This window comes from Cellulomonas endometrii, from assembly GCF_949769265.1.
GTDB lineage: Bacteria > Actinomycetota > Actinomycetes > Actinomycetales > Cellulomonadaceae > Cellulomonas > Cellulomonas endometrii.
Window position 1 is genome coordinate 1 of sequence record NZ_CATKPC010000019.1, and the last position, 56673, is coordinate 56673.

Consider the following 56673-nt stretch of genomic DNA (forward strand, 5'->3'; position numbering starts at 1 on the left):
CCCGGCGCCGACGGCCGTCAGCGGCCGCGGGATGGCGCTCGTGGAGGCGCTGTCGCGCACCTGGGGCGTCGACGTCCACGGCGAGGCGGGCAAGACCGTGTGGTTCCTCGTGGACCCCGAGGCGGACTGACCCCCGGCCCTCCGCTCCCGCGGTCCCCCGGGGACGTGCCGCCGTCAGCGCCGGGCTGACCCCACCGACAGCTCGACGACGAGCGCGCGGTGGTCCGACATCCCAGTGTCGACGGCGATCGGCTCGCTCGTCGGGGTGACCGGCCCGTCGAGCAGCACGTGGTCGATCTGCCGGTCGGGGACCTCCACCGGGAACGTGTTGACCTGACCGACCGAGCGCCAGCCGGACACCCGCTGCGGCGTGGTGCCCTCGAGGTTGAGGTCGCCGGTCACCGCGAGCGGCCGCGGCAGGGCGTGGCAGGCCCGCACCAGGTGCCGCAGCTGCACGACGTTCCAGCCGGTGATGAACGTCAGGTGCGTGGCGACCACGGTGATCGGCCCATCGGGGGTCTCGACGACCGCCGCGAGCGCGGCCCGCTGCTCGTCCTGCACGAGGGAGGGCCGCCGGTTGCCGCGGTGGACCATCGGCACCCGCCGGCGCAGCGTCGGCAGCGCCATCACGCGCCAGGCGGACACCGGGTACCGGCTGAGCAGCGCGATCCCGTAGGCGGCGATCGTGGGCTGGTCCTCTCCGGTCGCGGCCGTCCACGTCCCGGGGTGCCCGTGCAGCGTGGCGACGAACCGGTGGTGGTCGGCGCCCATCGCCTCGGCCGCCACCGCCGTGAGGTCGGCCTGGTGGGACCGTGGCTGGTCCCGGTCGACCTCCTGCAGCGCGAGGACGTCGGCGTCCAGCCCGCTGACGGCCCCGGCGAACCGGTCCAGGTCCACCTTGCCGTCGCTCAGACCACGCCCGTGCAGGATGTTGAAGCTCGCGAGTCGCACCCCGCGATTCTTGCGGTCGTCCTGCGGACGCGCTCGTCGTCGTGTACACAACTCGGCATGAGCCACGATGCAGCGACCGCCGGCGGAGCCGGAGCCGGGGTGCAGGCCGGCGCCGCCGACGAGCCCGATCCCCGCACCGCGCTGCAGGACGGCCTGCGCAAGGTGGCCGTCGCGCTGGAGGACGCGGGCATCCCGTTCGCGCTGGTCGGGGGGTACGCGGCGTGGGCGCGCGGGGCGCCGGAGCCCAGCCACGACGCGGACTTCGCCGTGACGGAGGAGGACGTGCCGCGCGCGCAGGAGGCCATCGCCGCGGCCGGCCTCGACGTGCACGAGCCCGCGGAGAACTGGCTGTTCAAGGCGTTCCACCACGGCGCGCTCGTGGACGTCCTGTTCCGGATGGTCGGGGAGCCGATCACCCGCGAGATGCTCGAGCGCAGCGACACGATGGAGGTCCTCGCCGTCCGGATGCCGGTGCTCGACGCGACGGACATCATCTCGGCGAAGATGCGCGTGCTCGGGGAGCACTACTGCGACTTCACCCGGATGATCGCCATGGTGCGGGCCCTGCGCGAGCAGGTCGACTGGCACCGCGTGCGCGCCGAGACGGCCGAGACGCCCTACGGGCGGGCGTTCCTGCTGCTGGTGCACGAGCTCGGCATCTCCCCGGTGGGCCCGGAGCCGCGCTGACGAGAGTCTCCGACAGCCGTGACACCCAGGCCCGCAACCCGCTAGTGTCGTACGAGCAGGACGCCGGAAGGCCTCCCGCACCGCCGAAGACCCCGCCCCGAGCGGGGTCTTTGTGCGTCCGGCTCAGGGGCGCCACACGTGCTCCGCTGCGATGGCGTCCTCCACCGCGGCCCACGCCAGGTCGCTCGCGGCGCGAGCGCGATGGTCGGACTCCTCGACCACGTGGCGTCGACGCCAGAGGTAGGTGACCAGATCCGACGCCTGGAGCAGGCGACTGTGCTGGGACGGCCCGAAGTGCAGCGTGTCGAGGAGGGTCGGGAGCCGGCTGGACCGGTATCCCGGTGTGCCCACGCGTCGGTACGAACGAAAGTTGGAACGGTGTCGTTCCTGGGTGTGCACCTCGTCGGCCGTCACGACGACGCGCTTCCCTCGGGAGGCGGCCTCGCGGTCGACGCTCTCCAGAAGGTGCCCGAGCACGACGTCGTGGGGCGGAAGCGGATCCACGTACCGGCGACGCTGCGCGACCACGTCCATGCCCCGCAGCGCGATGCGCGCCCCGGACGTGCCGATGACGCGCATCGCACGCTGGTACACGTTGACTCGCTGGCGGACCGGCATCGACGCCCACGCTCCCTTGCCGTGGAAGACCTCGTAGCCGTGCAGCTCCGCCGCGTCGGACAGGCCGACCCCCGGCACCGACGACCACTCCGCCACCAGGTCGTCGAGCCCGTTCTCGATCGCGGCAGCCGCAGCAGCGGTGACGATGACGGCTCCGAGGGCGAAGAACGCATCGGTCTCGTACGACTCGTCGACGAAGGCCAGCAGCACGCGTCGACCGTATCGACGTCCTCGGGTACTCCCGTGACCGGTGCGCGCAGGCGCCCAACGCTGAGTGGTGCACGCTCCGGCCACCGGACCGATGCAGACCTCCTCACCGGTGCAAGACGCGGCCCGGTCGCGACACAGTAGGGGCACCGGGGGCCGTGCGTGGCCTGCGGACCGACCCGAGGGGACCGCGTGCAGGACCAGCAGCCGGGGCCGACCGCCGCCGAGCACGTCATCGACCCCCCGACCGACCCCGCGACCCGCCCCGCGACCGCGCCCGGCACCGGTCCCGACGCCGGAGGCCGGGACGCCGCGTGGTTCGAGGAGCTGTTCCGCCGGCACGCCGTGGCGGTGCACCGCTACCTGCTGCGCCGCGGGGCGGGCGACGACGCGGAGGACCTCGCGGCCGACGTCCTCACGATCGCGTGGCGCCGGCGGGGCGAGCTGCCCGACGGCATGGAGCTCGCGTGGCTGTACCGGACGGCCGGCTTCGTGCTGGCGAACCACCGCCGCAAGGGCCGGCCGGTGCCGGTGGCGGAGGTCCCGGACGAGCCGGACCCCACGGACCCCGGGATGCAGGCGGTCCGCGACGAGCGGGTGCGTGAGGTGCTCGGGCGGCTGAGCGCGCGCGACCGGCAGGTCCTGCTGCTGACCGCGTGGGAGGGCGTCACGGGCGACGACCTCGCGCTGGTGCTGGGGGTGTCCCGGGGCGGGGCGGACGCGGCGCTGTCGCGGGCGCGGGCGCGGCTGCGCGACGCCTGGGACGCCGACTGACCCACGGGCCCACCCGCGGGCCGATCCACGCGCCGATCCACGCGCCGATCCACGCGCCGACCCACGCCCGGCGTGCAAGGGACGGGCGGGCGGCGACACAGACGGGGTGGACGCGACCGCCGGGACCGGCGGCCGCACGGACCTGGAGGAGACCCCGTGGACGAGCCCCGAGCACAGCAGCCCGACCCGGCGCCGGGCGACGACGAGGCGTTCGCGCGGCTGCGCGCCGCCGACCCCGCGGCGGGTGCCGGGCTCGACACCGCGGCGCTGCGCGCGGAGGTCGCCCGCAGGTCCGGTGCCGAGCCGGCCGGCGACGTCGCGCCCGTGACCACGCTGGCGTCGCGCCGTCGCGCCCGGTGGCTGCAGGTGGCGGCCGTGGGCGTGGGAGCCGCCCTGGTGGCGGGCGCCGGCGGGTACGCGGCCGGCGCCCGGGGCGGCGGCGAGGCGGCCGCGGCGCCGATCATGCTGGGCCAGGCCGCCGCGGAGCAGCAGCTCGCGGGCGCGGCGGACAAGCTGGCGGCGGGCTCGACGGCCACCGACATGCGGATCGCGCCGGGGTTCGGCGCGCGGGCGGTGTTCTCCGCGTCCGGCCTGGCGGACGACGCGAGCGCCGCGCACGCCTGGGCGCTCGACGCCGCGGCGGTGTTCTCCGCCGAGACCGCCGCCCGGGTGGCGTCCGCGTTGGGGGTGACCGGTGACCCGTCGCAGCAGTACGGCGCCTGGACCGTCGGCCCGCAGGACGGCACCGCACCGAACGTGACGCTGCAGCCCGACGGCGCGGCGAGCATCAGCTACTACGACCCGACGCGCGACCCCTGGGCCTGCGCGGCGTCCGCGACCGACCAGCCGGACGCGGGTGCGTCCGACGGTGCGGGGACGACCGAGGGCTCCGCCGCTGCCGAGCTGGCACCGACGATCGACCCGGAGCTCGTCGACCCGGCGCTCCCGGTCGTGCCCGGCCCGACGTGCGACCCGGCGCTCGGCGACGCCCCGACGGGGGACGCGGCGGTCGCGGCGACCCGCGACCTGCTCGCGACCCTCGGGGTGGACCCCGCCGCGTTCGAGTACGAGGAGGGCGACTCCGGCACGACCGCGGCGGCGACCGTCACGGCGTACCAGGTCGTCGACGCCCAGCGCACGGGCCTGGCGTGGAACGTGACGCTCGTCGACGGCGGCGTCCAGTCGCTGTACGGCTCGCTCGCGCCGCTCGTCGACCTGGGGGAGTACCCGGTGGTCGGGGCCGCGACCGCGGTCGAGCGCCTGAACGACCCCCGGTTCGGCACCGGGTACGGCGGCGTCATGCCGCTGGCCCGCGCCGAGGCCGCCGACGCGGCCGGGGCAGCCGAGGCCGCGACCACCGACGAGGTGCCGTCCGGCGACCCGACCGTCCCCGCCACGGCGCAGCCCGGGTCGCCGATCTCGTGGCCGGTGCAGCAGGTGACGATCACCGGCGCCCGGCTCGGGCTCGCGATGGTCACGCAGGCGGACGGGGCGGCGCTGCTGGTGCCGGCCTACGAGCTCACCGACGCCGACGGCTCCGCGTGGAGCGTCGTCGCGGTGGACGAGGGGTCGCTCGACCTCGCCGGGTGACCGGCGACGCGTCCGGCGCCGGAGGGGGCGCCGGACGCACGGGGGCGGGGTGCCGGTCGGAGGGCCGGGACCCCGCCCCGGGCGCGCCTGGGGTTGCCGACACCGGCGCCGGGGGCCACGGTCGTGCCATGGGCCGACGACGAGACCGCCGCACCGACCGCACGCGCTCGCTCCCGGAGCCCCGCTGGGCGCCCGGGGACCCCACGGTCGCGCTCCCGGCGCCGGGTCGTGCGCCGGGTCGCGCGCCCGCGCACGGCCGGACCGCCGCCGCCGTCCGCGCGTCCACGCCCGCCCACGCCCGCTCCGTCGCGCCGCGCGGCAGCCGGGTCGGGCTCGGCGTGCGCAGCGCGCTGCTCGGCGTCGCGGCCGGCAGCCGGGCGTCGCTGGCGCTCGCGGGCCCGGCGCTCGCCGACCCGGCCCGCGGGCGGGTGACCCGCGGGCTCACCCGGTTCGGCGTGCTCGTCGAGCTCACGAACGACAAGCTGCCCACCACCCCGAGCCGCCTCGTGCCGCCCGGCCCCCAGAGCCGCGCGGTCGCCGCCGCGCTCGGGGGTGCGGCGCTCGCCCGGCAGCGCGGGCGCTCGGTGCTGCTCCCGGCCGCGACCGCCGCGCTGTTCTCCACCGTCGGGACGTTCGGCGGCGCCGCCTGGCGCACGTGGGCGGCCCAGCGGGGCCCGGACTGGCGCGGGGCGCTCGCGGAGGACGTCGTCGCGGTCACGCTCGCGACGCTGGCCTCCCGCACCCGCTGACCGCCTGACCAGCCGTCCCGCCCGCCGGGTGGAACGTCCGAGCGGACACGCCCGCGGCGTGTCCGCCCGAACCATCCACCCCGGGGTGCTGGAGGCGGCGTCGCGCGGCCGTCAGCCCGCCGCGACCTCGATCACCCGGACCCCGCCGCCGGGGACCTTCGCGGTGCCGCCGAACGACTCGCCCGTCAGCAGGTCGACGCCGGTGGCAGGCAGCTCGGCCTCCTCGGCGCCGTGGTTGACGGCGACCAGGAAGTCCGACGTGGCTCCGTGGCGGCGGACCACCTCGAGCTCCGCCGGCAGCCCCGACGGTGCGAGCCCGGCGTCGGCGTACACGGCCCCCATCAGCGGGGCGAGGGCGTCGGCGTCGAAGCACGTCGAGACGTACCAGCCCGTGCCGGAGCCGTGCGCGTGCCGGGTGACGGCGGCGCCCCCGGGCAGCGGCCCGTCAGCGTAGGTGCCGACCACCTCGGCGCCGTCGAGCACGAGGTCCTCGGTCCAGACCGTCGCCGTGGTCCCGCCGGTCGCCGCGAGCGCGCCCGTCCAGGTGACCTCGACCGACTCGCCGGCGCGCAGCGGGGCGTGCTCCTCGACGGCCACCCCGAGCGCGGTGCGCAGGTGTGCCCCGTACCCGCCCGCGGGCACCGCGTCCCGCTCGTCGACGACGCCGGAGAAGCACGAGACCAGCAGCGTGCCGCCGCCGGCGACGTACTGCTCGAGGTTCGCCCCGGCCGCCGCGGTCAGCAGGTACGACGCCGGCGCGACGACGAGGCGGTAGCCGGTCAGGTCGTCCTCCGAGTGCGCGAGGTCGACCGTGAGGCCGTCCTGCCACAGCCGCTCGTAGGAGGCCCGCACGCGGTCGCGGTGCCGGAGGTCCACCGAGGGCCGCCACTCCAGGTCCTGCGCCCAGAACGACTCCCAGTCCCACAGCAGCGCCACGTCGGCCCGCACCCGGGAGCCCCGCACCGGCGCCAGCTGCCGCAGGTCGGCGCCCAGCGCGCACACCTCCCGGAACACCCGGGAGCCCGTGCCGGCGTGGGGGAGCATCGCCGAGTGGAACTTCTCCGCGCCGGAGCGCGAGGCGCGCCACTGGAAGAACAGGATGCCGTCGGCGCCGCGCCCGAGGTGGGTGAGCGAGTTCCGCGCCATCTCGCCGGGGCGCTTCGCGAGGTTGCGGGGCTGCCAGTTCACGGCCGAGGTCGAGTGCTCCATCAGCAGCCACGGCTTGCCGCGGGCGACGGACCGGGTGAGGTCGGCGGCGAGCGCCAGGCCGACGTGGCTGCGCGGGTCCTCGGCGGTGAGGTAGTGGTCGTTCGAGACGACGTCGACCTCGGCAGCCCACTTCCACAGGTCCACGGACGGGCACTCGGCGGCCATGAAGTTGGTCGTCACCGGCACGGCGGAGTGCGCGCGGATGGCGTCGCGCTCGGCGACGAAGCACTGGCGCAGCGCGTGGTCCGTGAACCGGGCGAAGTCGAGCCGCTGCGCGGGGTTGGTCACCGACGGGGTGAGGCGCGGGACGTCGACGTGCTCCCAGCGGCCGTACCGCTGGCCCCAGAACGCGGTGCCCCACGCGGCGTTCAGCGCGTCGAGGGAGCCGTACCGCTCCTGCAGCCACGCCCGGAACGCCGCGGCGGAGGTCTCCGAGTAGTCCTCCGAGACCGGCGCCCCGTACTCGTTGTGCACGTGCCAGAGGGCGACGGCCGGGTGCGAGCCGTAGCGGCGGGCGAGCTCCGTGGTGATCCGGACGGCCGCGGCGCGGTACTCCGGGGAGGACGGGTTGGCCATGCCGCGCGAGCCGAAGCCGAGCACCGTGCCGGAGCGGTCGACGACGCGGGTGTGCGGGTAGGTCGCGAAGAACCAGGCGGGCGGCGAGGCCGTCGGCGTGCCGAGGTCGACCCGGATCCCGTGGGAGTGCAGCAGCTCGATGACCCGGTCCAGCCAGCCGAAGTCGAAGACGCCCTCCTCCGGCTCGAGCAGCGCCCACGAGAAGATGCCGATGCTGACGAGGTTGACCCCGGCCTCCTGCATGAGCCGCACGTCCTCGTGCCAGACCTCCTCCGGCCACTGCTCGGGGTTGTAGTCCCCGCCGTAGGCGATGCCGTCGAGCCCGAGCACCCACGGGGAGTCGGCGTGGGCGGGCGTGGGCTGGGGGGTCATGGTTCTCCTCGAACGACTGCGACTGACTGAGCACGGTCCCAGCCACGACGCCGAGACTACGAGTACATAACAGGAGCCGTCCCCGTGTTGACAAGCCCTGCACGGCTCATCGTACTGTGACCGTGCACAGTTCGAAGTGCACAGGCACAGCGCGGTGATCGCCCGCGGTGTGACGCCCGCCGCGAGGACGCGGCGGGTCCTTGACGAGGAGGACCAATGCGCCTGCACACAGCGATGAAGACCGCGGCCGTGCTCGCCGCGACCGCGATGCTCGCGGCCGGATGCGGCAGCGGCTCCGACGACGGCGGGTCGGCGTCCGCCGACGGGCCCGTCGAGCTCACGTTCTGGACGTGGGCGCCCGGCATGGACGAGACCGTCGCGGAGTGGAACGCCGCGAACCCCGACATCCAGGTCACGGTGAACAAGCAGGACGGCGGCGACCCGGCCGTCACCAAGCTCCTGACCGCGATCAAGGCGGGCTCCGGCGCCCCCGACCTCATGCAGACCGAGTACCAGAAGATCCCCACGCTGGTCGCGGCGGACGCCCTGGCGGACCTGTCGGGGGTCATCTCCGACGACCTCGCGGACCACTACGCGGAGGGCACCTGGGAGTCGGTGACCCTCGGCTCCGACGCCGTGTACGGCGTGCCCCAGGACTCCGGGCCGATGCAGTTCTACTACCGGGCGGACATCTTCGAGCAGCTCGGCCTGCAGGTCCCGACCACCTGGGACGAGTACGCCGCCGTCGCCGCGCAGCTGCACGCCGCCGACCCCGGCAAGTACCTCGGCACCTTCTCCGCGAACGACGCGGGCTGGTTCACGGGCCTCGCGCAGCAGGCCGGCGCGTCCTGGTGGGGCATCGACGGCGACTCCTGGAGCGTCGACATCGACTCCGACGCCACCGAGAAGGTCGCCTCCTACTGGGGCGGCCTGGTCGAGCAGGGCGTGATCGACAACAAGCCGATGTACACCCCGGAGTGGAACGCGGCCCTCAACGACGGCTCGCAGGTCGGCTGGCTGTCGGCGATCTGGGCGCCCGGCGTCCTCGAGGGCAACGCCCCCGACACGGCGGGCAAGTGGGCCATGGCGCCCATGCCGCAGTGGGAGGCCGGCGACACCGCGACGGGCAACTGGGGCGGCTCGGCCACCTCGGTGACGTCCCAGTCGGAGCACCCGGAGGAGGCCGCGCAGTTCATCGAGTGGATGAACGGCAGCCAGGAGGGCGTCGACGCCCTGGTGGAGTACGGCAGCCTCTACCCGGCCGACCTGGACGCCCAGGCCGGTGCCCTGTCCGAGCCCCCCGCCTTCTTCTCCGGCCAGGCCGACTTCTACGACATCGCCGCCGAGACGGCGAAGGGCGTGCGGCCGTTCACCTACGGCCCGAACGTCAACGTCGCCTACTCCGCCTACAACGACGAGTTCGGCAAGGCCACCGAGGCCCGGTCCGCGTCGGCGTTCGTGGACGCGGTCGAGGCCATGCAGGCGGCGACCGTCGACGACCTGAAGAGCTCCGGGTTCTCGGTCTCCGAGTGACCCCGCGGCGGGGGCGCCCCCCCGGCGCCCCCCCCCGCCGCCCCGCCACTGCCGCCCGCCCGCGGGAAGGATCCCCTCGTGACCACCACCGAGCCGCGCGCCGCCGCAGCGCCTGCCGCGCAGGCCCCGCGCCGTCCGCGATCCCGTCGCCGAGCCGCGCCGTACGTGTACCTCGCCCCCGCGATGGTGCTGTTCGTGCTGTTCCTCGCGCTGCCCATCGGGTACGCGGTCTACCTCAGCCTGCGGACCGTCAAGGTCAGCGGCCTCGGCCTGGGCGCCGGCGCGCGCCAGGAGGTCTGGGCCGGCTTCTCCAACTACTCGCGCGCCCTCGCCGACCCCGAGTTCCTCGCGTCGGTCGGCCGGGTCGGGCTCTACGGCCTCGTGCTCGTGCCGACCATGCTGGGGCTCGCCCTGCTGTTCGCGCTCCTGCTCGACGCCCGGCGCACCGGCGCGAAGGGGTTCTCGCGGGTCTCGATCTTCCTGCCCTACGCCGTGCCCGCGGTGATCGCCTCGCTGCTGTGGGGCTTCCTGTACCTGCCGCGGGTCAGCCCCTTCGCCTACGTCGCGGACGCGCTCGGCCTGCCGGTCGCGGACGTGCTGTCGTCGAACCTGATCCTGTTCGCCATCGCCAACATCGGCCTGTGGGGCGGCGTCGGCTTCAACATGATCGTCATCTACACGGCCCTCAAGGCGATCCCGACCGACCTGTACGAGGCCGCGCGGCTCGACGGCGCGACCGAGCGGGGCATCGCCTGGCGGATCAAGGTGCCGATCGTCCTGCCGTCGCTGATCCTCACGTTCCTGTTCTCGATGATCGCGACGCTGCAGGTGTTCGCCGAGCCGACCACCCTGCGCCCGCTGACCAACACCATCTCCACCACGTGGAGCCCGCTGATGAAGGTGTACCGCGACGCCTTCACCCGCGACGACATCTACTCCGCCGCCGCGACGTCCGTCGTGATCGCGCTGGCGACCTTCGTGCTCTCGTTCGGCTTCCTGCGCCTCGTGCAGCGCCGGGCCTTCGCCCAGGAGAACGGCTGACCCATGGCGACCCTGTCCCCGTCCCGCCCCGCCGTCGCCCGTCGCGGCCCGTCGGCCGCCGCCGTCCGGCAGCCCCGGCAGCGGCCCGCGTTCTGGCCGACGCTGATCCTGCTGCTCGGCGCCGTCTACTGCCTGTTCCCCGTCCTGTGGGTGCTGATCGCCTCGACCAAGAGCGCCGGCGAGCTGTTCTCCACGTTCACGCTCGCGCCGTCCACGCACCTGTGGGAGAACGTCACCGAGCTGTCCGCGTACCGCGGCGGGCTGTTCTGGCGCTGGATGGCGAACACCGCGCTGTACGCCGGCGTCGGTGGCCTGCTGTCCGTGCTCGTGTCGGCGATGGCCGGGTACGGGCTCGCGAAGTTCCAGTTCGCCGGCAAGAAGGCGATCTTCAACGTCATCCTCGCGGGCGTGCTGGTGCCCGGCGTCGTGCTGGCCATCCCGCAGTACCTGCTGCTCGCGCAGGTCGGGCTGACCAACACCTACTGGTCGGTGCTGCTGCCGAGCATCATCAGCCCGTACGGCATCTACCTCGCCCGCATCTACGCGGCGGCGTCCGTCCCTGACGACGTGCTGGAGGCGGCCCGGACCGACGGCGCCCCGGAGTGGCGGGTGTTCACGTCGATCTCCGTGCCGATGATGGTCCCCGGCCTGGTGACGGTGTTCCTGTTCCAGTTCGTCGCGATCTGGAACAACTTCATGCTCCCGTACATCATGCTCGGCGACGACCGGCTGTTCCCGCTCACCGTCGGCCTGTCGGGGCTGCTGAACCAGGGGGCGTCGCAGCCGGCGATGTACACCTCGGTGATCACCGGCGCGCTGCTGTCGATCATCCCGCTCACGGCCCTGTTCCTCACGCTGCAGCGCTACTGGCAGGTCGACCTCGCCGCGGGCGCCGTGAAGGCCTGACGTGCCCGTAAAGTCTGTCGGCGTGGAGCCCACCGCGCGCCGACGCCCGACCATCCGCGACGTCGCGGCGGCGGCCGGGGTCTCGCGCGGCACCGTCTCCCGGGTGCTCAACGGCGGCCACTGGGTCTCGCCCGAGGCGCTCGCGGCCGTCCAGGAGGCCATCCGGTCGACGGGGTACTCGGCGAACCAGCACGCGCGCAGCCTCGTCACCGGCCGGGCGAACTCCGTCGCCTTCCTGCTGACCGAGCCGCAGCACCTGCTGTTCGAGGACCCGACGTTCTCGATCCTGCTCCGCGCCGCGGCCGAGGCGCTGGCCGCGCGGGAGATGCCGCTGCTGCTCATGGTCGCCGGCACCCCGCAGGAGCGGCGACGCATCACCGAGTACGTCGCCGCGGGCCACGTGGACGGGGTGCTGCTGATCTCGTCCCACCGCGGCAACCCCGTGGTGGGGGACCTGCTGCGCCAGGGCGTCCCGACGATCGCCTGCGGCGAGCCGCTCGGGTACGAGGACCGCATCGGCTGGGTCGCGGCCGACGACCACGGCGGCGCCCGCCGCATGACGTCGCACCTGCTGTCGCGGGGCCGCACCCGCGTGGCCACGATCACCGGGCCGATGGACACCCCCGGCGGGCTGCGCCGCCTCGCCGGGTACCGGGACGCGCTCGGCGACGCCTACGACGACGCGCTGGTCGCGCACGGCGACTACTCCCGGGCGTCCGGCCAGGCCGCGATGCGTGAGCTTCTCGACCGCCGGCCCGACCTCGACGCGGTGTTCGTCGCGTCCGACCTCATGGCGGCCGGGGCGCTCGTCGCGCTCCGGGAGGCGGGGCGGTCCGTCCCGGGCGACGTGGCCGTCGGGGGGTTCGACGACTCCGGCCTCGCCGCGACGCTCGAGCCCCCGCTGACCACCATGCGCCAGCCGTTCGAGCGCATCGCCGCCGAGATGGTGCGGCTGCTGCTGGAGGTCGTCGAGGGCGCGGAGCCCGCCCGCATCACCCTCCCGACGTCCCTCGTGGAGCGCGACTCCGCCTGACGCGGTGCTCCCGCGCGGGGTACCCGGTCGCGTAGGTTCGCCCTCATGGCCGCCGACCGTCACGCGCTGATGCTCCTCGACTCCGCCTCGCTGTACTTCCGCGCCTACTACGGGGTCCCGGACTCGGTGAAGGCGCCGGACGGCACGCCGGTGAACGCCGTGCGGGGGCTGCTCGACATGATCGCCCGGCTGGTCACCGACCACCGCCCGGACCGCCTCGTGGCGTGCTGGGACGAGGACTGGCGCCCGGCGTTCCGGGTCGCGGCGATCCCGTCGTACAAGGCGCACCGGGTGGTCGGCGGGGCGGACGCGGCCGCGGCTGCGGCTGCCGGGTCCGGCGGCACGGTCGCGGTCGAGGAGGTCCCGGACACCCTCGCGCCGCAGGTGCCGGTGATCGCCGAGGTGCTGGCCGCGCTGGGCATCGCGCGCGCCGGGGCGGCGGGGTACGAGGCCGACGACGTGATCGGCACGCTGACCGCCCGCGAGGTGGCGCGCCCGGCGGGGGAGCGGTCGCCGGTGCTGGTCGTCACGGGGGACCGGGACCTGTTCCAGCTCGTCGACGACGAGGCGCCCGTGCGGGTGCTCTACACGATCCGCGGCATCAAGGACATCGAGGTCGTCGACGCCGCGCGGCTGCGGGAGAAGTACGCCGTGGCGTCCGGGCCGGCGTACGCCGACATGGCGGTGCTCCGCGGGGACCCGAGCGACGGGCTGCCCGGCGTCCCCGGCATCGGGGAGAAGACCGCGGCGTCGATGCTCGCGCGGTACGGCGACCTGCCGGCGCTGCTCGCGGCGCGCGACTCCGGCGACCCCGGGCTCACGGCCACCCAGCGGCGTCGCCTGCTCGACGCGGACGCGTACCTGGCCGTCGCGCCCGCGGTGGTCCGCGTCGCGCCGGACGCCCCCGTCGAGCTCGCGGACGTGCCCGGTGCGCCCGCAGACCCGCAGGCGTTCGACCTCCCGCGGGAGCCCGCGGACCCGGAGGCGCTGGTCGACCTCACCGCCCGCTGGGGCCTGGAGTCCAGCGTCCGCCGCCTGCTGACGGCCCTCGCGAACCGCTGACCGGCCCGTCGGCCTCGCCCGCGGCCACCGCTGCGCCCGCTGCCCGCTGCCCGCTGCCTTCCGCTCACGACTGCGCCCGCTGGCCGGGACTGCGCCTCCTGCAGCGGGCGCAGTCTCTGCTACCGGGCGCAGTCTCTGCCAACGGGCGCAGTCTGCGGGGGGCTCCGCGCGCGGCGCCGCGCCCCCGGGCACACGAAAGGGGGTCACCGCCCCCGGTGACCCCCTGCCGCACGTCCCGGCGGTCGGCCCCTCCCGGGCCGGCCGCCGGGCCGCTGCGGCCGGAGGGGGCCTGGATCACCCCGGTCCCTCCGGCCGCCCTCCGCGGTGGTGCGGGCGGTGCGGCGGGCCCCCCCCGAGCCCGCCGCACCCCGCCTTCGCGGGGGCGTCCCCCTCAGCGCACCCCCAGCACCCCCAGCGCGAGGGGCGGGGGGTAGCCGCCGTGCCGCCGTCGCCGGTGTACAGCGCGGTGACGGTGGTGGTGCGGTTGACCGCCGGCAGCGTGACCGTCGCGGCGCCGTCGGTCAGCGGGACCGTGGCGACGGGGCGGATGCCCACGAGCACGGTGACCTTCCCGCCGGCGACGGGCCCGCCCTCGACCCCGGAGACGGTGACGGTCACGGGCGGCGTGGCGCCCTTCGCGACCGTCCACGACGGGGTGTCGAGCGCGATCGTCGGCACCGTGGCCAGCACGCGGTAGGCCCGCTGGCTCTTCGAGCCGTCGACGTCGGCGCTGCCGGTGTACACCGCGGTCAGCGTGTGGGACCCGGACTTCAGGTCCCGCGGCAGGGCGATCGTGACGGTCGCGTCGTTCCCCGTGCCGGCCACGAGCTCGCCGGTCCCCAGGACGGTGTCGCGCTCGCGGATCTCCACGGTGCCGGTGGGGACGGCGCCCTGACCGGTGACGGTGACGGTGGCGCTGACCTCGGACCCGTACCGCCCGGAGTTCTGCGACAGCGTGACCTTCGTGGTCGAGCCGGCCCTGCGGACGTCGACGGAGACGGCCTCCGACGTGGAGCCGGCCCACGCCGTGCTGTCCGGCGTGAACACCGCGGTGAGGCTGTGCGCCCCGCCGCCGAGCCGGACCGTGGCGGTGGCCGTGCCGCCGGCCACCGGCGCGGTGGCGATCTCCGTCTCGCCGTCCCGGAAGGACACGGTGCCCGTGGCCTCCGCGGGTGCGACGGTCGCGGTCAGCGTGACGTCCTGGCCGACCCGGGGCGACCCGGAGACGGCGAGGGTGGTGGTGGTCGGCGTGGCCGCCGGGACGGCGACGTCGAGCACCTGGGCCCGGGTCGTCGGGTCGGCGTTGTGGCTGTGCAGCACCAGCAGCTGGCCGGGGGTGACGGCCGAGGTGGTCGACCGGTGCACGGTGAGCTCCGTGGCGTCGGAGCCGACGTACCAGAGCGCGTCGGTGACCCCGGCGTCGAACCAGTACGGCGGGTCGAACGGGTCGACGGTGAACGGCTCCACCGCGTCGAGCTGCCCCGAGGGGTCGGCGGCGTAGTCGGAGTACGTCCACACCGTGGCCGTCGGCGTGGCACCCGGGGCGAGCCCGAGCGCCGCGATGCTGACCGGCGCGACGAGCACGGAGTTGTCGAACACCGTGGTGTCGACGTCCCCGAACGCCCCGTTGACGCCCTGGACGTCCAGGACCTCGCCGGAGTCGTAGTCGAACGTCGCGGCGACCGTCACGTCGGCCGCCTCGCTCAGCTTCTGCACGACCGTCTCGACGTCCGGCGTGCCGTCGGCGTCGACGTCCCAGTCGATGACCGGCAGCACGGCCTGGCCGAGCGTGGCCCAGTCGCCGTCCACCGCGATCCCCACGCCGAGGTACCCGTCGGCGGGGTCGCCGCCCGCGGCGGTGTGCTGCGGTGCGGTGGAGGTCCAGCCGACCCAGCGCAGGTCGCCCGACGCGACGGCCGACTCCGAGGTGATGAAGCCGGGCACGTCCTCGAGCTTCGGGCTGGTGGCGGCGAGGTTCAGCGGCGCGACCAGGGAGGTCCAGCCGCCGGAGTCGACGCCCCGGCCCGACAGGGTGAGCGGCGCGGTGGTGGCACCCGCGTCGGCGAAGGACACGGGGTCCGCGGTGAGCTCGCTGACCAGCCGGGGAGCGGCCTGCACCGGGACGCGCAGCTCCTGCTCGCCCGAGGTCAGCACGAGCCGCCCGGACAGCGCCGCCACGTACTCGCGCGGCACGCCGCCCTGGGACGTCGCCGAGGTCGGGTCGATCTCCCGCTCGAGCGTGGCCGGGTCGGCCGTGAGGGTCAGGGCGACGAGCTCCTGCTGACCCGCGGGCACCGTGAGCGTGGCGGGCGAGGTGGTGATGGTCGCGCCGCCGGTGGTCGTCGCCGCGACGAACGCGGTGTCGAAGGTGGCCGCCTCCGTGCCGGTGTTCTGCACCGTGACGGTCTTGCGCAGCTCGACCCTCTCGTCGGCGACGTCCACGACGCCGAAGGTCACGGACACCTGGTCCGGGTCCTCCGAGCCGTACGCGAGCACCGTGTCGGCGACCGCCGCCCGGGCGTCGACCCGGCCGGAGCCGACCCGCTGCGGGCCGTACGTCGTGCCCGTCTGGTTCGCGCCGGTCCACACGTCGTGCGTCGCGGTGTTCATCACTGCCGCCTTCACCTGGGCCGGCGTCCAGCCGGGCTGGGTGGCGCGCACGAGGGCGGCGATGCCGGCGACGTGCGGGGAAGCCATGGACGTGCCCGACAGCGACTGCGCGGCGTTCCCGGATCCGGAGGCGGCCGAGAAGATCAGCGTGCCGGGAGCGGCGACGTCCGGCTTGATGATGCCGAGCGAGCCGTGCGCCCCGCGGGACGAGCCCGGGTTGAGGGCGTCGCCGACCTCGTCCGCGGTGACCGCGGCGGCGAGCGACGGGCCGATGTGCGCGGTGACGCCGCCCGCCTGGATCGCCGGCAGCAGCGCGTCGGTGGAGGAGGCGGTGAGCTGCGCGCCGGGGATCGTGGCGTTGCCCGAGATGCCGGCGGCGAACACCGTCGACTCCGTGCCGATCAGCACGCCGGCCGCTCCCGCGGCCTCGGCCGCGTTGAACCGGGCGACGCTGCCGCACGCGCGGGTCGCGTCGTCGTCGTCCCACCACAGGTAGACGATGTTCCCGGCGATCTGGTCGGCGTACGGCGTCAGCGGCGTGCAGCCGTCCACGTCGTCGCCCAAGTACACGACCGGGGCGGTGACGTCCGCGCCGCCGGCGTAGGCGATGGAGTTCTGGGCCGACCAGGTCCGGACGAGCGCCGGGTCCGGGGCCTGCGTGACCTCGACGCCGTCGTAGGTCTGCGGGCTGCCGACGGAGTTCGCGACCGTCAGGCCGGACGCCGCGGAGCCGGGGGAGCCGCCGACGTCGGTGATGTCAGCCGAGTTGCCCGCGGACAGCACCGCGAGGGTGCCGAGGTCGGACAGGCGGTCGATCAGCAGGTTGTCCGGGTCGTCGGACGGGGTGGCGGAGGCGCCGAGCGACAGGTTCACGACGTCGAGGTGGTCGCCGAAGTCGCCGTCGCCGTCCGGGTCCGCCGCCCAGTCCAGGGCGAGGCCCGTCAGGTCGGTCGAGCCGCCGATGTCGCCGAAGACCTTGAGGGCGTACAGGCCCGCCTCGGGAGCGGCGCCGGGCCCGACCTGCCAGTCCGACAGATCCGTCAGCGAGGCGTAGTCCCCGGTGAACGTGGTGCCGTCGGCCTGCACGCCGTAGCCCGCTGCCGAGCCGGCGACGTGCGTGCCGTGGCCGGAGTTGTCGGACGTGTAGACCGAGTCGATCGGGTTCGTGTCCTCGGTCGGCGTCAGCGTCGCGCCGGGGAGCTCCGAGGCGGGGTCCGCGTCGTACAGCGGGCCGGCGAAGTCGTGCCCGCCGAGGAACTTGGCGGGGTCGTACAGGCCCTCGGGGACCGGCTGCGTGCCGTCCTCGCCGTAGGCGGCGGCGTAGGCCTCGAGCGTGCCGGGACCCCCGAAGTCTGCGTGGGTGTAGTCCAGGCCGGTGTCGATGATGCCGATGCGGATGCCGTCGCCGGTCTCACCGGTGTCCTGCCACACCTGCAGCGCCCGCGTGAAGGCGTCGGTGGAGGAGTTGTCGGCGGTCTTGGTCGTGACGCGGTACACGGCGACGACGTCGTCCGAGCCCGCGAGCGCCCGCACCTGGGCGGCGTCGCCCGTGACGAGGGCGCCGGACACGAGGTTCGACAGGGTGGCGATGCGCTGGGGCTCGACGGCGGCGGCGCGCGCGGCGGGGTCGGCCTCGGCGGGGACGACGGCCTCGGCGACCTGCTCGACCTGCGCGGTCGCCTCCTGCACGGCGGCGGCGTCGCCCCCGTCCTCGGCGACGTCGAGGCCGGACGGGGTGTCGAGCTGCACGAAGGCGGTGACCGTGCCGTCCGCCTCGGCGAGCCCGGAGCTGACCTTGTCCTCGGTGCCCGCCAGCACGTCGTCCGACGCGACGGGGTCGCCGGCACCGGTGGCGAGCCCGCTGGGCGACAGGGGCGCCGGCGGGGACGCGGCACCCGGGCCGCCGGCGGTGGCGACACCCCCGGCCCCGATGGTGGTGGTGGCGGCGAGCGCCAGGACGGTCAACGAGGCACGGAGCGAGCGACGCGTCATGCGGGGATCCGATCTAGGGCGAGGGCCAGACGTCACCGCGTCGTGACAGAGGGTCACGGTGGTGGTGACAGGAGGCACACGCTACAAACTTCTGGGCGATTCGTCACGGTTTCCCCACACATTGGTCGCTCAGCGCGCGCACAGCCGTCGCTAGGATGGGTGACCTGGGCCACATCGCGCGTGCTCACGGCCTCGGTCGGCACCTGGGCGCCCTGAGGACCACGGCTGTGCGGATCTCGTGAAGATCGCGCGGCCCCATCGTCACGGGATCTTCGCGTCCCTGTCGCGTCACCCTTGAACGGCCCCGCGGTCCGTTGCCTAACCTCGTGCCCCGTGAGTGACCGCATGCCCGCCCCGCGGAGCGCCTCCCGGGGACGGCATGCCGCCCCGCGCGGCGCATCCGAGCCGGCCTTCGCGACGACACCCACGCCCCCTGCACGGGAGGCGGGCGTCGGCGCGCCCGCCGGTCGGCCCGACGCCGCCACCGTCGCCCCCGCGACGGCCGAGCCCGCGTCGACCGCGACGACCCCGACCGAAGGTGCAGCTACCCGCCCCGTGACGTCCTCGCCCTCCACCCCCACCCCCGCGCTCCCCGACACCACCTCCGCGCTCCCCGGCACCCGCAGGCCCGACGCCGGCACCGCCGCGACGGCGCGTGCCCACGGCCGCCGCGCCGCCGGCCCCGCCGACGAGCGCCCCGCGGACGCCCCGCGCCGGTCCGCCCCCGCGGGCCGCCGCGCCGCCGCCCCCGGCGGCCGTCGCGTGGCGGGAGCCCGCCGACCGGCGCGGCTCCCACCGCGCCGAGGGGCGCCCCTCCGTGCGCACCCCCGCCCGCGGCGTCCCGGTCCCCGCGACCCTGGCGACCGCGGACGCCCCGGTGAACCGTGCCGAGCGCCGGCGGCGGCGCGCCCCGCGCCGGTCCGCGACCCGCGTGGCGCAGGGCGCCGTCGCGGTCGGCCTCGCGTTCGGCGTGGGCGGCTTCGCGATCGCCCCGGCCGCCGTCGAGCGGGCCGCGGCCGGAGCCGCGCGCGCCGCCACCACGGGCCCGACGCAGGACGCGTCCGTCACCGAGCCGGCCGCGACCCTCGAGCCGGAGGTCGTCGAGGAGCGCCAGGCGGCCGTCGTCCTGGCGAGCACCACCGCGCAGCAGGCCGACACCGCGAAGGCCGACGCCGTGGCCTCCGCCGTGCCGACCGACGCCGTCGCCGCGCTCAGCACCGCGGTCGCCGAGCTCGACACGCTCATCGCCGCGACGCAGTCCGAGCAGCCCGCGCTCCGGGCGCTGCAGCCGGCGGACCCGCCCGCGCCGGTGCTGTCCGGTGACGTGCTGGCCCAGGCCGTCGAGGTCGCCGGCGCCGCGGGTCAGGCCGACGCCGCCGCGTCCGCGGGAGCGGTGACGACGTCGGACGACGCCGCGGCGCCCGAGCCGACCGCCGAGGTCTCCGAGCCCGCCGTCGCCGCGGAGGACCCCGAGGACCCGGCCGCCGCGCGCCTCACCGCCGCGGTCGAGCGGGTCGCGACGCTGACCGCCGAGCTGCAGGTCGTCACGCAGCAGACGCAGGAGGCCGCGGCCGCAGCGGCCGCCGCCGCGGAGGCCGCCCGCAAGGAGGCCCAGCGCACGTCGCTCGACAGCTACGACAACGGGCAGATCCCCGCGTCGGCGCTGTGCGACCTCGGGTTCGCCCCGGGTCAGCAGCTGCGCTGCGACGCGGCCGAGGGCCTCGAGCGGCTCAACACCGCCTTCACCGCCCAGTTCGGCACCAACCTCGTGATCACCGACTCCTACCGGTCGTACGGCCAGCAGGTGGCGTGCCGCCGCCAGAAGGGCAGCCTGTGCGCGACGCCGGGCACGTCCAACCACGGCAACGGCACGGCGATCGACCTCGGCGGCAACGCCTACTCGTTCGGCACGGAGCAGCACGACTGGATGCTGGCGCACGCCGAGGAGTACGGCTGGACGCTGCCGGACTGGGCGCGCGCGTCCGGGTCGAAGCCGGAGCCGTGGCACTGGGAGTTCGTGGGCTGAGGCGCGTGCGCGGGTGCCCGGCGCGACCTACGGTGGGTCGCGCGGGCGGCCGGCCGGTCGCCCTCCCGTACCCGTGAGGAGCCCCGACATGCCCACACGCACCGCACGCACCGCCTGGAACGGCACCCTCAACGAGGGCGGCGGCCAGGTGGAGCTCAGCAGCTCGAAGGTCGGCACCTACGACGTGTCGTTCCCGAAGCGCGCGGCCGAGGACGCCGGCGGCACCACCAGCCCCGAGGAGCTGATCGCCGCCGCCCACTCGTCCTGCTTCGCGATGCAGCTCTCGGCGCTGATCGGTGAGGCGGGCGGCACCCCGGAGTCGCTCGAGGTCACGGCGGACGTCACCCTCGGCCCGGACCCCGCCGGGGGCTTCCGGATCACCGGCATCGCCCTGAAGGTGCGCGGCGAGGTGTCCGGCCTGGACGAGGCGGGGTTCCTGCAGGCCGCGCATGACGCGAAGGCGACCTGCCCGGTGAGCAAGGCGCTCACCGGCACCGAGATCACGCTGGACGCCGCGCTCGACTGAGCGACGCCGTCGACGACGCCCCCGCGGACCCGGTCCGGCGGGGGCGTCGTCGTCCCCGGGGACGTCGCGCCCGCCCCGCCCGGGTGCTGGACGTCCCGGCCGACCCGCGCCGGGCCGGTGCGAGACTGGGGCGCGTGTCGACCGCCACGTCCCTCCCTCCGGGCGCCGCGCCGCGCGCCGACGCCGCCGCCGAGGCCGCCGAGCTCGTCCGGGCCCTGCGCTCCGCGGTCGCCGGCGGCGTGGACGACTCCTCCCGGCGCCGCGCCGAGTACTCCACGGACGCGTCGAACTACCGGGTCGTCCCGTCCGTCGTCGTGTTCCCCCGCGACGTCGACGACGCCCTCGCGGCGCTGGAGGTCGCGCGGGGTCTCGGCGTCCCGGTGACGTCGCGCGGCGGCGGCACCTCGGTGGCCGGCAACGCGGTGGGCACCGGCGTGGTGCTCGACTGGTCCCGGCACGTCAACCGGGTGCTGGACGTCGACCCGGGCACCGCGACCGCGCGCGTCGAGCCGGGCGTCGTCATGGCGATGCTGCAGAAGGCCGCCGCCCCGCACGGCCTGCGGTTCGGCCCGGACCCCTCGACGCAGGCCCGCGCGACGCTCGGCGGGATGATCGGGAACAACGCGTGCGGGCCGCGCGCGGTGGCCTACGGGCGCACCGCGGACAACGTGCTGGAGCTCGACGTCGTGGACGGCCGGGGCCGCCGGTTCACCGCCGGCAAGGGCCTGGACCCGGTCCCGGGGCTGGACGAGCTGGTCCGCGCCGAGATGGCCACGCTGCGCACGGAGCTCGGGCGGTTCGGCCGCCAGGTCTCCGGCTACTCCCTGGAGCACCTGCTGCCCGAGCGCGGCGCCGACCTCGCCAAGGCCCTCGTGGGGACCGAGGGCACCGTCGTGACGCTGCTCGGCGCGACCGTCCGGCTGGTGCCGGTGTCCGCCGCGCCGGTGCTGGTCGTGCTCGGCTACCCCGACATGGCGACCGCCGCGGACGCCGTGCCCGCGCTGCTCGCGCACGCGCCGCTCGCGATCGAGGGCATGGACGCCCGCCTGGTCGACGTGGTCCGGCGGGTCAAGGGCGCCGCAGCGGTGCCGCCGCTGCCCGAGGGCGCCGGCTGGATGATGGTCGAGGTCGGCGGGGACACGCTCGACGAGGCGCTGGAGCGGGCGCGCGCCCTCGCGGCGGACGCCGGCACGCGCGCGGTCGGCGTCTTCCCGCCCGGGCCCGAGGCCGCCGCCATGTGGCGCATCCGCGAGGACGGCGCCGGGCTCGGCGGGCGCACCCCGTCGGGCGAGCAGGCGTGGCCCGGGTTCGAGGACTCTGCGGTGCCGCCCGAGCGGCTCGGGGCGTACCTGCGCGAGCTCGAGGCCCTGATGGCGAGCCACGGCGTGGACGGCCTCGCGTACGGGCACTTCGGCGACGGCTGCGTGCACCTGCGCCTGGACGTGCCGATGGAGCGGTCCGGCGACCCCCTGCGCGCCTTCATGACCGACGCGGCGCACCTCGTCGCCGCCCACGGCGGGTCGCTGTCGGGGGAGCACGGCGACGGCCGGGCGCGCTCCGAGCTGCTGCCCGTCATGTACTCCGAGCAGGCGCTGGCGGCGTTCGGCGCGTTCAAGGACCTGCTCGACCCCGATGACCTGCTCAACCCCGGCGTGCTGGTGCGCCCCCGCCCGCTGGACGCCGACCTGCGCCGGCCGCACGCCCGCCCGATCCCCGCCGGGCACGGCGGCTTCGCGTACGCGCACGACCACGGGGACTTCACCACCGCGGTGCACCGCTGCGTCGGCGTCGGCAAGTGCCGCGCCGACTCCTCGGCCACCGGCGGGTTCATGTGCCCCTCGTACCTGGCCACCAAGGACGAGAAGGACTCCACGCGCGGTCGCGCCCGGGTCCTGCAGGAGATGGCGAACGGGTCGCTGGTGTCCCGCGGCTGGTCCTCGCCGGAGGTGCACGACGTCCTCGACCTGTGCCTGTCGTGCAAGGCCTGCTCGTCCGACTGCCCCGCGGGCGTGGACATGGCCCAGTACAAGGCGGAGGTGCTGCACCGCACGTACCGCGGCCGGCTCCGCCCGGTGAACCACTACGTGCTCGGCTGGCTGCCCCGCTGGACCCGGCTCGTCACCGGCGTGCCCGGCCTCGCACGGCTGAGCAACGCGGTGCTGGGCGTGCGGCCGCTGGCGAAGGTCGTGCTCCGGCTCGGCGGCATGGACACCCGCCGGAAGATGGTCGACTTCGCCCCCGCGCCGTTCCGGTCGCGGGTGCGCCGCGGCGAGGTCGACGTGCGCCGCGGGGGAGCGCCGTCGACCGCGGGCGGGACGTCGCTGTCGGTGACCGGCACCTCGGGCCGGCCCCCGGTCCTGCTGTGGACCGACTCGTTCAGCGACGCGCTCGCGCCGTCGATCCCCGTCGCCGCCGTGCGGGTGCTCCGGGCCGCGGGCTACGAGGTCCTGGTCCCGGAGCACGACGCCTGCTGCGGCCTCACCTGGATCTCCACCGGGCAGCTCGACGGGGCCCGCAAGCGGCTCACGCACCTGCTCGAGGTGCTGGGCCCGTACGCCGTCAACGGCGTGCCGATCGTCGGGCTCGAGCCGTCCTGCACCGCCGTGCTGCGCTCCGACCTGCTCGACCTGCTCCCCGACGACCCGCGGGCCGTCGCGGTCGCCCGTGCGACGCGGACGCTCGCCGAGCTGCTGACCGCTCCGTCGCCGGTCGGCCCCGGCGACCGGTGGGAGCTCCCGGACCTGTCCGACGTCACCGCGGTCGTGCAGCCGCACTGCCACCACCACGCGGTCATGACCTACACCGCGGACCGGACGCTCCTGTCCGAGGCCGGGGCGTCGTTCTCGACCCTCGCGGGCTGCTGCGGCCTCGCCGGGAACTTCGGCATGGAGGCCGGGCACTACGACGTGTCCGTGCAGGTCGCCGAGCACGCCCTGCTGCCCGCGCTGCGCGAGGCCGCCCCGGGGGACGTGCTGCTCGCCGACGGGTACTCCTGCCGGACGCAGGCCGACCAGCTCGCCGGCGTGCAGGGCGTGCACCTCGCGGAGCTGCTCGCGTCGCACCTGCCCGGGGCGCCGCGCGACTGACGGGCCACCGGATCGGCGCCCGGGGCCACCGAGGAGCCGCTCACCGGCGGATTTGGGCCCCCGGCGCGCGTGCCGTAGTCTGGTCGCTGCCCAAGACCGCAGGTCGTCGGCTCCCGTGCTCTCCCCGCTTCCGTGGGGTGCGTCCGAGAGCCGCCCGAAGTCCCGCTCCGGCGGAGGCCCGCGCAGGTTTCGAAGTTCGATGGTCGTGCGTGAAGACGTGCGTGCTGCGAGCCCCGGCCTGCGCCGGGGCTCTTTCGCGTTCGGGGTCGAGGACGACGCCCTGCGGCACCACCATCGGAAGGATCGACATGGCGAGGCCGGACAAGGCAGCCGCAGTCGCCGAGCTCACGGACCAGTTCCGTGACTCGAACGCGGCCGTGCTGACCGAGTACCGCGGGCTCACCGTCGCGCAGCTCAAGTCGCTGCGTCGGTCGCTCAGCGGCAACGCGAACTACGCCGTGGTGAAGAACACGCTGACCGCGATCGCGGCCAAGGAAGCCGGCATCGAGGGGATCGCGGACGAGCTCAAGGGCCCGTCCGCCATCGCCTTCGTCACCGGTGACCCGGTCGAGGCCGCCAAGGGTCTGCGGGACTTCGCTCGCGCGAACCCCGCGCTGGTCATCAAGGGTGGTGTCCTCGACGGACGCGCCCTGACCGCCGCGGACGTCACCAAGCTCGCGGACCTCGAGTCCCGCGAGGTCCTGCTGGCCAAGGCCGCCGGTGCGATGAAGGCCAAGCTGTTCCAGACGGCTTACCTCTTCACCGCGCCCGCGTCGAAGGCCGTGCGCACCGTCGAGGCTCTCCGCGCCCAGCAGGAGACCGCCGACACCGCTGCCTGAGCCGACCAGGCTCAGCCGCCCCACACCCTGCCCCTGCCGGTCGCCGTGACCGGAGGGGATCGAGACGGAAGGAACCGCCACCATGGCGAAGCTCACCACCGACGAGCTCATCTCCGCGTTCAAGGAGCTCACCCTCATCGAGCTCTCCGAGTTCGTGAAGGCGTTCGAGGAGACCTTCGAGGTCACCGCTGCGGCCCCGGCCGCCGTCGCCGTCGCCCCCGCGGCCGGCGGTGCCGGTGCGGACGCCCCGGCCGAGGAGGAGAAGGACGAGTTCGACGTCATCCTCGAGGCCGCCGGCGACAAGAAGATCCAGGTCATCAAGGAGGTGCGCGGCCTCACCTCGCTCGGTCTGAAGGAGGCCAAGGACCTCGTCGACGGCGCGCCGAAGCCGGTCCTGGAGAACGTCAACAAGGAGACCGCGGACAAGGCCAAGGCCGCCCTCGAGGGCGCCGGCGCCACCGTCACCCTCAAGTGACCCGCCCCGGGGGCCCGGCGCTCACGCGCTAGGCCGCCCGGACGCTCCACGAAGGCCCGCACTCCCCCGGGGGTGCGGGCCTTCGTCGCGCCCGCCCGGCGCGCCGCCCGCGCCCTCTGCACGAGACTGCGCCCTCTGCACGAGACCGCGCCCTCTGCACGAGACTGCGCCCTCTGCAGAGGGCGCGGTCCCGGCTACCGGGCGCACTCCGCGGCGCCGGTGATCCGTGTCGCCGCACGGGCCGACGTCCCCGCCGAGGGCGCACGCGCCGCGCCCTTGCCGCCACGCCGTGCGGCGGCGCTCGACGCGCCCCGTGCGCGGTCGCCCCAGGACGCGACCGGACGTGGGCGGCGTTGCAGCGTCCGGACCCCGCGACGTGGCCGGGTCCCCGGCGGGTGTGGCGCACGTCCCATACCACGGCCGTTGGACTTGCCGCCACATTCGTACTACGCTAGCGCTTTGCGCTGGCCTGTGCCCGCGACCCCGTATAACCCGCGCTCACCAGCATCGTAGTACGCGATGCCCGGAGGCCCGAGGCCGGGGGGTCGCGAACCGCCGGGCACGGCGCAGGGAACTCGATCTGCTGGGAAGGACCCCTCTTGGCTGCCTCGCGCACCTCCTCCGCAACGTCCGAAGCCATCGCGAACCGCACCGCATCCCGCCGCCTCTCCTTCGCCCGGATCGACGAGCCGCTGGAGGTCCCCGACCTCCTCGGCCTGCAGACGGAGAGCTTCGACTGGCTGCTGGGCAACGAGAAGTGGCAGGCCCGGGTCGCCGCCGCTCTCGAGACCGGTCGCCAGGACGTACCGGAGACCGCTGGACTGGAGGAGATCTTCGAGGAGATCTCCCCCATCGAGGACTTCGGCGGCACCATGTCGCTGTCGTTCCGCGAGCACCGTTTCGAGCCGCCGAAGTACACGGCCGACGAGTGCAAGGAGAAGGACTTCACCTACGCGGCGCCGCTGTTCGTCACCGCGGAGTTCGTGAACTACACCACCGGTGAGATCAAGAGCCAGACGGTCTTCATGGGCGACTTCCCGCTCATGAGCGAGCGCGGCACCTTCATCATCAACGGCACCGAGCGCGTCGTCGTCTCGCAGCTGGTCCGTTCGCCGGGCGTGTACTTCGAGCGCACCGCCGACAAGACGTCCGACAAGGACATCTTCACGGTCAAGATGATCCCGAGCCGCGGTGCGTGGCTGGAGTTCGAGATCGACAAGCGCGACAACGTCGGCGTCCGCGTCGACCGCAAGCGCAAGCAGAACGCCACCGTGCTGCTCAAGGCCCTCGGCATGACCGAGTCGGAGATCCGCGAGGAGTTCGCGCAGTTCCCGGCCGTCATCGACACCCTGGAGAAGGACCACGTCCAGACCCAGGACGAGGCGCTGCTCGACCTGTACCGCAAGATCCGCCCGGGCGAGCCGCCGACGGTCGAGGCCGGCCGCGCGCTGATCGAGAACTTCTACTTCAACCCGAAGCGCTACGACCTCGCGAAGGTCGGCCGCTACAAGGTGAACAAGAAGCTCGGCATCGACGTGCCCCTGGCCGACTCGGTGCTGTCCAAGGACGACATCGTCGCCGCGATCAAGTACATGGCCGCGCTGCACGCCGACGTGACGACCCTCCCGGGCCGCCGCAACGGCGAGGCGATCGAGGTCCGCGTCGAGACCGACGACATCGACCACTTCGGCAACCGCCGCATCCGCGCGGTGGGCGAGCTCATCCAGAACCAGGTCCGCACGGGCCTGTCCCGGATGGAGCGCGTCGTGCGCGAGCGCATGACGACGCAGGACGTCGAGGCGATCACGCCGCAGACCCTGATCAACATCCGCCCCGTCGTGGCCTCCATCAAGGAGTTCTTCGGGACGAGCCAGCTGTCGCAGTTCATGGACCAGAACAACCCGCTCGCCGGCCTGACGCACAAGCGTCGTCTGTCCGCGCTGGGCCCGGGTGGTCTGTCCCGCGACCGCGCCGGCATGGAGGTCCGTGACGTCCACCCGTCGCACTACGGCCGCATGTGCCCGATCGAGACCCCTGAGGGCCCGAACATCGGCCTCATCGGCTCGCTCGCGACGTTCGGGCGGATCAACCCGTTCGGCTTCGTCGAGACCCCGTACCGCAAGGTCGAGAACGGTCGCGTCACCGACGAGGTGCACTACCTCACCGCCGACGACGAGGACCGCTACGTCATCGCCCAGGCCAACGCGGCCGTGCGCGAGGACGGCCGGTTCGCCGAGGACACGGTCCTGGTCCGCGTCAAGGGTGGCGACACCGAGGACGTCGCGGCCGAGGTCGTCGACTACATCGACGTCTCGCCGCGCCAGATGGTGTCGGTCGGTACCGCGCTGATCCCGTTCCTCGAGCACGACGACGCCAACCGCGCCCTCATGGGTGCGAACATGCAGCGCCAGGCCGTGCCGCTTGTCCGCTCCGAGGCGCCGCTCGTCGGCACCGGCATGGAGTGGCGCGCGGCGGTCGACGCCGGTGACGTCATCGTCGCCACGAAGCCCGGTGTGGTCACCGAGGTGTCGGCGGACCTCATCACGGTCGCGAACGACGACGCCACGACGACCACGTACCGCGCGGCGAAGTTCCGCCGCTCGAACCAGGGCACGAGCTACAACCAGCGCGTCCTGGTCGACCAGGGCCAGCGGGTCGAGGTCGGCTCGGTGCTCGCGGACGGCCCGGCGACGGACGAGGGGGAGCTCGCGCTCGGCCGCAACCTGCTGGTCGCGTTCATGTCGTGGGAGGGCCACAACTACGAGGACGCGATCATCCTGTCGCAGCGCCTCGTGCAGGACGACGTCCTGTCCTCGATCCACATCGAGGAGCACGAGGTCGACGCGCGCGACACCAAGCTCGGCCCGGAGGAGATCACGCGGGACATCCCGAACGTCTCCGAGGACGTCCTGGCGGACCTGGACGAGCGCGGCATCATCCGCATCGGTGCCGAGGTCGCGGCCGGCGACGTGCTGGTCGGCAAGGTCACCCCGAAGGGCGAGACCGAGCTGACCCCGGAGGAGCGCCTGCTGCGCGCGATCTTCGGCGAGAAGGCCCGCGAGGTCCGCGACACGTCGCTCAAGGTCCCGCACGGCGAGTCCGGCACGGTCATCGAGGTGCGCACGTTCAACCGCGAGGACGGCGACGAGCTGCCCGCCGGCGTGAACGAGCTCGTCCGGGTGTACATCGCCCAGCGCCGCAAGATCACGGACGGCGACAAGCTCGCCGGCCGTCACGGCAACAAGGGCGTCATCTCGAAGATCCTGCCCGTCGAGGACATGCCGTTCCTCCCGGACGGCACGCCGGTCGACATCGTCCTGAACCCGATGGGTGTCCCGGGGCGCATGAACGTCGGCCAGGTCCTGGAGGTCCACCTCGGGTGGATCGCCAAGCAGGGCTGGAACGTCGAGCTGGCCGAGGGCGACCTCTCCTGGATCGACGAGGTCCCGGAGATCGCCAAGTCCTCGACCCCGGGCAACCCGGTCGCGACGCCGGTGTTCGACGGCGTGCCGGAGGAGACCCTCACCGGTCTGCTCGGCTCGACGCTGCCGAACCGCGACGGCGAGCGCATGGTCGGCGTCGACGGCAAGGCGCGGCTCTTCGACGGCCGCTCCGGCGAGCCGTTCCCCGAGCCGGTGGCCGTGGGCTACATGTACATCCTCAAGCTGCACCACCTGGTGGACGACAAGATCCACGCCCGGTCGACCGGCCCGTACTCGATGATCACGCAGCAGCCGCTGGGTGGTAAGGCGCAGTTCGGTGGCCAGCGGTTCGGCGAGATGGAGGTGTGGGCCCTCGAGGCGTACGGCGCCGCCTACACGCTGCAGGAGCTCCTGACCATCAAGTCGGACGACATCCCGGGCCGCGTCAAGGTGTACGAGGCGATCGTCAAGGGGGAGAACATCCCCGACTCGGGCATCCCGGAGTCGTTCAAGGTGCTCCTCAAGGAGATGCAGTCGCTCTGCCTGAACGTGGAGGTGCTGTCCTCGGACGGCGTGTCCATCGACATGCGCGAGAACGACGACGAGGTGTACCGCGCCGCCGAGGAGCTGGGCATCGACCTGTCCCGGCGCCCGAACGCCGCCAGCTCCATCGACGAGATCTGACGCCGAGCGTCCGCCGGCCCTGCGCTCCCCGGAGCGATGGGCCGGCGGGCCGCCCGCACCCCTTGCACCATTCCGTTCCGCCGGACCGCGTACCGCGAGAACCGGCAAGCGAAGGAAGTAGGACCCCTTGCTCGACGTCAACGTCTTCGACGAGCTGCGTATCGGCCTGGCCTCGGCCGACGACATCCGTGCCTGGTCGCACGGTGAGGTGAAGAAGCCCGAGACCATCAACTACCGGACTCTCAAGCCTGAGAAGGACGGCCTGTTCTGCGAGAAGATCTTCGGTCCCACCCGGGACTGGGAGTGCTACTGCGGCAAGTACAAGCGCGTGCGCTTCAAGGGCATCATCTGCGAGCGCTGCGGCGTCGAGGTGACCCGCTCGAAGGTCCGTCGTGAGCGCATGGGCCACATCGAGCTCGCCGCGCCCGTCACGCACATCTGGTTCTTCAAGGGTGTGCCGTCGCGCCTCGGCTACCTGCTCGACCTCGCCCCGAAGGACCTGGAGAAGGTCATCTACTTCGCGGCCTACATGATCACGTGGGTCGACACCGAGGGTCGTCAGGAGGACCTCCCGAACCTCCAGAACGAGATCGACCTGGAGCGCAAGGAGATCGCGGACCGCCGCGACAACGACATCAACACCCGCGCGCAGAAGCTCGAGGCCGACCTGGCCGAGCTCGAGGCCGAGGGTGCGAAGGCCGACGCCCGCCGCAAGGTGCGCGACTCGGCCGAGCGCGAGATGGCCCAGATCCGCAAGCGTGCGGACGCGGAGATCGAGCGCCTCGACACCATCTGGGACAAGTTCAAGAACCTCAAGGTCGCGGACCTCGAGGGCGACGAGCTGCTCTACCGCCAGCTGCAGGACCGCTACGGCAACTACTTCGAGGGCTCGATGGGCGCGCAGGCGATCCAGAAGCGCCTGGAGGCCTTCGACCTGGAGGCCGAGAGCGAGAACCTGCGCGAGATCATCCGGTCGGGCAAGGGCCAGCGCAAGACCCGCGCGCTCAAGCGCCTCAAGGTCGTCAACGCGTTCCTCACCACGACGAACTCGCCGACCGGCATGGTGCTGGACGCCGTCCCGGTCATCCCGCCGGACCTGCGCCCCATGGTGCAGCTCGACGGCGGCCGGTTCGCCACGTCCGACCTGAACGACCTGTACCGCCGCGTCATCAACCGGAACAACCGCCTCAAGCGGCTCCTGGACCTGGGCGCGCCGGAGATCATCGTCAACAACGAGAAGCGGATGCTCCAGGAGGCCGTGGACTCGCTGTTCGACAACGGCCGCCGCGGCCGCCCGGTCACGGGCCCCGGCAACCGCCCGCTGAAGTCGATCTCCGACATGCTCAAGGGCAAGCAGGGCCGGTTCCGCCAGAACCTGCTCGGCAAGCGCGTCGACTACTCGGGCCGTTCGGTCATCGTCGTCGGCCCGCAGCTCAAGCTGCACCAGTGCGGTCTGCCCAAGCAGATGGCGCTCGAGCTGTTCAAGCCGTTCGTGATGAAGCGCCTGGTCGACCTGAACCACGCGCAGAACATCAAGTCGGCCAAGCGCATGGTCGAGCGCGCGCGCCCGGTCGTGTGGGACGTGCTCGAGGAGGTCATCACCGAGCACCCGGTGCTGCTGAACCGCGCGCCGACGCTGCACCGTCTGGGCATCCAGGCGTTCGAGCCGCAGCTCGTCGAGGGCAAGGCGATCCACCTGCACCCGCTCGTCTGCGGCGCGTTCAACGCCGACTTCGACGGCGACCAGATGGCCGTCCACCTGCCCCTGAGCGCGGAGGCGCAGGCCGAGGCCCGCATCCTCATGCTCTCGAGCAACAACATCCTGAAGCCGTCGGACGGCCGTCCGGTGACCATGCCGTCGCAGGACATGATCATCGGCCTGTTCCACCTGACCTCCGACAAGGAGGAGCCGGTGGGTGCCGGCCGCGCGTTCAGCTCGGTCGCCGAGGCGATCATGGCGTTCGACCAGGGCAGCCTGGACCTCAACGCGGTCGTGCGGATCCGCATGGACGGCCTGGTGTTCGCGCCGGGCACCGAGCCGGAGGGCTTCGTCGCCGACCAGCCGTTCCTGTTCGAGACCACGCTGGGTCGCGCGCTGTTCAACGAGCTGCTGCCGGTCGACTACCCGTACGAGAACGGGGTCGTCGACAAGAAGCGCCTGTCGGTCATCGTCAACGACCTGGCCGAGCGGTACCCGAAGGTCGAGGTCGCCGCGTCGCTGGACGCCCTGAAGGAGGCCGGCTTCCGCTGGGCCACCCGCTCGGGCGTCACGATCTCCATCTCGGACGTCGCTGCGCCGACGGCCAAGGCGGAGATCCTCACCGAGCACGAGGCGCGCGCGACGAAGGTGCAGGGCCAGTACGACAAGGGCCTCATCACCGACGACGAGCGTCGCCAGGAGCTCATCGAGATCTGGACGCAGGCCACCGACAAGGTCGCCAAGGCGATGCAGGAGAACTTCTCGGCGCGCAACACCGTGTTCCGCATGGTCGGCTCCGGTGCGCGAGGCAACTGGATGCAGGTCCGGCAGATCGCCGGTATGCGCGGTCTGGTGGCGAACCCGAAGGGCGAGATCATCCCCCGCCCGATCAAGGCGAACTACCGCGAGGGCCTGTCCGTCCTGGAGTACTTCATCGCGACGCACGGCGCCCGCAAGGGTCTGGCGGACACCGCTCTGCGGACCGCCGACTCGGGCTACCTGACCCGTCGTCTGGTGGACGTCTCGCAGGACGTCATCGTCCGCGAGGAGGACTGCGGCACCGAGCGCGGCCTGACGATGCCGATCGGCGTCAAGGCGGCGGACGGCACGCTGCGCCGGCACGACAAGGTCGAGACCTCGGTGTTCTCCCGCACCCTGGCGACCGACGCCGAGATCGACGGCGAGGTCATCGGGCACGCGGGTGAGGACATCGGCGACGTGCTGCTGGACCGCCTGCTGGCGGCCGGTGTCGAGTCGCTGAAGGTCCGCTCCGTGCTGACCTGCGAGTCGCGCGTCGGCACCTGCGCGAAGTGCTACGGCCGTTCGCTGGCCACCGGCAAGCTCGTCGACATCGGCGAGGCCGTCGGCATCATCGCGGCCCAGTCGATCGGTGAGCCCGGCACCCAGCTGACGATGCGTACCTTCCACACCGGTGGTGTCGCGTCGGCGGAGGACATCACGCAGGGTCTGCCGCGTGTCCAGGAGCTCTTCGAGGCCCGCACCCCCAAGGGTGAGAGCCCGATCGCGGAGTTCTCCGGCCGGATCACGATCGACGAGGCGGACCGCACGCGCCGCATCGTCCTCACCCCGGACGACGGCTCCGAGGAGATCGCCTACCCGATCACCAAGCGCTCGCGCCTGCTGGTCAGCGACGGCGACCACGTCGAGGTCGGCACGCAGCTCGTGCAGGGTGCGGTGGACCCGAAGAAGGTCCTGCGCATCCTCGGCCCCCGCGCCACCCAGAAGCACCTGGTGGACGAGGTCCAGGAGGTCTACAACTCCCAGGGCGTGGACATCCACGACAAGCACATCGAGGTCATCGTGCGGCAGATGCTGCGTCGCGTGACCGTGCTGGACTCCGGGGACACGGGCCTCCTGCCGGGCGAGCTCGCCGAGCGCGGCCGGTTCGAGGACTTCAACCGCCGTGCGGTCGCCGAGGGTGGCCAGCCGGCCTCGGGCCGTCCGGAGCTGATGGGCATCACGAAGGCGTCGCTCGCGACGGACTCGTGGCTGTCGGCGGCGTCCTTCCAGGAGACGACGCGCGTCCTCACCGAGGCCGCGATGTCGGGCCGCTCCGACCCGCTGCTGGGCCTGAAGGAGAACGTGATCCTCGGCAAGCTGATCCCCGCCGGCACCGGTCTTCCCCGGTACCACGAGGTGTCGGTCGAGCCCACCGAGGAGGCGAAGGCCGAGCTGTACCCGTCCTTCGGCTACGACGAGATCGACTTCCCCGCCCTGGGCCTCGGCTCGGGCGAGGCGATCCCGCTCGAGGACATCGACTTCGGCGACTACCGCTGACGTCGCGCCTCACCGGTCCGAGGGGGTCCGCCGTGCTCGTCACGGCGGGCCCCCTCGGCCGTGCACCGGCCGCCCGGGCCCTCCCGCCGGGAACACACGGCGGGGGAGCGACGTTGTGCTTCCTGACCGACGTGGCAGGCCGGCACCCTCAGGCTTTGACGGGTGCGCGGACCGCCGAGTAACGTTGGACACCGTGCCCGCGCCGTCGGGCCCTCGCGCGCGCTCGACTCCGAGCGCAGGGTGGTCACCCCCACCGCACCGCACCTCGACCCCGGTCTCCCGGGGGATGGTGTGCGGGACGGGACCGGGACGACACGCCCGGGTGCGGGGGTCGGTGCGGGAGGAAAGACCCACCGGGGTAGTCGCGCGACGGGCGACGATCCGGACCAAGCCGGCCGTCCAGGGTGACGGGTGCCGGTCAGACCAGACTTCCTCAACATGACGGAGACGTAGTGCCTACGATCCAGCAGCTGGTCCGCAAGGGCCGGACGCCGAAGACCAACAAGTCGAAGACGCCCGCACTGCAGGGCAGCCCGCAGCGCCGCGGCGTCTGCACCCGCGTGTACACGACCACCCCGAAGAAGCCGAACTCGGCTCTCCGCAAGGTCGCCCGCGTCAAGCTCTCCTCGGGCATCGAGGTCACGGCCTACATCCCCGGTGAGGGCCACAACCTGCAGGAGCACTCCATCGTGCTCGTCCGCGGCGGTCGCGTGAAGGACCTGCCCGGTGTCCGCTACAAGATCATCCGAGGCGCTCTGGACACCCAGGGCGTGAAGAACCGTAAGCAGGCGCGTAGCCGCTACGGCGCGAAGAAGGGCTGAACCGATGCCTCGCAAGGGTCCGGCCCCTCGGCGGCCGCTCATCGTCGACCCGGTCTACGGATCCCCGGTCGTCACCCAGCTGATCAACAAGGTCCTGCTCGACGGCAAGAAGTCCGTCGCCGAGGCCATCGTCTACGGCGCGCTCGAGGGCGTCCGTGAGAAGACCCAGGGCGACCCGGTCGTCGTCCTCAAGCGCGCGCTGGACAACGTCCGCCCGTCGCTCGAGGTGCGCTCCCGCCGTGTCGGTGGCGCGACCTACCAGGTCCCGGTCGAGGTCCGCCCCGTCCGCCAGACCACCCTCGCGCTGCGCTGGCTCACGGACTACTCCCGCGCCCGTCGCGAGAAGACCATGACCGAGCGCCTCATGAACGAGATCCTCGACGCCAGCAACGGCCTGGGCGCCGCGGTCAAGCGCCGCGAGGACATGCACAAGATGGCCGAGTCCAACAAGGCGTTCGCCCACTACCGCTGGTGATCCCAGCGGGACCGGCGGACCCGAGCCAACTGAAGGGCTGAACCTGTGGCACTGGACGTGCTGACGGACCTCAACAAGGTCCGCAACATCGGCATCATGGCGCACATCGATGCCGGCAAGACCACGACGACCGAGCGGATCCTGTACTACACGGGCGTCAACTACAAGATCGGCGAGACCCACGACGGTGCGTCGACCACGGACTGGATGGAGCAGGAGCAGGAGCGTGGCATCACGATCACGTCTGCTGCTGTGACCGCCTTCTGGAACAAGGGCAAGTCGAACGAGACGCAGATCAACGTCATCGACACGCCCGGTCACGTCGACTTCACCGTCGAGGTGGAGCGTTCGCTGCGCGTGCTCGACGGCGCGGTCGCGGTGTTCGACGGCAAGGAGGGCGTGGAGCCCCAGTCGGAGACCGTCTGGCGCCAGGCCGACAAGTACGAGGTCCCCCGCATCTGCTTCGTCAACAAGATGGACAAGCTCGGCGCGGACTTCTACTTCACGGTCGACACCATCGTGAACCGCCTCAAGGCCAAGCCGCTGGTCATCCAGCTGCCGATCGGCTCCGAGAACGACTTCATCGGCGTCGTCGACCTGGTCGAGATGCGCGCGCTCGTGTGGCGTGGCGAGACCGAGATGGGCGCGAAGTACGAGGTCGAGGAGATCCCGGCCGACCTCCTGGAGCGGGCCGAGCAGTTCCGCAGCGAGCTGCTCGAGGCCGTCGCCGAGACCGACGACGACCTGCTCGAGAAGTTCCTGGGCGGTGAGGAGCTCACGGTCGCCGAGATCAAGTCCGGCATCCGCAAGCTCACCATCTCCGGCGAGGCGTTCCCGGTCCTGTGCGGCTCGGCGTTCAAGAACAAGGGCGTCCAGCCCATGCTCGACGCCGTCGTCGACTTCCTCCCGTCGCCCCTCGACGTCCCGGCCATCCAGGGCCACGACGTCAAGGACGAAGAGGTCGTCATCGAGCGCCACCCGGACGCCTCCGAGCCGTTCTCGGCCCTGGCGTTCAAGATCGCCGCGCACCCGTTCTTCGGCAAGCTCACCTTCATCCGCGTGTACTCGGGGAAGGTCGTGCAGGGCGCCCAGGTGCTCAACGCGACCAAGGGCAAGAAGGAGCGCATCGGGAAGATCTTCCAGATGCACGCCAACAAGGAGAACCCGGTCGACGAGGCCACGGCGGGCCACATCTACGCGTTCATCGGCCTGAAGGACGTCACCACCGGTGACACCCTCTGCGCCCTCGACGCGCCGGTGGTCCTGGAGTCCATGACCTTCCCGGAGCCCGTCATCGACGTGGCGATCGAGCCGAAGACCAAGGGCGACCAGGAGAAGCTCTCCACGGCGATCCAGAAGCTCGCCGAGGAGGACCCGACCTTCCGCGTCCGCCTGGACGAGGAGACCGGCCAGACCGTCATCGGCGGCATGGGCGAGCTCCACCTCGACATCCTCGTCGACCGCATGCGTCGCGAGTTCAAGGTCGAGGCGAACGTCGGCAAGCCGCAGGTGGCGTACCGCGAGACGATCCGCCGCAAGGTGGAGAAGATCGACTACACCCACAAGAAGCAGACCGGTGGGTCGGGCCAGTTCGCGAAGGTGCAGATGACCTTCGAGCCGCTGGAGTCCGAGGACGGCGCGCTGTACGCGTTCGAGAACGCGGTCACCGGTGGCCGCGTGCCGCGCGAGTACATCCCGTCGGTCGACCAGGGCATCCAGAGCGCCATGCAGCTCGGTGTGCTGGCCGGCTTCCCGCTGGTCGGCATCAAGGCCACGCTGCTCGACGGTGCCGCGCACGACGTCGACTCGTCCGAGATGGCGTTCAAGATCGCCGGCTCCATGATCCTCAAGGAGGCAGTCCGCAAGGCGGACCCGGTCCTCCTCGAGCCGATCATGGCGGTCGAGGTCCGGACGCCCGAGGACTACATGGGCGACGTGATCGGCGACATCAACTCGCGGCGCGGCATGATCCAGTCCATGGAGGACGCGACGGGCGTGAAGGTGATCCGCGCCCAGGTCCCCCTCTCCGAGATGTTCGGGTACGTCGGTGACCTGCGGTCGAAGACCCAGGGTCGCGCTGTGTACTCGATGCAGTTCGACAGCTACGCCGAGGTGCCTCGGAATGTTGCCGACGAGATCATCAAGAAGACCCGGGGCGAGTAGTCCCACAGGTCGAACCGAGTACGACCAATCAACCCGACCCGTAGGACCGCACGTCCGCAGGGGCACTGAGCCCCTGCATCGTTCGGCAATCTCTACACCAGAGTCCTGAGGAGGACCCAGTGGGCAAGGCGAAGTTCGAGCGGACCAAGCCGCACGTCAACATCGGGACCATCGGTCACGTCGACCACGGCAAGACGACGCTGACTGCTGCGATCTCGAAGGTGCTGCACGACAAGTACCCCGACCTGAACCCCTTCACGCCTTTCGACGAGATCGACAAGGCGCCCGAGGAGAAGCAGCGCGGCATCACGATCAACATCGCGCACGTCGAGTACCAGACGGAGAAGCGTCACTACGCTCACGTCGACGCGCCGGGTCACGCCGACTACATCAAGAACATGATCACGGGTGCGGCGCAGATGGACGGCGCCATCCTCGTGGTCGCCGCCACCGACGGCCCGATGGCCCAGACGCGTGAGCACGTCCTGCTCGCCCGTCAGGTCGGCGTGCCGTACCTGCTCGTGGCGCTCAACAAGTCCGACATGGTCGACGACGAGGAGATCCTCGAGCTCGTCGAGATGGAGGTCCGCGAGCTGCTGTCGTCGCAGGGCTTCGACGGTGACGAGGCGCCGGTCATCCGCGTCTCCGGCCTGAAGGCGCTCGAGGGCGACCCGGAGTGGGTCAAGTCCGTCGAGGACCTGCTGGACGCCGTGGACGAGTCCGTGCCGGAGCCGGTGCGTGACATGGACAAGCCGTTCCTCATGCCGATCGAGGACGTCTTCACGATCACCGGTCGTGGCACCGTCGTCACCGGCAAGGTCGACCGCGGCAAGCTGCAGATCAACTCCGAGGTCGAGATCGTCGGCATCCGCCCGGCGCAGAAGACCACGGTCACCGGCATCGAGATGTTCCACAAGCAGATGGACGAGGCGTGGGCCGGCGAGAACTGCGGCCTCCTGCTCCGCGGCACCAAGCGTGAGGACGTCGAGCGCGGCCAGGTCGTCGTGAAGCCGGGCTCGATCACGCCGCACACCGAGTTCGAGGGCCAGGTCTACATCCTGGCCAAGGACGAGGGCGGGCGTCACAACCCGTTCTACTCGAACTACCGTCCGCAGTTCTACTTCCGGACGACCGACGTCACCGGCGTCATCACGCTGCCCGAGGGCACCGAGATGGTCATGCCGGGCGACAACACGGAGATCTCCGTGACGCTGATCCAGCCCATCGCGATGGAGGAGGGCCTCGGCTTCGCCATCCGCGAGGGCGGCCGCACCGTCGGCTCGGGCCGCGTCACCAAGATCGTCAAGTGATCTGACCCCTTCGGGGGACTGATCGACCGGGAGGGCCCGGGTGCTTCGGCACCCGGGCCCTTCTGCGTGCCCGCGCGGCTCGCCGCGGGCGAGATCCGTCAGTGGCTGTCGCCGTACCCCGACGAGCCGTCGCCGTCCAGGTCGGTGCACAGCCCGTGCGCCTCGTCGCTCCCGGCCGACGCCCACTCGGCGACGCAGTCGGCGTACCCCGCGATGTGCCGGAACGTCTCGTCCACCGTGGCGTCGGTGCAGTCCGGGTCGCCGCCGGCCGGGTCGCACGGGTCGCCTGGGGCGGGCGTGGACGGTGCGGAGGGGGTGTCGTCGGTGACGGCCGGTGCCGGGCTGGGGGAGTCGACCCGCTCCGCTGCGGGGGCAGGCGCGGACGTCTCGTCGGCATCGGGCTGACCGGTGCACCCGGCCAGGGCGAGCGACAGGGACGCGCCGACGGCGGCGCCGGCGAGCCAGCGGCGGGTGCGCTCGGAAGGTGTCGTCATGTCCGGCACGGTAGCGCCCCCCGCGCCTCGCCCCCGCGCCTTCGGCGAGCCCCCGGTTGCGCCGGGCGGGGAGCTCCGCCGCTCGGCCGGAGGGACTCACCCCGGCCGGGAGGGCTCCAGCCCGCCGGCCGGCCACGCGTTCGCGCCCGGTACGCGGGTTCGCGCCCGGTGCAGAGGGCGCAGTCCCGTGCGACGGGCGCGGTCTCGGCGCGCCGGTGCACCGAGGTGCTATGGATGCGAGCTGGGGACGACGGGCTGCCGGGCCGGCGGCCGTGCGAGCGTGGCAGTCGTGGAGTCTCCGGTCCTGCCCCTGGCGCCCGGCTGCGTGGTGTCCGCCGCGGAGGCGGGCGCCCGCGGCATGGGCCCCGACGCCCTCGCGGCCGCGGTCCGCGCGGGGGCGCTCGTGCGCGTGCGGCGCGGGATGTACGCGGACGGCACGGAGTGGCGGGAGGCCTCGGACGTCCGGCGGCACCTCCTCCGCGTGCGGGCGGCGGACCGGGCCCTGGGCGACCCCGTGTTCTCGCACCGGTCGGCCGCCGCCGTCTGGGGCGTCCCCGTGCTGGGCGGCTGGTCGGACCTGGTCGACGTGGCCGTCGGTCCCGCGACGGGAGGACGCTCGCGGAACGGCGTCCGCCGTCGCACCTCGACCGTGCCGCCTCGCTCCGTGGTGCGTGACGGGCTGCGCGTCACCCCGCCCGCGACCACGGCCGTGGACCTCGCCAGGACGGAGGGCTTCGCGTCCGGGCTGGTCGCGGTGGACCACACGCTCCGGGAGCTGGTCCGTGACGCCGCGGTGCTCGAGTGCGCCCTCGACCGTCTCGGGACCGCGTGGGGCGTCCGCCGTGCGCGGCGGGTGCTGGCCTCGGCCGACCCGCTCGCGGAGTCCCCGGGGGAGTCCCTGAGCCGGGCGCGCATGATCGAGCACGGGTTGCCGCGCCCGGAGCTGCAGCACGTCGTCACCGACGCGGAAGGCACGGTGGGGCGGGTCGACTTCTGGTGGCCGGACCTGCGCCTCGTGGGGGAGTTCGACGGGCGGGTCAAGTACCGCGTGGGCGGCGTCCCGGACGGCCGAGCCCTGGAGGACCGGGTCTGGGCGGAGAAGCTCCGCGAGGACCGGCTCCGTGCACTGGGCCTCTCGGTCGTCCGCTGGACCTGGGCCGACGCGCTCGACGGCTCGCGACTCGTCCGCCGGCTGTCGGCCGCGGGACTCACCCCGCCACGGCGCTGACGCCGGCCCGCACGGGACTGCCCCCGGCGCACGGGACTGCCCCGGCGCACGGCGCCGCCCCGGTTCAGGACTGCGCCGCGCGCACGGGACCACGCGCCCGATGCGGGCCTGCGCCTGGCCGTCGGGTCTGCAGCCCTGGTGCTGGTCTGCACCTGACGCGCGACTGCGCCTCGGGTACGGGACTGCGCCTCCCGCACGGGACCGCGCCCGTTGCTGGGGGCGCAATCCCGTGGGACGGGCGCACTCTCTCCCTGGGTGCCGGCCGTGCAGGCGGTGCGCGGGACCTCCCTGGCGTGCGGGACCGAGCCCTCGGGTACGGGACTGCGCCTCCCGCACGGGACCGCGCCCGTTGCTGGGGGCGCAAACCCGTGGGACGGGCGCAGTCTCTCCCTGGGTGCCGGCCGTGCAGACGGTGCGCGGGAACTCCCTGGCGTGCGGGACCGAGCCCTCGGGTACGGGACTGCGCCCCCCGCACGGGACCGCGCCCGCTGCTGGGGGCGCAATCCCGTGGGACGGGCGCACTCTCTCCCGGGGCGCGGGGCACGCACTCTCGCCCGGGGCGCCGGGCAGGCGCTCTCTGCCGGGGCGCCCGGCGGGCATGCCCGGGGGGCCGGCCGCGGGTGCCGCTGCCCCGCCGCGGAGGCCCTCGCGCTCGCCCGAAGGCCCCGGTAGCATCGCCTGGCGCGTGATCATGCGGGTGTGACGCAGGTCCGGTTGGCTTTATCGCGCCGTGCCTGGCACACTAGACAAGTTGCCCGGGGAGGGGCCTGTCTGTGCGCGTGCGCTCGGGCGGCCGGAACCCCAGGGCAGGGACGCGTTGAGAGCCCAGCTGGAAGCCCGGGGTCACCCGGTGCACGGGCTCCATCCATCAACGACCTCGTCCCCGTCGCCGCGCCCCGGTGCGCACGACGGAGACCGGCGCAAAGGTACGTCGCGAAAAGCGACACGCCCGAGTGCGGGGGTCGGACAGCAGCAGGACGAAGAGAGAGAAGCAGACGACGCCATGGCGGGACAGAAGATCCGCATCCGGCTCAAGTCCTACGACCACGAGGTCATCGACAGCTCGGCGCGCAAGATCGTCGACACGGTGAGCCGCGCTGGTGCGACGGTCGTTGGCCCGGTGCCGCTCCCGACGGAGAAGAACGTCTTCGTCGTCATCCGGTCGCCCCACAAGTACAAGGACAGCCGCGAGCACTTCGAGATGCGCACGCACAAGCGGCTCATCGACATCATCGATCCCACGCCGAAGGCCGTCGACTCGCTCATGCGTCTCGACCTGCCCGCGGACGTGAACATCGAGATCAAGCTCTGACGCTGGGAAGGAACTGATCTTCATGGTTACCCAGCAGAACGCGCGCCCCGTCACGGCGGTGCTCGGCACGAAGCTCGGTATGACGCAGGTCTGGGACGCCGATGGCCGTCTCGTCCCCGTCACCGTGGTCGCTGTCGGCACCAACGTCGTGACCCAGGTCCGCTCCGCTGAGGCTGACGGTTACGCCGCGATCCAGCTGGCCTACGGCCAGATCGACCCGCGCAAGGTGACCAAGCCGCTGAAGGGCCACTTCGAGAAGGCGGGGGTCACCCCCCGTCGGCACGTGGCCGAGATCCGCACGTCCAACGCCGCCGAGTTCACCCTCGGCCAGGAGATCACCGCCGAGGCCTTCGCGGCCGGCGCGCTGGTCGACGTGATCGGCACCACCAAGGGCAAGGGCACCGCCGGTGTCATGAAGCGCCACGGGTTCTCCGGCGTCGGCGCCTCGCACGGTGCGCACCGCAACCACCGCAAGCCGGGCTCGATCGGTGGCGCCTCGACGCCGTCGCGCGTGTTCAAGGGCGTGCGGATGGCCGGTCGCATGGGCCACGCCCGCCAGACCACCCAGAACCTGACCGTGCACTCGGTCGACGTCGAGAAGGGTCTGCTGCTGCTCAAGGGCGCGGTTCCCGGCCCGAAGCGTGGCGTCGTCGTCGTGCGTACCGCCGTGAAGGGGGCATGAACCCCATGTCCGAGACGCTGACCGTCGACGTCGTCGACACCACGGGCAAGAAGGCCGGCACGGCCGAGCTGCCCGGTGAGGTGTTCGACGCACAGACGAACATCCCGCTGATCCACCAGGTCGTCGTGGCGCAGCTCGCCGCGGCGCGCCAGGGCACCCACGACACGAAGAACCGTGGCGAGGTCCGTGGTGGCGGCAAGAAGCCGTACAAGCAGAAGGGCACCGGCCGCGCCCGTCAGGGCTCGACCCGTGCGCCGCAGTTCGCCGGTGGTGGCGTCGTCCACGGCCCCACCCCGCGTGACTACTCCCAGCGGACCCCGAAGAAGATGAAGGCCGCGGCGCTCCGCGGTGCTCTCTCGGACCGCGCCCGCGCAGGCCGCGTCCACGTCGTCACCGGCTTCGGTGTCAACGAGGCGCCCTCGACCAAGGCCGCCGTGAGCGTGCTGGACCAGCTGTCCGGCCGCAAGCACGTGCTGGTCGTCGTCGAGCGTGCGGACGAGCTGGCGTGGAAGTCGCTGCGGAACGTCGAGCGGGTCCACCTGCTCGTCGCCGACCAGCTCAACACCTACGACGTGCTCGTCTCCGACGACGTCGTGTTCACCCAGGGCGCGCTCGACTCGTTCCTCGCCGGTCCCGCCAAGGGCCGCACGGCGACCGCTGTCGCGACGTCGTCCGAGGTCGAGGAGGACGCCAAGTGACCACCGTCGTCAAGGACCCCCGCGACATCCTGATCGCACCGGTCGTCTCGGAGAAGAGCTACGGGCTGCTCGACGAGGGCAAGTACACCTTCATCGTCGACCCGCGTGCGAACAAGACCGAGATCAAGATCGCCGTGGAGCAGGTCTTCGCGGTCAAGGTCGAGTCCGTGAACACGATCAACCGCAAGGGCAAGACGCGGCGGACGAAGTTCGGGATGGGCAAGCGCAAGGACACGAAGCGCGCGATCGTCACCCTCCGCGAGGGCACGATCGACATCTTCGGCGGACCGGTCGGCTGACCGGGTCCTGAGAGCAGATTGAGGACAGATCCCCATGGGAATCCGTAAGTACAAGCCGACGACGCCGGGCCGCCGCGGCGCCAGCGTCGCCGACTTCGTCGAGATCACGCGCTCGGAGCCGGAGAAGTCGCTGGTCCGTCCGCTGCACAAGACCGGTGGTCGCAACTCGACCGGCCGCGTCACCATGCGGCACCAGGGCGGCGGGCACAAGCGCGCCTACCGCGTGATCGACTTCCGTCGTCACGACAAGGACGGCGTGCCGGCCAAGGTCGCGCACATCGAGTACGACCCGAACCGCACCGCGCGCATCGCGCTCCTGCACTACGCCGACGGCGAGAAGCGCTACATCATCGCGCCGAACAAGCTGAAGCAGGGCGACGTCATCGAGAACGGTGCCGGCGCCGACATCAAGCCCGGCAACAACCTGCCGCTCCGCAACATCCCGACCGGTACGGTCATCCACGCCATCGAGCTCAAGCCCGGTGGCGGCGCGAAGATCGCCCGCTCGGCCGGTGCGTCGGTGCAGCTGGTGGCGAAGGACGGCCCGTACGCGCAGCTGCGCATGCCGTCCGGCGAGATCCGGAACGTCGACCTGCGCTGCCGCGCGACGATCGGCGAGGTCGGCAACGCCGAGCAGTCGAACATCAACTGGGGCAAGGCCGGCCGCATGCGGTGGAAGGGCAAGCGCCCCTCCGTCCGTGGTGTCGCGATGAACCCGATCGACCACCCGCACGGTGGTGGCGAGGGCAAGACGTCCGGTGGTCGTCACCCGGTGAGCCCCTGGGGCCAGCCGGAGGGCCGCACGCGTCGTCCGAACAAGCCGAGCGACAAGCTCATCGTCCGTCGCCGCCGCACCGGCAAGAAGCGCTGATAGGAGCCTAGCGATATGCCTCGCAGCCTGAAGAAGGGGCCCTTCGTCGACGGCCACCTGCAGAAGAAGGTCGACGCACAGAACGCCAGCGGGTCCAAGAACGTCATCAAGACGTGGTCCCGCCGTTCGATGATCACGCCGGACTTCCTCGGCCACACGTTCGCGGTGCACGACGGCCGCAAGCACACGCCGGTGTTCGTGACGGAGTCGATGGTCGGGCACAAGCTCGGCGAGTTCGCCCCGACGCGCACGTTCCGCGGCCACGAGAAGGACGACCGTAAGGGCCGTCGCCGCTGACCCCCGGGTCAGCCAGGCGACTGCCCTGACGGCAGAGACAAGAAGGCAGGACAGCAATGGAAGCCAAGGCGAAGGCGCGGTTCGTCCGCGTCACGCCCCAGAAGGCCCGGCGCGTCGTGGACCTCATCCGTGGCAAGCAGGCCGGCGAGGCCGTGTCGACGCTGAAGTTCGCGCCGCAGGCCGCGGGGGAGACGGTCCTCAAGGTCGTCGAGTCCGCGATCGCCAACGCCCGCGAGGGCGCCAAGCGTGCCGGTGAGCGCTTCGACGAGACCACCCTCTACGTCGCCGAGGCGTACGTGGACGAGGGTCCGACGCTCAAGCGGTTCCGCCCCCGGGCGCAGGGTCGTGCGAGCCAGATCCTCAAGCGCACGAGCCACATCACCGTGGTCGTCGCCGAGCGTGAGACGAAGGGAAGGGCCTGACAGTGGGACAGAAGGTCAACCCGCTCGGGTACCGCCTGGGCATCACGACCGATCACCGTTCGCGGTGGTTCGCCGACTCGACCAAGCCGGGTCAGCGGTACCGCGACTACGTCCGCGAGGACGTGCAGATCCGCAAGCTCATGAGCACCGGTCTCGAGCGCGCGGGCATCGCCAAGGTGGAGATCGAGCGGACGCGTGACCGCGTGCGCGTCGACATCCACACGGCGCGCCCGGGCATCGTCATCGGTCGCCGTGGCGCCGAGGCGGACCGCATCCGTGGCGAGCTCGAGAAGCTCACGGGCAAGCAGGTCCAGCTGAACATCCTCGAGGTCAAGAACGCCGAGATCGAGGCCCAGCTGGTCGCCCAGGGCATCGCCGAGCAGCTGGCGAGCCGCGTGTCCTTCCGTCGTGCGATGCGCAAGGGCATGCAGTCCGCGCAGCGCGCCGGCGCCAAGGGCATCCGCGTGCAGGTCTCCGGCCGCCTCGGTGGCGCGGAGATGAGCCGCACGGAGTTCTACCGCGAGGGCCGCGTGCCCCTGCACACGCTCCGCGCGAACATCGACTACGGCTTCTTCGAGGCCCGCACGACCTTCGGCCGCATCGGCGTGAAGGTCTGGGTCTACAAGGGCGACATGACCGAGCGCGAGTTCGCTCGCGAGCAGGCCACCCAGGCCCCGCGCCAGAACCGCGGTCCGCGTGCGGACCGTGGCGGCGAGCGCGGCGGCGACCGTGGCCCGCGCGGCGGCGGCCGTCGGAACGAGCGGACCGAGGCCCCGGCCGAGGCGACCGCTGCTCCGGCTGCGGCCTCCGGCGAGACGACCGCTCCTGAGACCGGAACGGAGGCCTGAGCCGTGCTGATCCCGCGCAGGCTGAAGCACCGCAAGCAGCACCACCCCGGGCGCTCCGGCGCCGCGACCGGTGGCACCGCGATCTCGTTCGGCGAGTACGGCATCCAGGCTCTCGAGCCCGCCTACGTCACGAACCGCCAGATCGAGGCTGCTCGTATCGCGATGACCCGCCACATCAAGCGTGGCGGCAAGGTCTGGATCAACATCTACCCGGACCGTCCGCTCACCAAGAAGCCCGCCGAGACCCGCATGGGTTCCGGTAAGGGTTCCCCGGAGTGGTGGATCGCCAACGTCAAGCCCGGCCGAGTGATGTTCGAGCTCGCCGGCGTCCCGGAGCCGCTGGCTCGCGAGGCCATGCGCCGCGCGCAGCACAAGCTCCCGATGAAGACCCGTTTCGTGGTTCGCGAGGGTGGTAACTGATGGCTATCGGCACCAAGGACCTGGCTCCCAGTGAGCTGGACGCCTTCGACGACGAGCGCCTCGTGGCCGAGCTGAAGAAGGCCAAGGAGGAGCTGTTCAACCTGCGCTTCCAGTCGGCCACCGGTCAGCTCGAGAGCCACGGCCGCCTCAAGGCCGTGCGTCGCGACATCGCCCGGATCTACACGATCCTGCGCGAGCGCGAGCTCGGCATCCGGACCGCACCGAGTGCGAGCGAGTGAGGACTCGATGAGCGAGAACACCAACGAGGCCACCACCGCTGTTGCGGCGAGCCGTCCGTACCGCAAGACGCGGCGCGGCTACGTGGTCAGCGACAAGATGCAGAAGACCGTCGTGGTCGAGGTCGAGGACCGGGTCAAGCACCCGCTCTACGGCAAGGTCATCCGGCGCACCAGCAAGGTCAAGGTCCACGACGAGGCCAGCACGGCCGGCGTCGGCGACCTCGTCCTCATCATGGAGACCCGCCCGCTGTCCGCGACCAAGCGGTGGCGCGTGGTGGAGATCCTCGAGAAGGCGAAGTAAGCCGCGCCCTCTTCGGCCATATTCCGTTCGGCCAGGCTCGCCCTCGCGGTGAGAACCGGCAGACGACAGGAGTTGAAGTAGATGATTCAGCAGGAGTCGCGACTTCGGGTCGCCGACAACACGGGTGCGAAGGAGATCCTCTGCATCCGTGTGCTCGGTGGTTCGGGCCGTCGCTACGCCGGTATCGGTGACGTCATCGTCGCCACCGTCAAGGACGCCATCCCCGGCGGCAACGTCAAGAAGGGCGACGTCGTCAAGGCCGTCGTCGTGCGCACCCGCAAGGAGCGCCGGCGCGTGGACGGCTCGTACATCAAGTTCGACGAGAACGCCGCGGTGATCCTCCGCAACGACGGCGAGCCGCGCGGGACCCGCATCTTCGGTCCCGTGGGCCGCGAGCTGCGCGACAAGAAGTTCATGAAGATCATCTCGCTGGCTCCGGAGGTGCTCTGACCATGGCGAAGATCAAGAAGGGCGACCTCGTGGTCGTCATCTCCGGCTCCCGCAAGGACCGGGGCAAGCAGGGGCGCGTGCTCGAGGTGCTCGCCGACCGTGACCGCGTGCTGGTCGAGGGCATCCACCGGGTGACCAAGCACACGAAGGTCGGCCAGAGCCAGCGCGGTTCCCGCACGGGTGGCATCGAGACCGTCGAGGCCCCCATCCACGTCAGCAACGTGATGCTGGTGGACCCGGAGACCAAGCGTGGCACCCGGGTCGGCTACCGCACCGAGCAGGTCGAGCGTGACGGCCGGACCCGCACCGTTCGGGTCCGCGTCGCCAAGCGCTCCGGTAAGGACATCTGATGACCGCCATCGACGAGACCACCCGGTCCTACCCGATGCCGCGCCTCAAGGTGCGGTACAACGACGCGATCCGTGGGGCGCTCCGCGAGGAGTTCCAGCACGAGAACGTCAACCAGGTCGCGCGCCTCGTGAAGGTCGTCGTGAACATGGGTGTCGGTGACGCGGCCAAGGACTCGAAGCTGATCGAGGGCGCCATCCGCGACCTCCAGCAGATCACGGGTCAGAAGCCGCAGGTCACCAAGGCCAGGAAGTCCATCGCGCAGTTCAAGCTGCGTGAGGGCATGCCGATCGGCGCGCACGTCACGCTGCGCGGCGACCGTGCCTGGGAGTTCCTGGACCGCCTGCTGTCGACCGCGCTGCCGCGCATCCGCGACTTCCGCGGGCTGTCGCCCAAGCAGTTCGACGGCCACGGCAACTACACCTTCGGTCTGACCGAGCAGTCGATGTTCCACGAGATCGACCAGGACAAGATCGACCGGGTCCGCGGCATGGACATCACGGTGGTCACCACCGCCACGACAGACGCGGAGGGCCGGGCGCTGCTGAAGCACCTGGGCTTCCCCTTCCAGGAGGCATGAGCATGGCGAAGACCGCCCTGATCAACAAGGCCGCCGGCAAGCAGAAGTTCGCCGTCCGCGCCTACACCCGGTGCCAGCGGTGCGGGCGTCCGCACTCCGTGTACCGCAAGTTCGGCCTGTGCCGGATCTGCGTGCGGGAGATGGCCCACGCGGGCCAGCTCCCCGGTGTGACCAAGAGCAGCTGGTAAATAACGACGTCGTAGGTCCGCGACCGCCCGTCCTGCTGGACGGGCGGCGTGGAAACCACGGCGAGGAAGGGCGATAGCCCCCATGACGATGACCGACCCGATCGCAGACTTCCTGACGCGTCTGCGCAACGCGAACTCGGCGCACCACGACTCGGTGACCATCCCGTACTCGAAGCTGAAGTCGCACATCGCCGAGATCCTCCAGGCGGAGGGTTACATCTCCGGCTGGACCGTCGAGGACGCCCGTGTGGGCAAGAGCCTCGTGGTCGAGCTGAAGTACGGCCCCAGCCGCGAGCGTGCGCTCGCCGGCATCAAGCGCGTGTCGAAGCCCGGTCTGCGGGTGTACGCGAAGTCGACCAACCTGCCGAAGGTCCTCGGCGGCCTGGGCGTGGCGATCCTGTCCACGTCCTCGGGTCTCCTGACGGACAAGCAGGCCGCCAAGAAGGGCGTGGGTGGGGAAGTCCTCGCCTACGTCTGGTAAGTCCGAGACGGAAAGGAGCTAGCCCATGTCTCGTATCGGCAGAATCCCCGTCCCGGTCCCGGCCGGGGTCGACGTGTCCATCAACGGTGCCGTCGTGACGGTCAAGGGTCCCAAGGGCACCCTGACGCACACGGTCCCGTCGCCCATCGAGGTCGCGCGCGACGGCGAGGACCTCGTGGTCACCCGCCCGAACGACGAGCGCCTCTCGCGGTCGCTGCACGGCCTCACGCGCACGCTGCTCGCCAACCTCGTGACCGGCGTGACCGCCGGCTACGAGAAGAAGCTGGAGATCGTCGGCACCGGTTACCGCGTGACGGCCAAGGGTGACGCGCTCGAGTTCGCGCTCGGCTTCAGCCACCCGGTGTCCGTGACGCCGCCCGCCGGCATCAGCTTCGCCGTCGAGAGCCCCACGCGGTTCTCGGTGGCCGGCATCGACAAGCAGCAGGTGGGCGAGGTCGCCGCCAACATCCGCAAGATCCGCAAGCCTGAGCCGTACAAGGGCAAGGGTGTGCGTTACGCGGGCGAGAACGTCCGCCGCAAGGTCGGAAAGGCTGGTAAGTAGCCATGGCGATCACGGTTATGGGCAAGGGCAAGTTCAAGGCCCGCAAGCGTCGCCACCTCCGGCTGCGCAAGAAGGTCGCCGGCACGGCCGCGCGTCCGCGCCTGGTGGTCACCCGGTCGAACCGGAACCTCGTGGCGCAGGTCGTCGACGACGCCGTGGGTCGCACCCTGGTGTCGGCCTCGACGCTCGAGGCCGACCTGCGTGGCGGCGAGGGCGACAAGACGGCGAAGGCGCGCCGCGTCGGCGAGCTGATCGCCGAGCGTGCCAAGGCGGCCGGCATCGACGCGGTGGTCTTCGACCGCGGCGGCAACAAGTACCACGGCCGGGTGGCTGCGGTCGCAGACGGGGCCCGCGAAGGCGGTCTCGCGCTGTGACGACGTCGACCATCCCCGCATCGAAGAAGAGGATCCACTGATGGCTGCTCCTCAGCGCAGCAACACGGGCGCTCCCCAGGGCGGCGGTGACCGCCGCGACGGTGGTCGCCGCGACGGTCGCCGGGGCGACGCCGCAGAGAAGAGCGCGTTCCTGGAGCGCGTCGTGTCCATCAACCGCGTCGCCAAGGTCGTCAAGGGCGGTCGTCGGTTCAGCTTCACCGCCCTGGTCGTCGTCGGTGACGGCGACGGCACGGTCGGTGTCGGCTACGGCAAGGCCAAGGAGGTGCCCGCCGCGATCGCGAAGGGTGTCGAGGAGGCGAAGAAGAACTTCTTCCGCGTCCCCCGCATCCAGGGCACCATCCCGCACCCCATCCAGGGTGAGGCCGCTGCCGGCGTCGTGTTCCTGCGTCCCGCGTCGCCGGGTACCGGTGTGATCGCCGGTGGTCCGGTGCGTGCGGTGCTGGAGTGCGCCGGCGTCCACGACATCCTGTCGAAGTCCCTGGGCTCCTCCAACGCCATCAACATCGTGCACGCCACGGTGGCGGCGCTGCAGGGTCTCGAGGAGCCGGCCGCCGTGGCCGCGCGCCGTGGCCTGCCGCTCGAGCACGTCGCCCCGGCGTCGCTGCTCAAGGCGCAGGCGGCGGGCCGTCCGTCGGCCGAGAAGGTGGGTGCCTGATGGCCCGCCTGAAGGTGACCCAGACCAAGTCCGCCATCGGCGGCAAGCAGAACCAGCGCGACACGCTGCGCACCCTGGGCCTGAAGCGGATCGGCGACGTCGTCGTCAAGGAGGACCGCCCTGAGATCCGCGGCATGGTCAACACGGTGACGCACCTCGTCGCGGTCGAGGAGGTGGAGTGACGATGGCGGAGAAGGAGACCGACAAGGTCGAGGAGACCGCTGCCGCGGCTCCCAAGGCGACCCGCGCCAAGAAGGCGGCGACCACCGAGTCCGCCGCCGAGAAGCCGGCCGCCAAGAAGCCCGCCGCCCGCACCACCAAGGCCAAGGCCGAGGCGGCTGCGGCGGCGGAGGAGAAGCCCGCTGCCAAGGCGAAGGCCCCGGCGAAGGCTGCTCCGAAGGCCGAGCCGAAGGCCAAGGCCGAGGCCGCGCAGGCCGGCGCGGGTGGCACCCTCAAGGTGCACCACCTGCGTCCCGCCCCGGGCGCCAAGACCGCCAAGACCCGCGTGGGTCGTGGTGAGGCGTCCAAGGGCAAGACGGCCGGTCGCGGTACCAAGGGCACCAAGGCCCGGTACCAGGTCTCGGCCGGGTTCGAGGGCGGGCAGATGCCGCTGCACATGCGGCTGCCGAAGCTCCGCGGCTTCAAGAACCCGTTCCGGGTCGAGTACCAGGTGGTCAACCTGGACAAGCTGTCCTCGCTCTACCCCGAGGGCGGCGACGTCACGGTGGCCGACCTGGTCGAGAAGGGTGCCGTCCGCAAGGGCGCCCCGGTGAAGGTGCTCGGCACCGGCGAGCTCACGGTCAAGCTGACCGTGGCCGTCGACGCGTACTCCGGTTCCGCCAAGGAGAAGATCCTGGCGGCCGGCGGCAGCGTCGCGCAGGACTGATCCCTCGGAACGGGGTCGGCGGAGGCACCACGCCCCTGCCGGCCCCGTTCTGCATCTCCCCCCGGGACGGGACCGCCCGTCCCGGGATCACGAGGCCGCCGCGCCCGGGCCGTGCCCGAAGGGTGGGCGAAGTCGGTTAGGGTTCCGCAGGGCGACGGACGGGCACCGCCCGCCGGACGAGGCCGGGCCCCGGGCGCCCGACCGGTAGACGACATCCCGCTTCGGCGGAGCAGGAGGACACGTGCTCAGCGCATTCGTGCGGGCGTTCAGGACACCCGACCTGCGGCGCAAGCTGCTGTTCACGATCGGGATCATGGTGGTCTTCCGGATCGGCTCGTTCCTGCCGACCCCCGGGGTGTCCTACCCGAACGTCCAGGTCTGCATCGACCAGGTGAGCGGCTCGAACACGCTCCTGGGCCTGGTGAACCTGTTCAGCGGCGGCGCGCTGCTGCAGCTGTCGGTGTTCTCGCTCGGGATCATGCCGTACATCACGGCGAGCATCATCATCCAGCTGCTGCGCGTGGTGATCCCCCACTTCGAGGCCCTGCACAAGGAGGGCCAGTCCGGCACCGCGAAGCTCACGCAGTACACGCGGTACCTGACGATCGGCCTGGCGGTCCTGCAGTCGACGACGGTCATCATCACCGCCCGCAACGGCCAGCTGTTCCCGGGCTGCTCCGTGGACGTGATCCCGGACGGCGACATCGTCACCACGCTCATCATGATCGTGACGATGACGGCCGGTACCGGTCTGATCATGTGGCTGGGCGAGCTCATCACCGAGCGCGGCGTCGGCAACGGCATGTCGCTGCTCATCTTCACGTCGATCGCCGCGTCCTTCCCGGGCGCCATGTGGTCGATCGCGGGCGGCTCGGGCGGCATCGGCGCCTTCCTGGTCATCCTGGCGATCATCGTGCTGGTCATCGCGCTCGTCGTGTTCGTCGAGCAGTCGCAGCGCCGGATCCCGGTGCAGTACGCGAAGCGGATGGTCGGGCGGCGGATGTACGGCGGCTCGTCCACCTACATCCCGATCAAGATCAACATGGCGGGCGTCATCCCCGTCATCTTCGCGTCGTCCCTGCTGCAGGTCCCGGCGCTGCTGTCGGGCTTCGGGGACCCGACCGCGGGCTGGCGCCAGTGGGTGGCGAACAACCTGGCCGCCACGGACGCGCCGCTGCACATCGCGCTGTACGTGCTGCTGATCATCTTCTTCTGCTACTTCTACACGGCGATCACGTTCAACCCGGACGAGGTCGCGGACAACATGAAGCGGTACGGCGGGTTCATCCCCGGCATCCGCGCCGGCCGCCCGACGGCCGAGTACCTGGACTACGTGATCACCCGCATCACCGCGCCCGGGTCCATCTACCTCGCGCTGGTCGCGCTCATCCCGACCATCGCGTTCATCGTGCTGGGGGTCGGGACGAACATCCCGTTCGGCGGCTCCTCGATCCTCATCGTCGTGGGCGTCGGCCTGGAGACGGTGAAGCAGATCGAGTCGCAGCTCCAGCAGCGGCACTACGAAGGGTTCCTGCGATGACCGCCCGCTCCACCGCCCGTCTCGTCCTGCTCGGCCCTCCCGGGGCCGGCAAGGGCACCCAGGCGGCCCGGCTCGCCGAGCAGCTGGGTGTCCCGGCGATCTCGACCGGGGACATCTTCCGGGCGAACATCAAGGGCGGCACGGAGCTCGGCCGCACGGCGCAGGAGTACACCGCCCGCGGTGCGCTCGTCCCGGACGAGGTCACGAACGCCATGGTCCGCGACCGGCTCGCGCAGCCGGACGCCGCCGACGGGTTCCTGCTCGACGGGTACCCCCGCAACGTGGCGCAGGTCGGAGAGCTGGACGCGATCCTGTCCGCGACCGACCGCGCGCTCGACGCCGCTCTCGAGATCACGGCGGACGCCGACGTGGTCGTGGAGCGCCTGCTGAAGCGCGCCGATGTCGAGGGCCGCGCGGACGACACGGAGCCGGTCATCCGGCACCGGCTGGACGTGTACGCCGAGCAGACGGCGCCCATCTCGGGCGTCTACGCCGAGCGCGGCCTGCTCGTGCAGGTCGACGGCATCGGCGAGGTCGACGAGGTGACGGAGCGGCTGCTCGCGGCCCTCGCGTCCCGCGTCGGCTGACCGCGACGGGGAGCCGACGTGTTCGGACGTGAGCGGATCGAGCTGAAGACGCCCGAGCAGGTGCTGCTGATGCGGCGGGCCGGGCTGGTCGTCGCGGACGCCCTGGCCGCCGCGCGCACCGCGGCGGTGCCGTGTGCGACCACGGCCGACATCGACGCCGTGGCGGCCGCGGTCATCGCGGACGCGGGCGCGCAGCCGTCGTTCCTCGGGTACATGGACTACCCGGCGACCGTGTGCGTCTCGGTGAACGACGAGGTGGTGCACGGCATCCCCTCGGGGCGCGTGCTGGAGCCGGGCGACGTGGTGTCGATCGACTGCGGGGCGATCGTCGAGGGCTGGCACGGCGACTCCGCGCTGACCGTCGTGCTGCCGGACGCGGACCCGGCCGACCTGGCGCTGTCCGCCGTCACCGAGAAGGCCATGTGGGACGGCATCGCCGCGCTGGCCTCGGGCAGCGGCCTGGCGGACCGCCTGGGCGTCGTGGGGGAGGCCGTCGAGCGGGCGGTCGAGGACGCGGACCCGGCGCCCAACGGCTGCGTGCCGTTCGGCATCGTGCAGGACTACGTGGGCCACGGCATCGGCTCGGCCATGCACCAGCCGCCGGACGTCCTGAACTACCGCACCCGGGACCGCGGGTCCCGGCTGAAGCCCGGCATGTGCCTGGCCGTCGAGCCGATGATCACCCGCGGGTCCGCCGGCACCGAGGTGCTCGAGGACGACTGGACGGTCGTCACCGTCGACGGGTCGCGCGCGGCGCACTGGGAGCACTCGGTGGCGCTGCACGAGGGCGGCATCTGGGTGCTGACCGCCGTGGACGGCGGTGCGGCGGAGCTCGCCGCGCGCGGGGTCGCGGTCGCCCCGCTGGGCTGAGCACGGGCCCGGCCGCTCACCCGTCCGGGTGACCTCGTTCCCCGGCGTGGGGAGCACGTCGTGCCGGGTGACGTGCGTCGCGCGGCTGGACTGGCTGGCGTCCGCGCGGGCGCTCGCCGGATACGCCCCGACCGTCGCCGGCGCGGGGACGGACCCGGCGGCCCGGCAGCGGGTACTGCGCCCCGCGGCGCGTTCTGCGCCCAGTAGCCGGGACTGCGCCTCCTGCAGGGGGCGCAGTCCCGGCGCACGGGCGCAGTCGTCGTCACCGGAGAGGGGGCGACCGGGAAGAAGCGGGGCGGTGGGCGCGTTGTGACCGGTGTGCCGCAGTGCGGCGCGTCCGCTTGACGGCCGCCGCCACGGTTTCTCCCGCGCGGCCCGATGGCGTATGATCGTCCGTTGGGTGTGCGCCCTGTCGCTGCTGCACGTCCCGTCCGAGCCCGACCGCTTCCGTGGTCGTGCCGTGCGGGTGGACCGCGGCGCAGGCCACGGGGCACGTCCACCGCTTCCCGCCCGCCGGTCGTGCCGGGGGACGCGGGGTGCGGACCGGAAGTTCAGGACAAGAGTTAGCGGAGGACATGGCGAAGAAGGACGGTGTCATCGAGATCGAGGGCAGCGTGGTCGAGGCTCTGCCGAACGCGATGTTCCGCGTGGAGCTGACGAACGGCCACAAGGTGCTCGCCCACATCTCGGGCAAGATGCGCCAGCACTACATCCGGATCCTCCCGGAGGACCGGGTGGTGGTCGAGCTGAGCCCGTACGACCTGTCCCGCGGGCGCATCGTCTACCGCTACAAGTAAATCGACCGAACGAGCATCGCCGTCGGCCACGCCCCCGCTCGCGGGGACGAGGTGCATCGGCGGCGGAGGAACAGGCCATGAAGGTCAAGCCCAGCGTCAAGAAGATCTGCGACAAGTGCAAGGTGATCCGCCGGCACGGTCGCGTCCAGGTGATCTGCGAGAACCTGCGCCACAAGCAGCGCCAGGGCTGAGCACCACGAGCCCTGCCGCCGCTCGGCACCTGATCGAGCAGCAGCACCCGGCCGCTCCCTGATCCCAGGGGACGGCCACCAGCGCACCGCCGAACCGGCGCCGCACCCGCACGACGGGATCGGACCGGTGAACCCCTGGCTCGGAGGCCGGGGCCCGCAGCCAAGCGGGAGGACGGTGCGGCAGACCTCCGAGGAGAAGTACAGGAGCCGGAAGGCACATGGCACGTCTTGTCGGCGTCGACCTCCCCCGCGAGAAGCGGCTCGAGATCGCGCTCACCTACATCTACGGCGTCGGCCGTACCCGCGCCCAGCAGACGCTGGCCGCGACCGGCATCAGCCCCGACGTCCGGGTCAAGGACCTGGACGACGCCCAGCTCGTCACGCTGCGTGACTACCTCGAGGGCAACTTCAAGCTCGAGGGTGACCTGCGACGCGAGGTCGCCGCGGACATCCGCCGCAAGGTCGAGATCGGCAGCTACGAGGGTCTGCGTCACCGCCGCGGGCTCCCCGTGCGCGGTCAGCGCACGAAGACCAACGCGCGTACCCGCAAGGGCCCGAAGCGCACCGTCGCCGGCAAGAAGAAGGCCGGCCGGAAGTAGCCCGACCGCGGCCCGCCGAGCCCGCGCCCTCACGGACGCGCCGGCCGAGCCGCGTCGGACACCCGACCTCACCTGAGCAGCAGCGAGAGAGAACGAGCAGATGCCTCCCAAGACCCGCAGTTCCGTGCGCAAGCCGCGCCGCAAGGAGAAGAAGAACGTCTCCCACGGCCAGGCGCACATCAAGAGCACCTTCAACAACACGATCGTCTCGATCACCGACCCGAGCGGCGCCGTGATCTCCTGGGCGTCCGGCGGCGACGTGGGCTTCAAGGGCTCGCGCAAGTCGACGCCCTACGCCGCGGGCATGGCCGCCGAGGCCGCCGCGCGCAAGGCGCAGGAGCACGGCATGAAGAAGGTCGACGTCTTCGTCAAGGGCCCGGGCTCCGGTCGCGAGACCGCGATCCGCTCGCTGACGGCCGCCGGCCTCGAGGTCGGCTCGATCCAGGACGTGACGCCGCAGGCCCACAACGGCTGCCGTCCGCCGAAGCGCCGCCGCGTCTGACACCCCGTAGCCGGGCCGCCACGGGCGGGGGAGCGATCTCCCGCCCGTGCGCGGTGCCGGCCGGTCGTCCGGGTGGACCGAGACCCGAGGCGGCCAGCGAGTACACCTGCGCTGCGTCATATGGCGGACGCACGCTGAGAGGAACCCCGAAGTGCTCATCGCACAGCGCCCCACCCTGACCGAAGAGGTCATCTCGGAGTACCGCTCGCGGTTCTCCATCGAGCCGCTCGAGCCGGGCTTCGGCTACACGCTCGGCAACTCCCTGCGCCGGACCCTGCTGTCGTCCATCCCGGGCGCGGCCGTGACGAGCATCCGGATCGACGGCGTGCTCCACGAGTTCAGCACGGTGCCGGGCGTCAAGGAGGACGTCACCGAGATCATCCTCAACATCAAGAACCTCGTCGTCTCCTCGGAGAACGACGAGCCGGTCGTGATGTACCTGCGCAAGCAGGGTGCCGGTGAGGTCACCGCGGCGGACATCGTCCCGCCGGCCGGTGTCGAGGTGCACAACCCCGACCTGCAGCTCGCCACGCTGAACGAGAAGGGCAAGCTCGAGATCGAGCTGACCGTCGAGCGCGGCCGTGGCTACGTGTCGGCGAACCAGAACAAGTCGTACGAGGCCGAGATCGGTCGCATCCCCGTCGACTCGATCTACTCGCCCGTCCTCAAGGTGACCTACAAGGTCGAGGCGACGCGTGTCGAGCAGCGGACCGACTTCGACAAGCTCATCGTCGACGTCGAGACCAAGCCGGCGATCACCCCGCGGGACGCGCTCGCTTCGGCGGGCAAGACCCTGGTCGAGCTGTTCGGCCTGGCCCGCGAGCTGAACGTCGAGGCCGAGGGCATCGAGATCGGCCCGTCGCCGACGGACGCGGCCCTGGCCGCCGACCTGGCGCTGCCGATCGAGGACCTGCAGCTGACCATCCGGTCGTACAACTGCCTCAAGCGCGAGGGCATCCACACGGTGGGCGAGCTCGTGGCACGGTCCGAGGCCGACCTGCTCGACATCCGCAACTTCGGTGCGAAGTCGATCACCGAGGTCAAGGAGAAGCTGGCCGAGCTGAACCTGTCCCTGAAGGACAGCCCGCTCGACTTCGACCCGAGCGCCGCCGCGTACTACGACGGCGACGAGGGCGACTTCACCGAGGACGAGCAGTACTGACGCCGGGGAGGCGGTGCGTGGCTGACGCGCGCCGC

At 72.4% G+C, this 56673-nt stretch carries 55 protein-coding genes; 50 read left to right on the top strand and 5 right to left on the bottom strand.

The annotated features are described in order from the left end of the window. Positions 1 to 174: 174 nt before the first annotated feature. Positions 175 to 951: an endonuclease/exonuclease/phosphatase family protein gene (locus QNH85_RS16555; protein WP_282948181.1), complete on the bottom strand. Its 777-nt coding sequence runs from the start codon at positions 949 to 951 to the stop codon at positions 175 to 177. A gap of 57 nt (positions 952 to 1008) precedes the next feature. Between QNH85_RS16555 and QNH85_RS16560 the strand changes: the two genes are divergently transcribed. Further along, a complete protein-coding gene (locus tag QNH85_RS16560) occupies positions 1009 to 1638 on the top strand; it encodes a nucleotidyltransferase family protein (protein ID WP_282948183.1) in 630 nt (209 codons plus the stop codon). A 123-nt stretch (positions 1639 to 1761) separates the two neighbouring features. Here QNH85_RS16560 and QNH85_RS16565 read toward each other — a convergent pair whose 3' ends face one another. Then, positions 1762 to 2466 carry a DUF3800 domain-containing protein gene (locus tag QNH85_RS16565; protein ID WP_282948185.1) on the bottom strand — a complete coding sequence of 235 codons (705 nt, stop codon included), beginning with the start codon at positions 2464 to 2466 and terminating at the stop codon, positions 1762 to 1764. Between the two features lie 189 nt (positions 2467 to 2655). Between QNH85_RS16565 and QNH85_RS16570 the strand changes: the two genes are divergently transcribed. The 3 genes from QNH85_RS16570 (at position 2656) to QNH85_RS16580 (ending at position 5576) form a co-directional block, all read left to right on the top strand. Continuing rightward, positions 2656 to 3237, top strand: a complete 582-nt coding sequence (locus QNH85_RS16570) for an RNA polymerase sigma factor (protein WP_428830427.1) — start codon at positions 2656 to 2658, stop codon at positions 3235 to 3237. A gap of 156 nt (positions 3238 to 3393) precedes the next feature. Next, positions 3394 to 4827: a hypothetical protein gene (locus QNH85_RS16575; protein WP_282948186.1), complete on the top strand. Its 1434-nt coding sequence runs from the start codon at positions 3394 to 3396 to the stop codon at positions 4825 to 4827. A 128-nt stretch (positions 4828 to 4955) separates the two neighbouring features. Further along, complete coding sequence (locus tag QNH85_RS16580) at positions 4956 to 5576, top strand: hypothetical protein (RefSeq protein WP_282948187.1); 621 nt, start codon at positions 4956 to 4958, stop codon at positions 5574 to 5576. A 111-nt stretch (positions 5577 to 5687) separates the two neighbouring features. Here QNH85_RS16580 and QNH85_RS16585 read toward each other — a convergent pair whose 3' ends face one another. After that, on the bottom strand, positions 5688 to 7733 hold the full coding sequence (locus QNH85_RS16585) for a beta-galactosidase (protein ID WP_282948188.1): 2046 nt from the start codon (positions 7731 to 7733) through the stop codon (positions 5688 to 5690). Positions 7734 to 7949: 216 nt separating this feature from the next. Here QNH85_RS16585 and QNH85_RS16590 point away from each other — a divergent pair, with 216 nt between their 5' ends. From QNH85_RS16590 to QNH85_RS16610, 5 genes are all read left to right on the top strand, one after another. After that, positions 7950 to 9266: an ABC transporter substrate-binding protein gene (locus QNH85_RS16590; RefSeq protein WP_282948190.1), complete on the top strand. Its 1317-nt coding sequence runs from the start codon at positions 7950 to 7952 to the stop codon at positions 9264 to 9266. Between the two features lie 78 nt (positions 9267 to 9344). Continuing rightward, positions 9345 to 10307 (top strand): carbohydrate ABC transporter permease, encoded by a 963-nt coding sequence (locus QNH85_RS16595; protein WP_428830428.1) that lies wholly within the window; start codon positions 9345 to 9347, stop codon positions 10305 to 10307. A 3-nt stretch (positions 10308 to 10310) separates the two neighbouring features. Further along, positions 10311 to 11213: a carbohydrate ABC transporter permease gene (locus tag QNH85_RS16600; protein WP_282948191.1), complete on the top strand. Its 903-nt coding sequence runs from the start codon at positions 10311 to 10313 to the stop codon at positions 11211 to 11213. 22 nt (positions 11214 to 11235) lie between these two features. Then, on the top strand, positions 11236 to 12246 hold the full coding sequence (locus QNH85_RS16605; RefSeq protein WP_282948192.1) for a LacI family DNA-binding transcriptional regulator: 1011 nt from the start codon (positions 11236 to 11238) through the stop codon (positions 12244 to 12246). A 45-nt stretch (positions 12247 to 12291) separates the two neighbouring features. Further along, positions 12292 to 13308, top strand: coding sequence for a 5'-3' exonuclease (locus QNH85_RS16610; RefSeq protein WP_282948194.1), 1017 nt, complete (start codon positions 12292 to 12294; stop codon positions 13306 to 13308). Between the two features lie 294 nt (positions 13309 to 13602). On the opposite strand, the gene QNH85_RS16615 is transcribed toward QNH85_RS16610, so the two are convergent. Continuing rightward, positions 13603 to 17910: a S8 family serine peptidase gene (locus QNH85_RS16615; protein WP_282948195.1), complete on the bottom strand. Its 4308-nt coding sequence runs from the start codon at positions 17908 to 17910 to the stop codon at positions 13603 to 13605. Positions 17911 to 18727: 817 nt separating this feature from the next. On the opposite strand from QNH85_RS16615, the gene QNH85_RS16620 reads away from it, so the two are divergent. The 11 genes from QNH85_RS16620 (at position 18728) to tuf (ending at position 37734) form a co-directional block, all read left to right on the top strand. Further along, positions 18728 to 19936: a M15 family metallopeptidase gene (locus QNH85_RS16620; RefSeq protein WP_282948197.1), complete on the top strand. Its 1209-nt coding sequence runs from the start codon at positions 18728 to 18730 to the stop codon at positions 19934 to 19936. An 88-nt stretch (positions 19937 to 20024) separates the two neighbouring features. Beyond that, positions 20025 to 20462, top strand: coding sequence for an OsmC family protein (locus QNH85_RS16625; protein WP_282948199.1), 438 nt, complete (start codon positions 20025 to 20027; stop codon positions 20460 to 20462). A gap of 134 nt (positions 20463 to 20596) precedes the next feature. After that, on the top strand, positions 20597 to 23548 hold the full coding sequence (locus QNH85_RS16630; RefSeq protein ID WP_428830429.1) for an FAD-binding and (Fe-S)-binding domain-containing protein: 2952 nt from the start codon (positions 20597 to 20599) through the stop codon (positions 23546 to 23548). A 308-nt stretch (positions 23549 to 23856) separates the two neighbouring features. Continuing rightward, positions 23857 to 24387 (top strand): 50S ribosomal protein L10, encoded by a 531-nt coding sequence (gene rplJ / locus QNH85_RS16635; protein ID WP_213281369.1) that lies wholly within the window; start codon positions 23857 to 23859, stop codon positions 24385 to 24387. Positions 24388 to 24469: 82 nt separating this feature from the next. Then, the gene (gene rplL, locus QNH85_RS16640; protein WP_213281370.1) at positions 24470 to 24862 is read left to right on the top strand and encodes a 50S ribosomal protein L7/L12; all 393 of its coding nucleotides are present in this window, start codon (positions 24470 to 24472) and stop codon (positions 24860 to 24862) included. Positions 24863 to 25461: 599 nt separating this feature from the next. Beyond that, positions 25462 to 28968, top strand: coding sequence for a DNA-directed RNA polymerase subunit beta (gene rpoB / locus QNH85_RS16645; protein WP_213281371.1), 3507 nt, complete (start codon positions 25462 to 25464; stop codon positions 28966 to 28968). A gap of 127 nt (positions 28969 to 29095) precedes the next feature. Continuing rightward, positions 29096 to 32965 carry a DNA-directed RNA polymerase subunit beta' gene (locus tag QNH85_RS16650; protein WP_282948200.1) on the top strand — a complete coding sequence of 1290 codons (3870 nt, stop codon included), beginning with the start codon at positions 29096 to 29098 and terminating at the stop codon, positions 32963 to 32965. A gap of 452 nt (positions 32966 to 33417) precedes the next feature. Then, entirely contained in the window at positions 33418 to 33786 is a 369-nt protein-coding gene (gene rpsL, locus QNH85_RS16655; RefSeq protein WP_122147700.1) for a 30S ribosomal protein S12, read from the top strand. 4 nt (positions 33787 to 33790) lie between these two features. Next, a complete protein-coding gene (rpsG, locus tag QNH85_RS16660; RefSeq protein WP_122147699.1) occupies positions 33791 to 34261 on the top strand; it encodes a 30S ribosomal protein S7 in 471 nt (156 codons plus the stop codon). A gap of 45 nt (positions 34262 to 34306) precedes the next feature. Beyond that, complete coding sequence (fusA, locus tag QNH85_RS16665) at positions 34307 to 36424, top strand: elongation factor G (protein WP_282948201.1); 2118 nt, start codon at positions 34307 to 34309, stop codon at positions 36422 to 36424. A 119-nt stretch (positions 36425 to 36543) separates the two neighbouring features. Then, positions 36544 to 37734 carry an elongation factor Tu gene (gene tuf, locus QNH85_RS16670; protein WP_213281373.1) on the top strand — a complete coding sequence of 397 codons (1191 nt, stop codon included), beginning with the start codon at positions 36544 to 36546 and terminating at the stop codon, positions 37732 to 37734. Between the two features lie 98 nt (positions 37735 to 37832). On the opposite strand, the gene QNH85_RS16675 is transcribed toward tuf, so the two are convergent. Then, complete coding sequence (locus tag QNH85_RS16675; protein WP_282948202.1) at positions 37833 to 38228, bottom strand: hypothetical protein; 396 nt, start codon at positions 38226 to 38228, stop codon at positions 37833 to 37835. A gap of 289 nt (positions 38229 to 38517) precedes the next feature. Here QNH85_RS16675 and QNH85_RS16680 point away from each other — a divergent pair, with 289 nt between their 5' ends. The 30 genes from QNH85_RS16680 (at position 38518) to QNH85_RS16825 (ending at position 56638) form a co-directional block, all read left to right on the top strand. Next, positions 38518 to 39456 (top strand): type IV toxin-antitoxin system AbiEi family antitoxin domain-containing protein, encoded by a 939-nt coding sequence (locus QNH85_RS16680; RefSeq protein ID WP_282948203.1) that lies wholly within the window; start codon positions 38518 to 38520, stop codon positions 39454 to 39456. Between the two features lie 1003 nt (positions 39457 to 40459). Then, positions 40460 to 40768: a 30S ribosomal protein S10 gene (rpsJ, locus tag QNH85_RS16685; RefSeq protein WP_122147693.1), complete on the top strand. Its 309-nt coding sequence runs from the start codon at positions 40460 to 40462 to the stop codon at positions 40766 to 40768. A gap of 22 nt (positions 40769 to 40790) precedes the next feature. Continuing rightward, positions 40791 to 41450 (top strand): 50S ribosomal protein L3, encoded by a 660-nt coding sequence (gene rplC, locus QNH85_RS16690; protein WP_282948204.1) that lies wholly within the window; start codon positions 40791 to 40793, stop codon positions 41448 to 41450. Positions 41451 to 41455: 5 nt separating this feature from the next. Next, the gene (gene rplD / locus QNH85_RS16695) at positions 41456 to 42148 is read left to right on the top strand and encodes a 50S ribosomal protein L4 (RefSeq protein ID WP_213281410.1); all 693 of its coding nucleotides are present in this window, start codon (positions 41456 to 41458) and stop codon (positions 42146 to 42148) included. Beyond that, positions 42145 to 42447: a 50S ribosomal protein L23 gene (gene rplW / locus QNH85_RS16700; RefSeq protein ID WP_213281377.1), complete on the top strand. Its 303-nt coding sequence runs from the start codon at positions 42145 to 42147 to the stop codon at positions 42445 to 42447. The genes rplD and rplW overlap by 4 nt, the downstream gene beginning before the upstream one ends. Before the next feature lie 34 nt (positions 42448 to 42481). Next, positions 42482 to 43318 carry a 50S ribosomal protein L2 gene (gene rplB / locus QNH85_RS16705; protein WP_213281378.1) on the top strand — a complete coding sequence of 279 codons (837 nt, stop codon included), beginning with the start codon at positions 42482 to 42484 and terminating at the stop codon, positions 43316 to 43318. Positions 43319 to 43333: 15 nt separating this feature from the next. After that, positions 43334 to 43615, top strand: coding sequence for a 30S ribosomal protein S19 (gene rpsS, locus QNH85_RS16710; protein WP_213281379.1), 282 nt, complete (start codon positions 43334 to 43336; stop codon positions 43613 to 43615). Positions 43616 to 43671: 56 nt separating this feature from the next. Beyond that, positions 43672 to 44037: a 50S ribosomal protein L22 gene (gene rplV / locus QNH85_RS16715; RefSeq protein ID WP_282948205.1), complete on the top strand. Its 366-nt coding sequence runs from the start codon at positions 43672 to 43674 to the stop codon at positions 44035 to 44037. A 2-nt stretch (positions 44038 to 44039) separates the two neighbouring features. Beyond that, the gene (rpsC, locus tag QNH85_RS16720) at positions 44040 to 44885 is read left to right on the top strand and encodes a 30S ribosomal protein S3 (RefSeq protein WP_213281380.1); all 846 of its coding nucleotides are present in this window, start codon (positions 44040 to 44042) and stop codon (positions 44883 to 44885) included. A 3-nt stretch (positions 44886 to 44888) separates the two neighbouring features. Then, entirely contained in the window at positions 44889 to 45305 is a 417-nt protein-coding gene (gene rplP / locus QNH85_RS16725) for a 50S ribosomal protein L16 (RefSeq protein ID WP_013882863.1), read from the top strand. After that, positions 45305 to 45544 carry a 50S ribosomal protein L29 gene (rpmC, locus tag QNH85_RS16730; protein ID WP_034625876.1) on the top strand — a complete coding sequence of 80 codons (240 nt, stop codon included), beginning with the start codon at positions 45305 to 45307 and terminating at the stop codon, positions 45542 to 45544. The genes rplP and rpmC overlap by 1 nt, the downstream gene beginning before the upstream one ends. A 7-nt stretch (positions 45545 to 45551) precedes the next feature. Next, positions 45552 to 45845, top strand: a complete 294-nt coding sequence (gene rpsQ / locus QNH85_RS16735) for a 30S ribosomal protein S17 (RefSeq protein ID WP_213281381.1) — start codon at positions 45552 to 45554, stop codon at positions 45843 to 45845. Positions 45846 to 45926: 81 nt separating this feature from the next. Continuing rightward, on the top strand, positions 45927 to 46295 hold the full coding sequence (gene rplN / locus QNH85_RS16740) for a 50S ribosomal protein L14 (RefSeq protein WP_213281382.1): 369 nt from the start codon (positions 45927 to 45929) through the stop codon (positions 46293 to 46295). Positions 46296 to 46297: 2 nt separating this feature from the next. After that, the gene (gene rplX / locus QNH85_RS16745; protein WP_213281383.1) at positions 46298 to 46645 is read left to right on the top strand and encodes a 50S ribosomal protein L24; all 348 of its coding nucleotides are present in this window, start codon (positions 46298 to 46300) and stop codon (positions 46643 to 46645) included. Continuing rightward, positions 46645 to 47223, top strand: a complete 579-nt coding sequence (gene rplE, locus QNH85_RS16750) for a 50S ribosomal protein L5 (RefSeq protein ID WP_282948214.1) — start codon at positions 46645 to 46647, stop codon at positions 47221 to 47223. The genes rplX and rplE overlap by 1 nt, the downstream gene beginning before the upstream one ends. A gap of 2 nt (positions 47224 to 47225) precedes the next feature. Further along, the gene (locus QNH85_RS16755) at positions 47226 to 47411 is read left to right on the top strand and encodes a type Z 30S ribosomal protein S14 (protein ID WP_122147680.1); all 186 of its coding nucleotides are present in this window, start codon (positions 47226 to 47228) and stop codon (positions 47409 to 47411) included. 82 nt (positions 47412 to 47493) lie between these two features. Continuing rightward, positions 47494 to 47892: a 30S ribosomal protein S8 gene (rpsH, locus tag QNH85_RS16760; RefSeq protein ID WP_213281384.1), complete on the top strand. Its 399-nt coding sequence runs from the start codon at positions 47494 to 47496 to the stop codon at positions 47890 to 47892. Between the two features lie 25 nt (positions 47893 to 47917). Continuing rightward, positions 47918 to 48454 carry a 50S ribosomal protein L6 gene (gene rplF / locus QNH85_RS16765; RefSeq protein ID WP_282948218.1) on the top strand — a complete coding sequence of 179 codons (537 nt, stop codon included), beginning with the start codon at positions 47918 to 47920 and terminating at the stop codon, positions 48452 to 48454. Positions 48455 to 48456: 2 nt separating this feature from the next. After that, positions 48457 to 48828, top strand: a complete 372-nt coding sequence (rplR, locus tag QNH85_RS16770; protein WP_213281386.1) for a 50S ribosomal protein L18 — start codon at positions 48457 to 48459, stop codon at positions 48826 to 48828. A gap of 40 nt (positions 48829 to 48868) precedes the next feature. Then, complete coding sequence (rpsE, locus tag QNH85_RS16775; protein ID WP_213281387.1) at positions 48869 to 49504, top strand: 30S ribosomal protein S5; 636 nt, start codon at positions 48869 to 48871, stop codon at positions 49502 to 49504. Next, entirely contained in the window at positions 49504 to 49686 is a 183-nt protein-coding gene (rpmD, locus tag QNH85_RS16780) for a 50S ribosomal protein L30 (RefSeq protein WP_168630730.1), read from the top strand. Before rpsE ends, rpmD begins: the two co-directional genes overlap by 1 nt. Positions 49687 to 49688: 2 nt before the next feature. After that, on the top strand, positions 49689 to 50390 hold the full coding sequence (gene rplO, locus QNH85_RS16785) for a 50S ribosomal protein L15 (protein ID WP_282948222.1): 702 nt from the start codon (positions 49689 to 49691) through the stop codon (positions 50388 to 50390). A gap of 241 nt (positions 50391 to 50631) precedes the next feature. Beyond that, entirely contained in the window at positions 50632 to 51930 is a 1299-nt protein-coding gene (secY, locus tag QNH85_RS16790) for a preprotein translocase subunit SecY (protein WP_282948224.1), read from the top strand. Beyond that, positions 51927 to 52517 (top strand): adenylate kinase, encoded by a 591-nt coding sequence (locus tag QNH85_RS16795; RefSeq protein ID WP_282948225.1) that lies wholly within the window; start codon positions 51927 to 51929, stop codon positions 52515 to 52517. The genes secY and QNH85_RS16795 overlap by 4 nt, the downstream gene beginning before the upstream one ends. A gap of 18 nt (positions 52518 to 52535) precedes the next feature. Further along, positions 52536 to 53387 carry a type I methionyl aminopeptidase gene (gene map, locus QNH85_RS16800; protein WP_282948226.1) on the top strand — a complete coding sequence of 284 codons (852 nt, stop codon included), beginning with the start codon at positions 52536 to 52538 and terminating at the stop codon, positions 53385 to 53387. Positions 53388 to 53962: 575 nt separating this feature from the next. Continuing rightward, positions 53963 to 54184, top strand: a complete 222-nt coding sequence (gene infA, locus QNH85_RS16805) for a translation initiation factor IF-1 (protein WP_013770189.1) — start codon at positions 53963 to 53965, stop codon at positions 54182 to 54184. Positions 54185 to 54261: 77 nt separating this feature from the next. Further along, positions 54262 to 54375: a 50S ribosomal protein L36 gene (gene rpmJ, locus QNH85_RS16810; protein WP_013117849.1), complete on the top strand. Its 114-nt coding sequence runs from the start codon at positions 54262 to 54264 to the stop codon at positions 54373 to 54375. Between the two features lie 218 nt (positions 54376 to 54593). Beyond that, positions 54594 to 54974: a 30S ribosomal protein S13 gene (gene rpsM / locus QNH85_RS16815; protein WP_122147671.1), complete on the top strand. Its 381-nt coding sequence runs from the start codon at positions 54594 to 54596 to the stop codon at positions 54972 to 54974. 100 nt (positions 54975 to 55074) lie between these two features. Next, complete coding sequence (gene rpsK, locus QNH85_RS16820; protein WP_213281393.1) at positions 55075 to 55476, top strand: 30S ribosomal protein S11; 402 nt, start codon at positions 55075 to 55077, stop codon at positions 55474 to 55476. Between the two features lie 151 nt (positions 55477 to 55627). Continuing rightward, a complete protein-coding gene (locus QNH85_RS16825) occupies positions 55628 to 56638 on the top strand; it encodes a DNA-directed RNA polymerase subunit alpha (protein ID WP_213281394.1) in 1011 nt (336 codons plus the stop codon). Positions 56639 to 56673 lie beyond the last annotated feature (35 nt).

What these genes read in the sequence shown, in the direction of transcription:
- rplF (WP_282948218.1), top strand. Translation starts at nt 47,918, where the DNA reads ATGTCTCGTATCGGCAGAATCCCCGTCCCGGTCCCGGCCGGGGTCGAC.
- QNH85_RS16585 (WP_282948188.1), bottom strand. Translation starts at nt 7,733, where the DNA reads ATGACCCCCCAGCCCACGCCCGCCCACGCCGACTCCCCGTGGGTGCTC.
- rpsJ (WP_122147693.1), top strand. Translation starts at nt 40,460, where the DNA reads ATGGCGGGACAGAAGATCCGCATCCGGCTCAAGTCCTACGACCACGAG.
- rplV (WP_282948205.1), top strand. Translation starts at nt 43,672, where the DNA reads ATGGAAGCCAAGGCGAAGGCGCGGTTCGTCCGCGTCACGCCCCAGAAG.
- rpsQ (WP_213281381.1), top strand. Translation starts at nt 45,552, where the DNA reads ATGAGCGAGAACACCAACGAGGCCACCACCGCTGTTGCGGCGAGCCGT.
- rplE (WP_282948214.1), top strand. Translation starts at nt 46,645, where the DNA reads ATGACCGCCATCGACGAGACCACCCGGTCCTACCCGATGCCGCGCCTC.
- rplC (WP_282948204.1), top strand. Translation starts at nt 40,791, where the DNA reads ATGGTTACCCAGCAGAACGCGCGCCCCGTCACGGCGGTGCTCGGCACG.
- rplN (WP_213281382.1), top strand. Translation starts at nt 45,927, where the DNA reads ATGATTCAGCAGGAGTCGCGACTTCGGGTCGCCGACAACACGGGTGCG.
- QNH85_RS16675 (WP_282948202.1), bottom strand. Translation starts at nt 38,228, where the DNA reads ATGACGACACCTTCCGAGCGCACCCGCCGCTGGCTCGCCGGCGCCGCC.
- rpsK (WP_213281393.1), top strand. Translation starts at nt 55,075, where the DNA reads ATGCCTCCCAAGACCCGCAGTTCCGTGCGCAAGCCGCGCCGCAAGGAG.
- QNH85_RS16615 (WP_282948195.1), bottom strand. Translation starts at nt 17,910, where the DNA reads ATGACGCGTCGCTCGCTCCGTGCCTCGTTGACCGTCCTGGCGCTCGCC.
- rpsS (WP_213281379.1), top strand. Translation starts at nt 43,334, where the DNA reads ATGCCTCGCAGCCTGAAGAAGGGGCCCTTCGTCGACGGCCACCTGCAG.
- rpsG (WP_122147699.1), top strand. Translation starts at nt 33,791, where the DNA reads ATGCCTCGCAAGGGTCCGGCCCCTCGGCGGCCGCTCATCGTCGACCCG.
- QNH85_RS16590 (WP_282948190.1), top strand. Translation starts at nt 7,950, where the DNA reads ATGCGCCTGCACACAGCGATGAAGACCGCGGCCGTGCTCGCCGCGACC.
- rpsH (WP_213281384.1), top strand. Translation starts at nt 47,494, where the DNA reads ATGACGATGACCGACCCGATCGCAGACTTCCTGACGCGTCTGCGCAAC.
- QNH85_RS16580 (WP_282948187.1), top strand. Translation starts at nt 4,956, where the DNA reads ATGGGCCGACGACGAGACCGCCGCACCGACCGCACGCGCTCGCTCCCG.
- rpmJ (WP_013117849.1), top strand. Translation starts at nt 54,262, where the DNA reads ATGAAGGTCAAGCCCAGCGTCAAGAAGATCTGCGACAAGTGCAAGGTG.
- rpmD (WP_168630730.1), top strand. Translation starts at nt 49,504, where the DNA reads ATGGCCCGCCTGAAGGTGACCCAGACCAAGTCCGCCATCGGCGGCAAG.
- rplR (WP_213281386.1), top strand. Translation starts at nt 48,457, where the DNA reads ATGGCGATCACGGTTATGGGCAAGGGCAAGTTCAAGGCCCGCAAGCGT.
- rplL (WP_213281370.1), top strand. Translation starts at nt 24,470, where the DNA reads ATGGCGAAGCTCACCACCGACGAGCTCATCTCCGCGTTCAAGGAGCTC.
- rplJ (WP_213281369.1), top strand. Translation starts at nt 23,857, where the DNA reads ATGGCGAGGCCGGACAAGGCAGCCGCAGTCGCCGAGCTCACGGACCAG.
- rpsM (WP_122147671.1), top strand. Translation starts at nt 54,594, where the DNA reads ATGGCACGTCTTGTCGGCGTCGACCTCCCCCGCGAGAAGCGGCTCGAG.
- QNH85_RS16795 (WP_282948225.1), top strand. Translation starts at nt 51,927, where the DNA reads ATGACCGCCCGCTCCACCGCCCGTCTCGTCCTGCTCGGCCCTCCCGGG.
- infA (WP_013770189.1), top strand. Translation starts at nt 53,963, where the DNA reads ATGGCGAAGAAGGACGGTGTCATCGAGATCGAGGGCAGCGTGGTCGAG.
- QNH85_RS16625 (WP_282948199.1), top strand. Translation starts at nt 20,025, where the DNA reads ATGCCCACACGCACCGCACGCACCGCCTGGAACGGCACCCTCAACGAG.
- rplO (WP_282948222.1), top strand. Translation starts at nt 49,689, where the DNA reads ATGGCGGAGAAGGAGACCGACAAGGTCGAGGAGACCGCTGCCGCGGCT.
- rplD (WP_213281410.1), top strand. Translation starts at nt 41,456, where the DNA reads ATGTCCGAGACGCTGACCGTCGACGTCGTCGACACCACGGGCAAGAAG.
- QNH85_RS16610 (WP_282948194.1), top strand. Translation starts at nt 12,292, where the DNA reads ATGGCCGCCGACCGTCACGCGCTGATGCTCCTCGACTCCGCCTCGCTG.
- rpsE (WP_213281387.1), top strand. Translation starts at nt 48,869, where the DNA reads ATGGCTGCTCCTCAGCGCAGCAACACGGGCGCTCCCCAGGGCGGCGGT.
- QNH85_RS16600 (WP_282948191.1), top strand. Translation starts at nt 10,311, where the DNA reads ATGGCGACCCTGTCCCCGTCCCGCCCCGCCGTCGCCCGTCGCGGCCCG.
- QNH85_RS16755 (WP_122147680.1), top strand. Translation starts at nt 47,226, where the DNA reads ATGGCGAAGACCGCCCTGATCAACAAGGCCGCCGGCAAGCAGAAGTTC.
- rplB (WP_213281378.1), top strand. Translation starts at nt 42,482, where the DNA reads ATGGGAATCCGTAAGTACAAGCCGACGACGCCGGGCCGCCGCGGCGCC.
- rplX (WP_213281383.1), top strand. Translation starts at nt 46,298, where the DNA reads ATGGCGAAGATCAAGAAGGGCGACCTCGTGGTCGTCATCTCCGGCTCC.
- QNH85_RS16560 (WP_282948183.1), top strand. Translation starts at nt 1,009, where the DNA reads ATGAGCCACGATGCAGCGACCGCCGGCGGAGCCGGAGCCGGGGTGCAG.
- rpmC (WP_034625876.1), top strand. Translation starts at nt 45,305, where the DNA reads ATGGCTATCGGCACCAAGGACCTGGCTCCCAGTGAGCTGGACGCCTTC.